Source organism: Litoribrevibacter euphylliae (assembly GCF_042646085.1).
Taxonomy (GTDB): Bacteria; Pseudomonadota; Gammaproteobacteria; order Pseudomonadales; family Litoribrevibacteraceae; genus Litoribrevibacter; species Litoribrevibacter euphylliae.
The window spans coordinates 346,029-403,699 of record NZ_JBHRSZ010000001.1 but is presented as its reverse complement, the minus strand read 5'-3'; the positions used below and the strand labels follow the sequence as shown (position 1 = coordinate 403,699).

The following is a 57,671-nucleotide window of genomic DNA, read 5'->3' as shown; positions in this document are numbered from 1 at the left end:
TTCTCTGCTAAGAACTCACCCATTTTTAAACGGGTTTTATAAACAGAGTTGCCGTCCATCACACTGTCTGGACGAGCAAAGTACACGTATTCAAAAATACATGGACGCAACTTAGGGTTCTCTGCACATTGCATGGTGTGAAGCTGACCATCTTCAGTGATAAAGATAGCTTCACCTGGGGCAATGTCGCGCTCAAGCGTAAAGCCCAATGAAGACAACGCTACACTTTCAGACGCGATCATGTACTCAACACCTTCTGGCGTTTCACGCTTACCAAACACCACTGGACGAATACCGTTCGGATCACGGAAGCCAAGTACACCTTGGCCAGCAATCATAGCAACAACCGCATACCCGCCACGACAGCGTTTATGAACACCTTTTACCGCTTCAAAGATATCTTCTGCCGAAGGCGTTTGCTTACCTTGTCTTTGCAATTCATGAGCAAATACATTCAATAGTACTTCAGAGTCGGAAGTGGTATTGATGTGGCGCAAATCGGTTTCATAGAGCTTTTGACCAATCTCTTTTGAGTTAGTCAAATTACCATTATGCGCAAGGGTAATTCCGTAAGGTGAGTTTACATAGAAAGGTTGAGCTTCGGCCGAAGACGACGATCCCGCCGTTGGGTAACGTACGTGACCAATGCCCATTTTTCCAATCAATCGGTGCATGTGACGAGTGCGGAACACATCTCTCACCAGACCATTATTTTTACGAAGGTGGAACCGACCATTATGGCTGGTTACAATCCCCGCGGCATCCTGCCCCCTGTGTTGAAGAACAGTTAATGCATCATATAGAGTCTGATTAACGTTCGTGAAAGAAACGACGCCAGCAATGCCGCACATGGAGTACTACCTCATTAAGCCTATATATTAATTTTCTACCTGAATGACTTCTTCAGAGCCATCCTGAAATGCCTCATCAGGCAAAGGAATTGAATCCGGAACTTCTGACATGGCATCGCCCGCCTGCTGCAACACTTCACCAGCTACTGACGGATCAACCAAGCCACTCATATCTACTTCAGAGAGTTGCTCTGATAACAGTTTAGTCGTTTCTTTGGTCCACTCTTCCACTTGAGCAAAGTGCGGTACGATCACCGAAGATTGCCATGCTGGTGAGTCTGAGAATGCGGTTAGACTCATGAGCCCAATACCGACGACTATCACCAATGCACCACGCACCACTCCGAATGCCACACCTAAAAAGCGATCCATTAAGCTTAGACCAACGGCATGAACGAACTGACTGATAATGAAATTTATCAAAGAACCAACAATGAGTGAGCCAACAAAAAGCACAAAAAAAGCCAGCACAAGTGCCGACTTTCCGTTGTTCGCAAAATCACTCAAATAATGAGAGAAATCGTACGCATAAATTCGCGCGATAAGAAGTGCTGCAATCCATGTCACCAGTGACATCAACTCTTTAACAAAGCCTCGTTTAAGACTCACCAAAGCTGAAACGGCAATCACACTAATAATAACGATGTCTAACCAGTTCATAAGCACTTCCTTTCTACAGGGTTGCGAATTCTATCAAAGCAATGGTCATCACAAAACCTTAAATAACGCATTCGATCAAAATCAAACCATTAAGGTCTGTATGGCTTAATGATGCCATCACTCAGCTTGAGCTTCTTAGCAATCTGTTTCTTCACAACCAACAACCTTTGCTTGCTCAGTTCAGGGCCAACAAACACTTGGTATTTAGTCTCTCCAGATGAATCCTTCAATAAACGACTGTAGGTATTAAAACCGGCCTTGGTCAGTTTCTCACGTAACGCATATGCGTTTTTAGATTGACTGAACGTCGCCAGCTGCAACGTCCAAGCGGGTTTATTTTCTGCCAACATTGGTGCTTTTCGAGGAAGTGGCTGCGCAACGCTTTCAGCCGTTGAATCGACATCAGAGCCAGCCTTCTTCTCTGCAGGTTTTGGTGTCTTAGCTGCTTGTTGTTTCTTCTCTGCTAACAAGCGTTGTTGAGCTTCGCGAACAGAGGCTTCATCAAAACCAGTGCCTTTTGGCGCAGGAGGTTGCAATATAGGAGGTGCCGGAACATCCGGGCGATCCGGGATTTCAATAATGGAATTGGTCTGTACCCGACCACTGCCATCCAACACTTCAGGACCAAATAACGCTAACAGCACGAAGGTAACCACTGCCCCCAACAAGCGATATTTAATCAATTCTGGCGAATCAGCATCAGCACTTTTAGCCTTGTCTGTTCCTTGAGTCGAAGAAGCGCCTTTAGCGGCCTCCTTCTTGATTCCTTTGCTGTCTTCTTTCATAAGCTATTGTTTATCAAAATACATGATGGCTTCAGCTACGGTAAAAAACGATCCTAACACAACTAGGTTATCCGCTGTTGTCTCTTGTTCCGAAAAGTCAGTCGCTGATTTAATCGTATTGAAAGCAGATTCAAACGTAGCAAACTGCTCTGCGCTCATTCCTTTAGATTGAAGCATTTCTTTCAATTCGGCAGATGAAATGGCTCTATCAATCGGTAAATCAATGCACAACCAATGACTGATGACGTCTTTGAGCTCATCGATGACACCATCAATGTCTTTATCCGACATAGCGCCAAACACAGCCACATTGTTCTGACCAGGTGCTGTCTTCTTTTTGAGTTGTCGAGCCAAATGCTTCGCCGATTCAGGGTTATGAGCAACATCCAACCACCCTTCCACACCCTGATGATTGAACGGTTCCATCCTGCCACGGATAAACGCATGTTCAATGGCCCAGTTGATACGTTCTGCTGTCAATAACCAACCGAGTTGCGACAACCCCATGATGCAGGTTGCGACATTCTGCACCGGAAAACTCGGATGAATCAGACCTTCAAAAGATTGCCCATTCGAGCAATCATCACCACAAGCTTGCCATTGCCAATGAGAGTCCGAAGCGATCAGCTGATAATCACGACCCGCCTGATAAAACTGCGCCCCAATGTCGCTTGCGTAATCACCTACCGATTGAGGTTTACCTTCCGCACCAAACACGGCAGGTTTATGCGCACGAAATATTCCTGCTTTTTCTCGCCCAATGGCTTCAATATCGTGCCCTAGCCAGGCTTCGTGATCCACAGAAATCGAAGTAACCAGCGCCAAATCCGGATCAATGATGTTTACCGCATCCAAACGACCGCCTAATCCGACTTCCAAAATCACCACATCCAACATGGCCTGTTTGAACAACCACATCGCGGCCAAGGTAGTGAACTCAAAATAAGTCAGCGATGTATCACCACGAGCGAGTTCAATTACTTCAAATGCAGAAAGTAATTGTTGATCAGATACCTCTTGTCCGTTAACCCTAACTCGTTCATTAAATCGAATAAGGTGAGGTGAGGTGTACAAACCAACCTTCTTGTCGATGCCTTGCGAGTAGGCCTCAAGAAAGGCACAGCTGGTACCTTTACCGTTTGTGCCAGCAACAGTAATGACCTGATCGGCCAAAGGCTCCAACTGCAACTTATCAGAGACTTGTTTGATACGATCTAAACCAAGATCAATTTCGGTGGGATGCATGCTCTCCATATAAGAGAGCCAGTCATTTAAAGATTTCCGTTGAGTCATACAGAACGTTCTGAAGGAGTTTTCATATGCCAGGTTAAATTAGCTAATAACCGGGATAGCTTAGTGCGTAATTGTTTTCGGTGAATAATCATATCGACGGTGCCGTGCTCCAACAGAAACTCACTTCGCTGGAAACCTTCAGGGAGTTTTTCTCGAACCGTTTGCTCAATCACTCTAGGGCCAGCAAAACCAACCAGTGCATTTGGCTCAGCAACATTAATATCGCCCAACATCGCTAAACTCGCCGAAACGCCACCAAATACAGGATCAGTCATCACAGATACAAAAGGAATGCCTTTACGTTTTAATCGCTCCAAAGCCGCTGACGTTTTGGCCATCTGCATCAAAGAGATTAATGCTTCCTGCATTCTTGCCCCACCACTGGCTGAAAAACAAATAAATGGAATTTGATTTTCTAGCGCAACTTTTACCGCTCGAACAAATTTCTCACCAACAACCGAACCCATGGAGCCACCCATGAAGTTGAATTCAAAGGCAGCCACAACAACCGCTTGACCTTCCAGTTTGCCATGAAAGGTCACTAAGGCATCGTTTTCGCCGGTATCTTTCTGCGCAGCACTGAGTCGATCTTTGTAGCGTTTTGAATCTTTGAACTTGAGTCGATCTTCCGGTTGAACATCAGCAGCCAATTCAACTCTATCTTCCGCATCCAGAAAAAGCTCTACACGACGACGTGCCGTAACCCGCATATGATGATCACATTTCGGACACACATCATCGTTCTTTTCCAACTCGGGACGATACAAGATAGCATCACACTTTGGACACTTCTTCCAAAGCCCTTCAGGTACACTCGCTCTGCGCTGTGATTCAGAGCGAACGATAGAAGGAACGATTTTATCTAGCCAGCTGCTCATCTAGCTTACCTGCTACTATTTAGACGTTATTTTCAAGACCAGACTTTACTCAATACTATTGCGCCGAGTCCATTGCTGTACGCATGTCTCGAATAATAGTAGACAAACGTTGGCAAGTTTCCTCTGTAGAAGCCCCTTGCTCTGCGCCTTCTGCAATAGTATTCACCAGTACAGAGCCTACAATCACGCCATCCGCAACAGCCGCAACCTGAGCCGCAGTTTCACCGTCTTTGATACCGAAACCAACACCAACCGGTAAATTCGTTTGTTTTTGAATGGCAGCGACCTTCTCAGCTACTTCTTTGGTATCTAATGCAGATGAGCCAGTAACACCTTTCACTGATACATAATAAACGTAGCCTGAGCCTTGCTCACAAATCAGCTTAGTGCGCTGTTCAGACGTCGTTGGAGCCAACAAGAAAATACTGTCTAGCTCATGCTTTTCAAACAAAGGCTTAACCAAATTCGCTTCTTCTGGTGGGAGATCAACCAGAAGCACCCCATCAACACCCGCCGTAGCGGCCGCTTCTGAAAACGCTTCATAACCCATCACTTCGACCGGGTTTAAATACCCCATCAGAACAACCGGCGTCTCTTGGTTTGTTTCGCGGAACTGTTTAACACAGGCCAGAACATCTTTAAGACTGGTGTTATGAGCTAATGCTCGCTCACATGCCAACTGAATCGCCGGGCCGTCGGCCATCGGGTCAGAGAATGGAACGCCAAGCTCGATAATGTCCGCACCTGCTTCCACCAAGCTATGCATCATAGGAACAGTTGCATCCAAGCTTGGGTCACCTGCCGTAATATAAGGAATCAATGCTTTCTTGCCTGACACCTTAAGCTTGTCAAAATAAGATCTTACTCTGCTCATTAACTTTGAAACCTTTTCTTATACAGCTCAGCATAAACGCATTAGGACACAACAGAACTGGCTGTACTTGTTGATACAAGAAGCTCTGACTGAGTCAGAGCTTTCTCATTAAACAAACGTACTTTCTTAAACAGAAATACCATCGATTTGAGCAATGGTGTGGATATCTTTATCTCCACGACCAGACAAGTTCACTACGATCATCTGTTCTGGAGACATAGTTTTCGCCAGTTTTTCGGCATAAGCTAACGCATGGCTTGATTCAAGAGCCGGCATAATACCTTCCACACGAGTTAACTTACGGAACGCCGCCAACGCTTCATCATCGGTTACCGCAACATAGTTCGCTCGACCAATGTCTTTAAGATAACTATGCTCAGGGCCAACGCCAGGGTAATCCAAGCCTGCAGACACTGAATGTGTCCCAAGAATTTGACCGTTTTCATCTTCCATCAGATAAGTACGATTGCCGTGTAATACACCAGGCTTACCTGCAGACAAAGGAGCAGCATGCTCCCCCGTTTCCAGACCATGACCACCGGCTTCTACGCCATACATTGCAACGTCTTTATCTTCGATGAACGGATGGAATAAACCAATCGCATTGGAGCCGCCACCCACACAGGCGACAAGTGCATCAGGCAATTTACCTGCTTGCTCTAAACTCTGACGGCGCGCTTCACGTCCAATAACCGAGTTAAAGTCACGAACTAACATTGGGTAGGGATGAGGCCCAGCAGCGGTTCCAATGATGTAGAAGGTCGAATCAACATTCGTCACCCAGTCACGCATGGCTTCATTCATTGCATCTTTAAGCGTACGAGTTCCTGCTTCTACAGGTAATACTTCCGCCCCTAATAACTTCATGCGATAAACATTCAGTGCTTGACGCTGAACATCTTCGGCACCCATAAAAACTTTACACTCAAGGCCTAAACGAGCCGCCACGGTTGCCGTTGCCACACCATGCTGGCCAGCACCGGTTTCAGCAATAACTCTCGGCTTACCCATATATTTCGCTAGAAGCGCCTGCCCGATGGTGTTATTAACTTTGTGGGCACCAGTGTGATTAAGATCTTCACGTTTAAGATAAATCTGTGCACCACCGATTTCTTTCGACCATCGTTCAGCGTGATAAAGAGGTGAAGGACGTCCTACATAGTGAGCCAGATCTTTATCAAACTCAGCTTGGAAGTCAGGATCGTTCTTTAGACGATTGTACAGTTCTGTAAGCTCGTCTAAAGCACTCATTAAGGTTTCAGATACAAAACGACCACCGTAAACACCAAAGTGACCATTCTCATCAGGTAACTGCGCCGCTTGCGCTTTATCTGTCATTTCAACACCTCATTTACAAATGCGATCATCTTTTCATTCGATTTGATCGCCTTCTCAGCCTCAACACCGCCACTGACATCAACAGCATAAGGCCTTACTTGCTCTATCGCTGATGCAACGTTTGATGGTTCCAAACCACCAGCAAGAATTATAGGTTTAGTAAGGTCATCAGGAATCAATGACCAATTAAAGGTTTCACCTGTACCACCAGGCACACCCGCTTTATACGTATCCAATAACAAAGCGGATGCCTCTTGATAGTCTTTTACACAATCATAAAGATTCGTTGATGCTTGTACACGAATTGCTTTGTACCAAGAGGTTTCAAATTGATTGCAGAACTCTGGAGACTCATCACCATGGAATTGAAGACAAGTTAATCCTACGTAATCCACCGCCTTTGTGACAAACTCAGCGTCTGGATTAACAAACAACCCCACGACACTCACATAAGGAGGTAAAGAAGAGACGATTTCTCTGGCTTGCTCTAAACTGACATGTCTAGGACTTGGAGGATAAAAAACCAGTCCAATTGCATCGCAGCCAGCAGTCACTGCGTTTAAAGCATCTTCTGAACGGGTAATCCCACAGATCTTAACTCTTGTTCTCGCCACTTTCGTTCCAATCAAATAAATGAGAAATACTACCAGAAAGCAGCTATGAGCTACAGACTAAAGATTGCATCTTAAAGCATTTAGAAAGGTTTTATTTATTCAAATAAATGATTTGCTGGCGTCACCAATAAGGGCCCCAAAGAGCGACTGCCTTTAGGCAAACCATACCCATCATCATAATCCACATCGACAAAATACAACCCATGAGGAGGGGCTGTGACACTGGCTTGAGTTCTATCCTTTGCAGCCAACACATTCTTCACCCATTCGATAGGCTTACGGCCATCGCCAACCTCACATAAAACGCCAGCAATGTTCCTTATCATGTGATGCAAAAAAGCATTTGCCTTGACATCTATCACCACCAAATCGCCGATCCTACGTACCATTAGATGATGGATATTTCGCATCGGCGTATGAGACTGACATTCTTTAGCTCGAAACGAGGTAAAGTCATTCTCACCCAAGAGCGCTTGTCCTGCATCATGCATTGCCTGAGCATCTAGCGGTGAGAAGTGCCAAGTTACCGCGTTACGATGTATCACAGGCATAGTGGAGCTGTTATCAATCACATAGCGATATCGTCGGGCTGTCGCCGAAAAGCGAGCATGAAAAGTATCATCAACACGCGTTACCCACTTAACCCCAATTTGATCCGGCAGCTGTGAATTAACTCCACGAACCCAGGAATTGTCATTTCTAACGACAGGACTATCAAAGTGAACCACCTGATGCGTTGCATGAACACCAGCATCAGTGCGTCCCGCACAGACGACTTCGATAGGCAGATTGGCTATTCGACTTAAGGCTTTTTCTAATTCTTCTTGAATGGAAGGCTTGGCGGATGGCTGACGTTGCCACCCTTTAAAACCATGCCCAAAATATTCGATGCCAAGCGCGATGCGCTCGACAATAGGATGCTCTGACAACTGACTCACCGTACAACTAAGTTAACAACACCGAATATCTTCGGTGAAATACTGAACGGGTTATGATAACCCATTCAGCAGTTCAGTTGCTTCGGTTTTTTGATCTTCATTACCTTCGACGATCACTTCTTCCAAGATGTCTTTTGCTCCGTCGACATCCCCCATATCTACATACGCACGAGCAAGATCCAGCTTAGTGGCCACTTCATCAGTCCCCACATAGAAGTCCAACTCTTCCTCGTTCAAATCGGCTTTAACCAGATCATCCGCAGAACTTTCCCCAGTTATCTCTACCTCTTCAGCTTCAGCTGAATCCTCTACATCAGGAACATCCGCACCATTCTGGTTCAGTGACAACTCATCCAGAGAAAGCTCATCAACAACTTCACCTTCTACTTCAGCCACATCAAGTGATTCATCAAGCGTTAAATCACCAAGGTCTTCCGATACCGTTTCAGCAGCTTCCACAGCATCAACCGAAGACGCTAATGACATATCGTCCGCCATGTCAGTAAGCTCAGTCGACCCATCCAGAGAAATCTCTTCTTCCGGAAGATCAAACTCAGACTCTTGAAGTTCTGTATCAGCACCTTCAACAGCTGTCTCATCTAAAGCTGTTTCTGATACATCAAGGGCACTCACCTCAGTTTCTGAAGCAGAGGCAAGTTCAGCATCCAAATCAACTTCGTCCGCAGAATCAACACCTAGCGACTTAGCAAGATCTTCCAAATCAGAGTCCATATCTAAATCAGCAGTTTCTGCCGTGTTATCAATACCTGATGCCTCATCAGAAACTGACTCTACGGCATCCATATCAATGGATAACTCATCAGTCTCGGTAGAAGCTGTAGCCTCAATGACATTATCCTCTACCGCAGGCACATCAAGCTCAAACTCGTCCGCACTTTCTTCCAGATCAAGAGATGAATCCAACGAAAGCTCAGCCGATTCCGCTTCCAGATCAGCTGACACACCTAGACCGGCCAACTCATCACTGTCTTTCTCTGCAGACTCTAAATCACTCTCGAAGCCAGACATCTCAAGATCATCTAAACTTTCAAGGCCTGAATCTACATTATCAACAACCGACTCTGAAACTTCGGTATCGTCAAGATCAATATTCAGAGAGAACTCATCTCCTGACGACAGATCCTTTTCTGTTTCGGTAGGCGACTCTTCAGCTAAACCAAGTTCTTCATCCAGATTAAATTCCAAATCACCCAGATCATCACTTTCACCCGAAAGCGAACTCATACCTGCCGACTCAGAATCACCGCTCAAATCAGAAGCCAGTTCAGACTCAAGGTCTTCCAGCGAGTAACTAAAATCATCATTCGCATCATCAGAATCTGAAGATAAATCAAACTCGCTAGCACCATCTGCAACCAAGCTTTCACCACTATCGAAGGCATTAACTGTCGGTGAATCACCACCAATTGAGCCTGGCAGCTTCTGCTCCAAAACATTAATTTGCCCCAGCACATCATCAGCACCGAGATTAATAATTTCCTGTTTCTGACGCTCAAAACCTTGGGTATCTTGCATTTCTGCATACACTTCAAGCATCTTCAGGCGCAAGTCAATACGACTAGGCTCGCTATTAATCGCTTCATCAAGCAAATTGGTTGCGTTATCAAATTGGCCGTAGGCAATATAGCTGTCCGCACGCGCGACAACATCATCAACCTCAAGATTGTCATCACCATCCAGTGAAACCTGACCAAAGCCTTTGGACTCTAGATCTAAATCATCTAACTCCTGATCAATCGCATTCAATTCTTCATCAGCAATGTCAGAGGACGTTTTACCTGCAACGGTATCTTGATCTACAACATCAGCCAGTTCATTTTCACGCTGATAACTTCTGCGAGACATCATGAAGAGTAAAATCACGAACAACAGAGCGCCAGCACCAATGGCAGCTAACCACACAGGATTACCAAGGATTTTATCTAACAAGCCTTGCTGTGGCTGTTGCATCGGAGCAACCGGATCATCCAGTTTAATAACCGGCTTATTGTCAACCGCTTCAGGAGAGGTACTAGCAATCGACTCTTCGACCGGATCAGTTGAAGCCATGTCGGACATACCATCCGCCATTTCAGTCATATCCGAGACTGCATCTTCAGCCGAAGCCACCTCATCAGTCATTCCATCATCAGTTGCTGGCATATCCTCTGATGGAGTCATCAGTTCTTCAGATGCCATGTCCTCAGACATACCATCGCCTGGCATTGCAGCGGCCGGCATATCTGAAGCATCTTGTTCCACCTCGTCCTGACCTGCCATATCACCCATTTCTGTCATTTGGTCAGAGGCGGCCATCTGTAACTCAGCCATTTGAGTATCTTTCAAAGTCACCAGGCGCGACAACTTGGACATACGCTCTTCAAGAGCTTCTATACGAGCAGAGAGTTTTTCATTTTCACGATTTGCTTTGTCAAGATTCTCTTGAGTAATAGCTAATTCATTCTGAATGGTTTCCAGCTCTGCCCCTTCACCACTCTGATCACCACTTGCAGCACCGATAGCCGCACTAGCCTCTTCAGAACGAACTATTTTTAATCGGGCTTCCTCCGGCTTCATGGTAGTAGACTGCAAAGAGTGATCAACACCACTCAACTGAACCTGACCCGTTTGCTCTGGATGAATAGACTGTTGGTAGCGTTTGTTGTGTGCAGCAACTTCCTGAACCGCAGAACCCTGCGTCCAGCCTTGAATTTGATCTAATGTCGGAACACGAAGAACCGAGCCTTTCTTGATTTTATTGATATTGCCAGCAACGAAAGCATTTGGATTCAACTCACGAATCGCCATCATAGTTTGCTGAACAGTAACCGAACGATCTGGCCGAACTTCGATAGCAATATTCCAAAGAGTATCCGATGCACTTACAGGACCGAAGGTGCCATTTGATACCCTGGAATCACTTTGACTTACAGGAGTCACAACCGCTCGACTATGCTTGGCCTCAACTACTTGTTTCTCAGCGTCCATCATAGGCTTTGTAGAAGCCTTAGTTTGAGGAGTGACAACAATCGCAGGCGCGGTATCTTCATAAACAGGGGGATCAAGCAGAACGGTATACTCACGAAGTACTCGACCATTAGGCCAATTAACCTCGACCAAGAAGTTAAGGAAAGGTTCTTGTATTGTTTGCTTAGTAGTAAGAAGTAAAGAACCGTCGCCCTTGCCTGATAATTCAACATCAAAATCGATATTACTTAAAAAGAAGAAGCGCTCTACACCAGCTCGATTAAACTCTTCTTCTGAAGCCAGTGAAGGTAAAATTTCTTCCTCAGCCAGTTCGCGTGTTTGAAGCAGCTTAATCTCGGCCTGCAAAGGTTGATTTAACGACGACTTAAGTGAGATATCTCCAAGTCCTAATCCCAATGCAAATGGAGAACTAAGTGCGCCTGCTGCAACTAATGCAGAGGTGAGTTTACGAAGCTTCATGCGTCGATCCTTTGTTGTTATTTACTCGCATCATACTTTGAATAGTCAGAACCTGCCGCTAATCAAAGTAATCCAACATCTTCTGGATGCGTTAACTTTACGATTTTATCTAACCAGTTTAGACGTTTTTGGCCGGATGATGGCTATTATTCATTAATTGAAAAAGTATCGAACATAAATACTGATTTATCAACAGGTTGTCTTATTGAATTGTCAAACGACATCAAAAAGCAGACATAAAAAAGCCGGATACTGAATGCATCCGGCTTTATTGTGATACAGCTCACAGAATTAGGAGAACCACCTAACCCTTATTTGTCGAGTAAGATTCTCAACATGCGACGTAACGGCTCTGCCGCACCCCAAAGTAACTGATCACCAACAGTGAAGGCTGAGATATACTCTGGCCCCATTGATAACTTACGAATACGACCAACAGGAATGCTCAAGGTACCCGTTACTTTTGCAGGCGTTAACTCTTCCATGGTCACGTCACGATCATTTGGAATCACTTTCACCCAACCGTTATGCGCAGCAAGAATTGACTCAATTTCTTCTACCGGAAGATCTTTCTTCAACTTGATGGTCAATGCCTGACTGTGACAACGCATCGCACCAACGCGAACACAAATACCATCAATTGGCGTCGCATTATCAGACGTACCCAAGATCTTGTTGGTTTCGACTTCTGCTTTCCACTCTTCACGGCTTTGGCCAGATTCAAGCTGAGAATCGATGTAAGGAATCAGGCTACCCGCCAAAGGCACACCGAATTGATCCGTTGGGTAATCACTGCTACGGATAAACTCTGAAGTATTTTTGTCGATTTCAAGAATTGCAGAAGCAGGATCATCAAGAAGATCCTTAACGTTGTCACGAACTGCGCCCATTTGAGAGATCAATTCACGCATGTGCTTGGCACCAGAACCAGAAGCGGCCTGATAAGTCATCGGGCTAACCCACTCCACCAAATCTTTCTCGAACAGACCACCGATCGCCATCAACATCAAGCTAACAGTGCAGTTACCACCAACGTAGTTTTTAACACCTTGAGCTAATGCATCTTTAATCACATGCTGGTTCACAGGATCAAGGACAATAACCGCATCATCTGCCATGCGCAGCGAAGATGCAGCATCAATCCAGTAGCCATCCCAACCACTTTCACGCAACTTAGGGAAAACAGCTTTAGTATAGTCACCACCCTGACAGGTAATAATCACATCCATCGTGCTTAGAATACTAATATCGGTCGCGTCTTGTAGTGTTTTCTCTGCAGGGGTAATACCACCAATAATTGGTGCATCTTGACCGGCTTGAGAGGTGGTAAAAAACACAGGCTTGATCAGATCGAAATCTTTCTCTTCCTGCATACGCTGCATTAACACGGAACCAACCATGCCACGCCAACCTACTAGACCTACTTTCACTTTAGTATTCCTCTAACTTTGGATAGCAAAAACTTTACGAGCTACAACCTTTTGTTATTGCTCGAAACTGTTTCTGTGACTCGTTAAATTCGAAGTACGAACTCTTCGAAGATTATACTGAATCTTTGTATTAGATTCAGGATATAAATCAAACTATTTAAATGAACGGCTCAAAAGAAGAGCTTTATCGCCGTTCCTTATCGATCAATTAAGATAAAGCAGCTACTACCGCTTCACCCATCTCTTCGGTAGACACTTTCTTCATACCGTCAGAAAAAATGTCTGCAGTACGCAAACCTTGATCAAGCACTTTACTTACGGCCTCTTCAATCGCATCCGCAGCTGCTACTTCATTCAAGGAATAACGAAGCATCATCGCAGCAGACAAGATAGTCGCTAATGGGTTAGCAATGCCTTGACCAGCGATATCTGGTGCAGAACCATGACATGGTTCGTACATGCCTTTATTGTCTTTATCCAAAGACGCAGATGGCAACATACCAATTGAACCGGTTAGCATCGCAGCCGCATCAGACAAAATATCACCAAACATGTTACCGGTAACCATCACATCAAACTGCTTAGGTGCACGAACTAACTGCATTGCTGCGTTATCTACGTACATATGAGACAGTTCAACATCAGGGTACTCTTTGCCCACCTCTTCCAGAATTTCACGCCACAGCACAGTTACTTCAAGAACGTTTGCTTTATCTACTGAACACAGCTTTTTGTTACGCTTCCGAGCAGATTCGAACGCAACTTTCGCGATACGACGAATTTCAGATTCTGAATAAACGTAAGTGTTGTAACCTTCACGCTCACCGTTTTCCAACGTACGAATACCACGAGGCTTACCGAAGTAAATACCACCGGTTAATTCACGAACGATCAGAATATCTAAACCAGAAACAATCTCTGGCTTCAAAGAAGAGGCATCAGCAAGTTGCGGATAAAGAATGGCCGGACGAAGATTACCGAACAATTCCAAACCAGAGCGAAGCCCCAACAAGCCTTTCTCTGGGCGCAGTTCACGATCTTCCAGGTTATCCCACTTAGGGCCACCTACTGCTCCAAGTAGAATCGCATCCGAGGCTTTCGCCTTAGTCATCGTCTCTTCAGGCAGTGGCGTACCATGCACATCATACGCAGAACCACCAACAAGCCCTTCTTCCAACGTCAGGCCAAGATCGAACTTATTATTAACTACATTTAGAACTTTAACCGCTTCAGCAACGATCTCTGGACCAATACCGTCACCCGGCAAAATCAATACATTCTTAGACATATTCTTTCACTATTTCCTTTCTGACTGAGTTTTAAATAACACAAACCCAGTGATTAGATGGATCAATTTGTATTGATCCACCGTCGAAAAATTCAAACTTTATTTAACCACATCAAACAACCACGGTTGAGAGGCACGACGCTTCTCTTCATAAGCTCGGATGTCATCCGCATCCTGAAGCGTCAAACCGATATCGTCCAAACCATTAATCAAACAATGCTTACGGAATGGATCTACCTCGAAAGCAATCTCTTCACCACTTGGTTTGATTACTTTTTGGTTTTCCAAATCAACCGTTAGTTGATAGCCCTCATTAGCGTCTACTTCTTTGAATAACTGATCAACAATAGCTTCATCCAAAATGATCGGTAACAAGCCATTTTTAAACGAGTTATTAAAGAAAATATCCGCATAGCTCGGGGCAATAATCGCTCTGAAACCATAATCTTCTAGCGCCCATGGTGCGTGCTCACGACTCGAACCACAACCAAAGTTCTCTCGCGCTAAAAGTACGGATGCACCTTGGTAACGAGGCTGATTCAATACAAAATCAGGGTTTAATGGACGACCACTGTTATCCGCATCCGGCTTACCTTCATCCAGATAACGCAATTCATCAAACAAGTTAGGTCCAAAACCACTACGCTTAATGGACTTCAAAAACTGCTTTGGAATGATCATGTCCGTATCGATATTGGCACGATCCATTGGCGCTGCGATGCCTTGATGCACTGTAAACTTTTTCATAACAAATTCTCCTTCAGCACCTTAAGCGTTTTCATTCATGAATGCATTAACGTCAACAAAGTGGCCTGCAATCGCCGCAGCCGCAGCCATTGCGGGGCTAACAAGATGTGTACGCCCACCATAGCCCTGACGACCTTCAAAGTTACGATTTGAAGTTGAAGCACAATGTTCACCGTTACCTAACTTATCAGCATTCATTGCCAAGCACATTGAACAACCTGGCTCACGCCACTCAAGACCTGCGTCAGTGAATACTTTATCCAAGCCTTCTTCTTCCGCTTGCTTCTTCACCAAACCAGATCCCGGAACAACCAAGGCTTGTTTCAATGTAGAAGCAACCTGCTTACCTTTAACCACTTCGGCGGCGGCACGAAGATCTTCAATACGGGAGTTCGTACAAGAACCAATGAATACGCGATCCAACTGGATGTCTGTAATTTTCTGGCCCGCATCCAAGCCCATGTAAACCAAGGCACGCTCAATGGCTGAGCGCTTAACTGGATCAGATTCAGATTCCGGAGTAGGCACAGTATCGTCAATAGACACGACTTGCTCCGGAGAAGTACCCCACGTTACCTGCGGCTTAATGTCTTCTGCTTTAATCTCAACAACCTGATCAAACACTGCATCTTCGTCAGACACTAACGTCTTCCAATACTCAACCGCTTGATCCCACTGCTCACCTTTTGGTGCGTAGGCACGACCTTTCACGTAGTCCGCAGTGATCTCATCGAAAGCAACCATACCCACACGAGCACCCGCTTCAATCGCCATGTTACACATGGTCATACGACCTTCCATGCTCATAGAACGAATGGCACTGCCACCAAATTCCATTGCACAACCATTACCACCAGCGGTACCGATCACACCAATTACATGCAGAACAACGTCTTTACCAGTAATCCCTTTACCAAGTTCACCCTCCACCTTGATCAGCAAATTTTTCATCTTGCGCTGAATCAAGCACTGAGTCGCCATCACATGCTCAACTTCTGACGTACCGATACCATGTGCTAATGCTGCAAAGGCACCGTGCGTTGCTGTGTGTGAATCACCACATACAACCGTCATACCTGGAAGGGTGGCGCCCTGCTCAGGACCTACCACGTGTACGATCCCCTGACGAATATCCTGCATTTTGAATTCAACGATACCGAATTCATCGCAGTTCTCATCTAACGTCTTCACCTGAATTTTAGAGACCGGATCAACAATGCCTTCAATACCCACTTCACGCTCGTTGAATGTTGTTGGTACGTTATGATCCGGAGTCGCCAGATTGGCATCCAAACGCCATGGCTTACGACCAGCCAAACGCAAACCTTCAAAAGCCTGTGGAGAAGTCACTTCATGAAGAAGCTGGCGATCAATATAAATTAGCGCAGTGCCATCTTCGCGCTCTTTAACAACGTGGGATTCCCACAACTTGTCGTACAGAGTTTTACCCGCCATTTTATTCTCCTCATCACTAAATAATCTGGCTTAATTCTTTACTCAGGGCCTTACTTCGAGGCGCTCCAATCTTATGGAATGCATACTAATCCCTCACAAAAATAAAATAAATTCATATTTTTTATAGATGAGATAAAATTAAGTTATACAACTACAATTAAACTCAGATAAATTAGACAAAGACAGGGCATGGACACGCAATCGCTTAAAGCCTTTTTGGCCGTCGCCAAACACAAGTCCTTCTCCGAAGCCGCAGAAGAACTGTATTTAACCCAACCTGCGGTAAGCAAGCGAGTTTCTACGCTTGAAGAACAGCTTGATACCAGGCTATTTGATCGAGTCGGCAGAAAGGTATCTCTTACTCCGTCTGGCAATGCACTGCTACCTAAAGCCAAGCAGATTCTGCATTTAATCAAATCCACAGAACAGGAACTGCACAACCTTTCTCTGCAAGTCAGCGGCTCATTAGAAATTATTTGCAGTCACCACGTCGGCCTTCATCGACTGCCTCCAATTTTAAAAGCCTATTCGCAACGCTATCCCGATGTAGATTTAAAAATTGAATTTTGGGAATCAGAGAGCGGCTATGAACAAGTACTTCATGGCGACAAAGAGATGGCCTTAATTACACTGGCGCCGACCCCCCATGCCAGCTTAATTAGCAAAGCCATCTGGCACGATCAAATGCATTTTGTTTGCAGTCAGGATCACCCACTAGCCAACACATCAAAATTAACCCTAGAAGACTTAGCAGAGCATAAGGCCATCCTACCCAGCCCGAATACCTTCACGCGTCAGAAGGTTGAAAATCTGTTTTCTGACACACAAGTTAGCCTGGATGTCGTTACTTCCACCAATTATCTGGACACCATCAAGATGATGGTCTCGATTGGCTATGGCTGGAGTGTACTTCCGGAATCCCTGTGTTCAGAACTCCATATCCTTGATCTCGACACCAATATGAGCAGTCGTCAGCTGGGATATGTTATTCACAAACATCACTCTTTAACAAATGCCGCCAAAGCGCTTATTGAGCTACTTGAAGAATTTGAGAGATAAAAAAGCGCCGATCCTAAGATCGGCGCCCTGACACCACTGATTGGCAATTTGGCTTATATTACAAAGGCTCTTTGATAGAGATGCCAAGTAGCATGAGCCAAGAAGGGGAACAAAATAATAAAGCCTACCAAACCAGTGGCAAACCCAACTACTGTACATATCCCTACAATACACGCCCACCCTAGCATGACTCCTTTATTATCAGCGACCGCCTTCAAACTAGCGACACTTGCACTGACAACATCCACAGGCCTATGTACCATCATAGGCAAACCAAACACGGTCACTCCAAATACGATGGCACAGAAAAATGCACCAATAACAGTTCCCACCATTAAGAATGGAATCATCTCCATTATCGTCATAGTTTCAGGCATCAACGCGTGCACTACACTCGCCATTCGCATCCAAAAAATCATTATTAGCATCAAGCCAAAGCCTAACGCCACCACATCAAAGAATGCCCCGGATTTCATCGCCTGAAATGAATGCATTAAAGTAGGCGGTTTACCTTTATTGAGTTGCCGACTCAAATCATAAATTCCGACAGCAAACAAAGGTCCAGCCAACATCGCACCGATAAACAGAGCAAAGAATAAATAAGGCCGATCCGAAACATAGGTCAATGCAACCATGCCGTAGCCAGCCATGACAAACACTAACCCATAGAACAGGCTTACCCATTTGGTGGCTCGAAAATCAATCCACCCATGATGAATGGCTTGCTGAATATCATGCATTGATAGTGGTCTGGCAGCACTAGGAGTTTCAGCCCTAGGCGCTTCTGCCGTTTGTTGTTTTTTAATCACTTGTGGCATATCAGTTCCCCCAAACTTCTACTTGCTACATACTTAAAGCTAGCAGGCGCAAGCACAACTGCTTATTTTTTAATCACCACTTATCGGAAAAGCATCATGAGCCAGCTCTTTTCAAACTCCCAACGATATTTAACCGCACAAGAATTAGCCCAAAAAGCCGGGCAAATTATCATTCATGCTCGAACAAACAATGACTTCACTCAAGAGTATAAAAGTCATCAGGAACTGGTCACATCAACAGATAAACAGGTGGATGAATTCCTAATACATTCTCTGCAACAAGCATTCCCGGAAGATCAGTTTTTAACCGAAGAAAGCTACACGCCTGAGCATTTAGAAACGCTTAATCTATCGAATCCCACCTGGGTCATTGACCCAATAGATGGAACCGTCAACTTTGCACACGGTCATCCCCAAGTTGCTATTTCCATAGCCTTTGTAGAAAGCGATGAAGTGAAATTCGGCATTGTTCATTGCCCTTTTCTTAATGAGACGTTTTACGGCATTAAGGGAGAAGGTGCCTATTTGAATGAACAGAAAATCAGCATTAATGATTGCCTACAACTATCTCAGGCTTTGATTGCAACAGGACTCCCTTACGATAAATCCCAAATAGATAGCCTACTGCCAAATATTTCTTCCGTTATACAACACGCAAGAGATATTAGAAGAAATGGCTCGGCAGCCATCGATCTTTGTTGGGTTGCCTGTGGCCGTTTGCACGCGTATTACGAAACAGTTCAACCCTGGGACATGGCCGCAGGCCGATTAATAGCTAAGGAAGCAGGAGCATATTGCGGCCACTTTGGTACACAAAAGCCCACCAAGCTAATTCCTGATTTATCCAGCAATCAACTATTGATTTGCAGCCCCGGAATACAAACTGCCTTGTCAAATCTTCTTCAATAATCTAGCCCTGCGCATGTACTTTTAGGTATCTACACAGCTCAGAATAAAACTAAAGAAACTCAAACAAGGGCCGACATTTAGACTAAGATTAAACGACTTTACGTCTAACCTTTAGCCCTTACGGTTAGCATTGCCATAGCTTTCCTATTCAGAGCAAGGACATACAACATGTGGTTTGGAAACAAACAAGAATTAGAAGAACTAAAAGGTAAGAACTCTCAGTTATTACAAGAAGTAAACACTCTATCGGTTTCTTGCCAACAAAAAGATGAAGAGATTGAAGCACTCAAACGAGAAGTGAAAGAACTTTCCAAAAAAAGCAACGGAAATGAAATTACTAAACTCATCTCTCATTCAACTCAAGGCATTGATGATGTTCGCCATTCTCTTGCCACGACCAGTGAACGTATGATCTCAGAACGTGAACGTTTAAATGGCTCAAAGCAACTCTTCAATGAAAGCGCTTCACTACTAACCACAACCAAAGAAGCGGTCGCATCTATTCGTGATACCGCGATGGACAGTGTAACCAGCATTCAACAGCTTCGTACCGTCGCAGAACAAATCAGCACCTTTGTGGGCGCCATTAACAACATTTCAGAACAAACCAATTTACTTGCACTGAACGCAGCCATTGAAGCTGCGCGTGCTGGTGAACAAGGTCGAGGCTTTGCCGTTGTAGCTGACGAAGTTCGAGCACTGGCTCAACGTGCTGGAGAAGCCGCTTCAGAAATTTCCAATCTGGTTGAAAACATTGATAAACAAACCAGAGACGTTGATGCAAGAAGCCAACAAATGGCAGAAAAGTGCGAAGACGTTGCAATTAACAACGATCAAATCATTACCTCCGTAAATCAGGTCATCGATATTGCTAAATCGATGCTTACCACCATCGATGGAAGCAGCGAACAGTCCTTTGTTCAGACAGCACTTCTAGACAACATCATTTGGAAATCTAATGTCTATAACCATCTCGCAGGACAATTAAAGCTCTCAGAAAATGATCTCGGCGACCACAGATCTAGTCGTTTAGGCGAGTGGTACTCCCACGGTCTTGGTAATCAAAAGTACAGTCATTTACGCTCCATCCAACGCCTGGAAGAGCCACACCGTCAATTCCATGAACATGGTAAATCCGCGCTTATAGCATCGAAGCAAGGAAACACCAATGAAGCCTTTAACCAAGCTAGAATGATGGAAAGTGCGAGTGACCAAGTACAACGCTGCCTAAATGATTTCCTCAATGAAATAGATTGAGATAACCCTCACTCCACCCAAGGAATCTCTGAGCAGGTCCGCCCTAGTTAAGAGGTTCTCTAGAAATCAGTTACAGCAACCAATTGCTGTAACTGATTTCCTGCCATATCAATACTAATTCATGACATCCCCCTTATTTTCCTTTTAAAAAGAGAGATCAAACTCAATAAACTTGAGAAATAGATCACACCACAGCGTCAATCCTCTGTCACAAACAGTCTAAAAAATAGACTACAAAGAAAATACTCATATAATTGACACTTACGATACAGCAAGGAAGCATCATGCTTAGACATCATAAATTTCGTCCGTATATTCGTCGACTTCATGGAAATGAAGAAGCACATGACTTAATTACTCAAGTCCAATTAAGTTTTTATACAAACCTAATTCAAAACAAAGAAATTTCTAAAGCTTATGTTTTGACTCAACGAGGCTTTTCCGGGCACGTGATTGCAGTATCCAGCAACAAAGAAACCTTGATTCGAAAAGCACTTGAAGCAAACAGTAAAACATCTGATTTTCATAACTGGACTAAAGAAATCCAATCTCAAATCCTTAATGCGCAATCCGATGCAACCAGTACTCCGTTTATAGATCTAAACAACCAATAACATTGAAGCTCTTGAGGACTCAGACTTACAAGTGTAAGCTCAGCCAAAAACAAGAGATAAATAATGTTAGTAATAAGAATTCCGCTCGCTGTATTGTTTTTTCTTCTCATCGCTGCAGTTGGCACCCTTGCTTGCCTTGCACGTCCTTTTAATCCCGACAATACACGCCTTTTTGCCAATATTTACTCCAAATACGGGCTTAAAATTCTAGGCATTAAACTTAAGATCCATAACTTTACACTAAAGCGCTCACACACCGCCGTCTATATTGCTAATCATCAGGATAATCTGGACTTATTTGTCTGCGGGTCGGTCGTGCCATACAGAACCGTAACCATCGGAAAGAAAAGCCTAAAATACCTCCCGCTTTTTGGGCAACTCTATTGGCTCGCCGGGAATATCTTTATTGATCGAAAGAACAGCCAAAAATCAGCTAAAACTTTAGATAGCTCCACTATAGCTCTTCAAAAAAATAACACTTCTATATGGGTGTTTGCCGAAGGCACTCGAAATCGAGGAAAAAACATACTGCCCTTCAAAAGCGGGGCATTTCGCATGGCAATTGAAGCGCAAGTACCAATTATTCCCATCTGTATCAGTAGCTACAAAGAGAACTTAAAACTGAATAAGTTTGTCTCGGGACATGCCAGCATACGAGAACTTGAACCAATCCCAACCCAAGGACTTACATTGGACGATACCAATGAATTGAGAGAAAAATGCTGGCAACTAATGAAAGAGGAGATAGAAAAATTAGATCAGTTAACCTACGCAAAGTAGGAACTGGTCGGAGTAAAAGGATTCGAACCTTCGACCCCCGCCACCCCATGACGGTGCTCTACCAAGCTGAGCTATACTCCGAAAAATTTCGTTCAAAAAGAAAAGGCGCTCGTTTAAACGAACGCCTATGATAGAACTTTCTTTTTAAATTTCAAGAACTAAGCATAAAATAACAATGATACTTATGCTTTCAGTACCTCAAGCACCTCTTCCAACTCAGAGATAGTTTGGCGAATCAGTTGCTTAAAGTTAGTTTCCTCACCTTTGGCATCTTCACCCGCCAAACGTTGACGAGCACCACCAATGGTGAAACCTTGATCGTATAACAGACTACGAATCTGACGAATCATCAGTACATCCTGACGCTGATAATATCGACGATTACGTCGCTTTACTGGCTGCAATTGAGAAAATTCTTGCTCCCAATAGCGCAGTACGTGCGGCTTAACACCGCACAATTCACTTACTTCACCGATCGTAAAGTAGCGTTTCCCTGGAATGACAGGGAGTTCATTATTATGACTGGCTTCCAGCATAGGCTTCTACTTTTGTTTTTAGTTTTTGTCCTGGCCTAAATGTCACAACACGTCGAGCAGAAATAGGAATTTCCTCTCCCGTTTTAGGATTCCGCCCTGGACGTTGACTCTTATCCCTTAAGTCAAAGTTACCAAAACCAGATAACTTTACTTGCTCATTCTCTGAAAGACACTCACGCACCTCCTCAAAGAACATTTCAACAATCTCTTTGGCCTCACGCTTGTTGAGACCAAGCTCTTCAAAAAGGCGCTCGGCCATATCAGCCTTTGTCAGAGCACTCATGCGCTAACTCCTTAGCTTGGCTTGATACTCTTTATCCAGTGCACTTATCACAGATTCAATGCACTGATTAATCTCTTCGTCATTTAGCGTGCGCTCTGGGTGCTGCCAAGTCAAGCCCAACGCAATACTCTTATGACCTTCCTCAATCCCCTTGCCTTGATAAACGTCGAAAATCGACAAAGAATTCATAAATTCGCCTGAATTCTGTTCAATGCACTTCTTAATCTTAGACACATTTACAGATTCATCAACTATGATTGCCAAATCTCTTCGAACTTCAGGGAATTTAGAAATTTCTTTAAATTCAGGTACATTACCGTCAAGAACTAATCCTAGTTCTAGTTCAAAAGCAATTACTGTACCAGGCAAATCTGCCAGTTTTTCGACACTAGGATGAATTACTCCGATATACCCAACAACCTGCTCACCTTTAAGCAGTTTCGCTGTTTGACCTGGGTGAAATGCCGGATTATCAGAACAAGATTCAAAAGAAATATATTGAAGTGCGCCCGTTAATCCAAGTACAGCTTCGATATCACCTTTAACATCAAAGAAATCAACGGAATCCTTAGCTCCATGCCAGCTCTCAGGCAAACGAGAGCCATATACAACACCGGCAATATGATCTACCTGCTTTAATGCATCACCTTCAGGAATAAAGACCTGACCGGTTTCAAACAAACGAACCCGTGATTGCTGACGATTTGCATTATATTGAAGCGCCTTAACCAACCCAGGTAAGATACTTGTGCGCATCACAGCCATATCAGCAGAAATAGGATTCGCCAATGCTTTCGGCTCAATCGCAGGATCAAAAAGTTTCTGAAGCTTAGGCTCAATAAAGCTGTAAGTAATGGCTTCCTGATAACCAGTACTGACTAATTGTGAACGAACAGCTGATAGCGGTGAAACCACTTCAGGTTCTAGCTCCATAATCATATCTGCAGTCGGCAAAGATCTAGGCAGATTGTTATAGCCGTATATGCGACCAACTTCTTCAATCAGATCCTCTTCAATACTGATATCAAAGCGATAGCTTGGCACTTCATATAGCCAGCCAGATTCAGTTTTTTCAGAAACAACCAAACCAAGACGAGTTAAAATCTCTTCGATATCATTATCTGAAATTTTCAATCCCAGAAGAGACTCAACGTTCGAAGAAGCCAACACAACCTTACGCTCAGCAGGAACCTGAGCCTTATCTTCTTCTATAAAAATAGGGCCTGGTTCACCGCCAGCTATCTCTAGAAGTAATTCAGTCGCACGCTCAATGGCTTTTTCTTGAAGCTGGAAATCAACCCCACGCTCGAAGCGATGTGAAGAATCAGTGTGCAAACCATATGAACGAGCCTTACCCGCAATAGCAATCTGATCAAAATAAGCCGATTCAAAAAGAATGTCTTTGGTTTCAGAAGTAACTGAACTCGCTTCGCCCCCCATAACACCGGCCATCGCCAATGCTGAACTTTGATCAGCAATCACCAAAGTTCCTGCAGACAACTCAACCTCTTGACCATCAAGTAACTTAAGCTTTTCACCTTCAGATGACATACGCACTCGAATATCACCATCTAATTTATTTAGGTCGAAAGCATGCATTGGTTGGCCAAGTTCAAGCAGAACATAATTGGTAATGTCTACAATTGGATCAATAGATCGGATACCGCTGCGACGTAGCTTTTCTTCCATCCAAACAGGAGTCGGTGCTTTTACATTTACGTTCTTAACAACACGTCCTGCATATCGTGGACAAGCCGTTGAAGCTTCCAGATTCACTCCTCGTGTTTCTTGATGAACAGCCTCAACTGCATTAATAACAGGTGCCGTAACTTCAGTTCTTGTCAGGGTTCCTACTTCACGAGCTAAACCAGCAATACTTAGACAATCACCACGGTTCGGAGTCAAATCTACATCAATGGCAACATCATCTAAGTTTAAGTATTCGCGGAAACATTGACCAACAGAAGCACTTTCACTCAATTCCATCAAACCATCAGAGCTGTCCGATAACCCCAGCTCTTCTTCAGCACAGCACATACCGAAAGATTCAACACCACGCAACTTGGCTTTCTTGATTTTGAAGTTCCCCGGAAGAACCGCGCCCACTTTTGCTACAGGTATCTTCATTCCCTGTTTTACATTGGGTGCACCACACACAATCTGCTGTGGTTCAGCATCACCCGTATCAACAACACAAACATTTAGCTTATCTGCATCCGGATGACGATCAAAAGAAACAATCTGACCAACGACCACACCTGAAAACTCACCGGCAACAGCTTCATGCCCGTCAACTTCCAAGCCTGCCATCGTTAACTGATGCATCAACTCGGCTGTATCAATGGAAGGATTAACCCACTCTCTCAACCAACTTTCACTGAATTTCATGATAAAACCTTTCTTTAAATTCTTTGCTCTGACATTACCCTAAACCAGGGTTGCTCTTTGATACCGCGAACTAAATAATGATGACTACTTAAACTGATTTAAAAATTTCAAGTCATTTTCAAAGAACATACGTAAGTCATTAACACCATAACGAAGCATTGTTAAACGCTCTACCCCCATACCAAATGCAAAGCCAGAGTATTCCTTCGAGTTAATCCCGGAAGCCTCAAACACTTTAGGATGAACCATGCCACAACCCATCACCTCTAACCATTTGATACTACCATCAGGATTACGTCCCCATTCGATATCAACTTCAGCTGAAGGTTCAGTAAATGGGAAGTAAGAAGGACGGAAACGTACTTCCAAATCACGCTCGAAGAACACCTTAAGGAAATCTTCAATCAAGCTCTTTAAGTCAGCAAAGCTCACTTGCTTATCAACATACAAGCCTTCCACTTGATGGAACATCGGTGTATGCGTCATATCAGAATCACAACGATAAACACGACCAGGGCAAATAATACGAACTGGTGGTTCAGAGGATTCCATAGTACGAACCTGAACTGGCGAAGTATGGGTACGTAGCAGAGTATTCGCATCAAAATAGAAAGTATCATGCATTGCTCGAGCAGGATGATGCCCTGGAATGTTCAAGGCTTCGAAGTTGTGATAATCGTCTTCGATTTCCGGACCTTGTTCTACATGAAAACCAACTTTCGCAAAGAAAGATTCTATTCGCTCTAGTGTACGAGTAACTGGATGAATACTTCCGGTTGCTTGAGCTCGTCCAGGTAAAGTTACATCAATCGTCTCACTCGCCAACTTCTGATTCAATTCTTCATTAGCCAAACATTCTTTACGAACGTTTATTGCTTGCTGAACTTCTTGTTTCGCTTCATTAATTTTGGCACCAGCCAAAGGACGCTCTTCAGCACTTAAAGCACCCAAGCCTTTCAGTAACTGAGTAAGCTCGCCTTTTTTACCTAAATATTGGACACGAATCTGATCTAAAGCCTGGGCATTATCAGACTCTTTAACTGCATTTAACGCCTGCTCTACGAGTGGCTTCAAATTCTCCATGAAAGGTTCCCGTTTTATGAAAAAATTAATGAACTACAAAACTTGATTGAGTCGAGAAAATAGGACGAAATATATTACCTGAGCAGAGCTCAAATTGGTACTGAGAATGACCAAAAGAACGTTAAGAATCCAGCCAAACACCACCAATCAAACATTAAAAAAGGGAGCCTAAGCTCCCTTTTTTACAAGCTGAATCATCAGCAATCAGATAAATCTGATTTTACGCCAATGCAGACTTTGCTTTTTCAACAAGTGCAGTGAATGCAACTTTGTCGTTCACAGCCAAATCAGCAAGAATCTTACGATCAATCTCAACGTTTGACTTTTTAAGGCCAGAGATGAAACGGCTGTAAGAAAGACCATTCAAACGAGCACCAGCGTTGATACGAGCGATCCACAAAGCACGGAATTGACGCTTACGCTGACGACGGTCACGATAAGCATATTGACCAGCTTTGATTACCGCTTGCTTAGCAACACGGAATACACGGCTACGAGCACCGTAGTAACCTTTAGCTTGATTTAAAATCTTTTTATGGCGACGACGCGCCTGAACACCACGTTTTACGCGAGGCATATCTTTACCCTCTACCAGAAATATTGATTAAGGTAATAACTCTGTTAAAGAGTAATTACGCGAAAGGAACCATACGTTGAACCAACTTCAAATCAGACTTTTCAACCTGATGCTTAGGACGAAGTTGACGCTTACGCTTAGTGCTCTTCTTAGTCAAAATATGACTGGTATGAGATTGACGGTGTTTGAAACCGTTAGCAGTCTTTTTAAAGCGCTTAGCTGCACCGCGCTTTGTTTTCATTTTAGGCATTTGGAATAACTCCGCATTTAGCCTCTCCAAAACTAACGACTAAAGCCCCAACAGCAGAACCATTAGGACTTTTTGAAACCAGTAATGGAGGCTTAGTCAAAATATGAAACAAACACTATTCACTAAGTAATGAAGGACTCAGTAAATTAGACCGTTTATTTCTTCTTCTTAGGGGCTAAGACCATCGTCATTTGACGACCTTCCATCTTAGGGCGCTGCTCGACTGTGCCATATTCTTCAAGATCTTTTTCAAGTCTTAACATCAATTGCATGCCGATGTCCTGGTGCGCCATTTCGCGACCTCGATATCTGAGAGATATCTTGGCTTTGTCCCCTTTTTCAAGGAAACGTACCAGGTTGCGTAGTTTTACCTGATAATCCCCTTCTTCAGTGCCAGGACGGAACTTCATTTCCTTAAGCTGCGTCTGTTGCTGCTTTTTCTTCGCTGCTTTTTGACGCTGCTTATCTTCGTACAACTTCTTACCGTAATCCATGACCTTACATACGATCGGATCACCATCGGAAATCTGTACTAAATCTAGTTCGGCTTCAGATGCTGCATTCAACGCCTCATTAATTGAGACCACACCAACCTGCTCACCGTCTGCTCCAATTAGTCGAACTTCTTTCGCGCGGATATTTTCATTGATAGGAGCTTGCTGTTCTTTACCGCCACGTGCTCTTGGATTTCTAATTGCTTTATCTCCAGTTATTGCTTACGTCCACGCTCTGCAATCTTTTCATTTAGAAGATTTTCAAAGGCTTCAACAGACATTACACCTAAGTCTTCACCATTGAGAGCACGAACCGCCACCTCTCCATTTTCCATCTCCTTATCACCTACAACTATCTGATAAGGAACCTTCTGTAGAGTGTGCTCGCGGATTTTAAAGCCGATCTTCTCATTTCTCAAGTCCGCATTCACTCTAAACCCTTTTTCTGTCAATTTTTGTGCTAAATTCTGCACATATTCTGACTGACGATCAGTGATATTCATCAAAACCGCCTGAACCGGGGCCAACCACACAGGGAATTTTCCTTCATAGTGCTCAATCAAAATCCCGATGAAGCGCTCGAATGAACCAAGAATAGCACGATGTAACATCACCGGTGTTTTTCTTTCACCTTGCTCATCCACATACTCCGCACCTAAACGACCAGGCATCGAGAAATCAACCTGAATCGTACCGCATTGCCACACTCGACCTAAACAGTCTTTTAATGAGAACTCAATTTTCGGGCCATAAAAAGCACCCTCACCTGGCAACTCTTCCCAAGGCAACTCTTTCGCATCCAGAGCTTCGGCCAATGCTTTTTCGGCTTTATCCCAAATCTCATCAGAACCTACACGCTTCTCAGGACGAGTTGAAAGCTTATAAATCAACTCTTCAAAACCAAAGTCATCATAAACTTCATGAAGGAAATCAATAAATTCAGACACCTCAGTTTGGATTGCATCTTCACTAACAAAGATATGAGCATCATCCTGAACAAAGCCACGAACACGCATAATCCCATGCAATGCACCAGACGGCTCATTTCGATGGCACGAACCAAACTCCGCTATACGCAAAGGTAAATCACGGTAGCTCTTAAGCCCCTGATTATAAACCTGAACATGGCAAGGACAGTTCATTGGCTTAATCGCATAATCACGATTTTCAGAGCCCGTTGTAAACATATCTTCTTTAAACTTATCCCAATGACCAGACTTCTCCCAAAGAGAGCGATCTACAACTTGTGGCGTCTTAACCTCTTGGTAACCACGCTCACGCTGCATTTGACGCATATATTGCTCTAGCTCTTGGTATAAAGCCCAACCATTTGGATGCCAAAACACCATACCTGGCGCTTCTTCCTGCATATGGAACAAGTCTAATTTTTTTGCCAACTTGCGGTGATCACGCTTTTCCGCTTCTTCAATACGCTGAATATAAGCCTTGAGCGCCTTTTTATCCGCCCAAGCTGTACCGTAAATACGTGTCAACATTTTATTGTTACTATCCGCTCGCCAATAAGCACCTGCAAGCTTAGTTAACTTAAATGCTTTTAAGAAACGCGTATTTGGGACATGTGGCCCTCGACACATATCAACGTATTCTTCATGATGATACAGACCAACCTGTTTTACCGAGTCGTCCATCCCATCAATAATTTCCATCTTGTAGCTTTCACCACGAGATTCAAACAATGCACGCGCTTCTGACACCGGCGTCCACTTTTTAACTACGTCGTAATTTTTAGCGATAAGATCTTGCATACGCTTCTCAAGCGAGACCAAATCTTCCGGTGTAAAGGATTCGTCAGTTTCGATGTCGTAATAGAAACCATCCTCAATCACTGGCCCAATAGCCATTTTCACATCCGGACGCAATTGTTTAATCGCATGACCGATCAAGTGCGCACAAGAGTGACGAATAATTTCCACGCCTTCCTGATCTTTAGCTGTAATAATCTGAAGCTCAGCATCTTCCGTAATGGTTTCACAAGCATCTTGAAGCTCACCATTAATACGACCTGCGATGGTCGCCTTAGCTAAACCCGGGCCAATATCCTCAGCCACTTGCATAATAGTTACTGCTTGATCAAAAGAACGCTGACTGCCGTCAGGAAGGGTAATAACAGGCACAATGATTTCCTCTTCAGTGGTGGCCCATACCAAAGGCCACATGAATAAATTATTTAAACTCAATTAGAAAAGCGAACCATGCTAAGTTCGAGACCTAGAGGTGTCAACAGGTAAAGAAAAATAATAGAAGAAAAATTGGTAGTCCCGACCAGATTCGAACTGGTGACCTCTACCATGTCAAGGTAGCGCTCTAACCAACTGAGCTACGGGACTTTAATCTGACATCAACGAAATAATTTAAGAAGAGATCCAACCTAAGCTGGACAATAACAACGAACTCTTCGTCGATGCGCAGGCATTATATGGAGATCTTCATATAATGCAAGCCATCAATTTAATCGCAACGAAAAATCGTTTTACTCAATAAGAATTTGCTGCTTCAAACGAACCATTTCATCCCTGATCTGAGCCGCACGCTCAAACTCCAGCCCTTTCGCAGCCTTATACATTTCATCTTCCAAGCGGACGATTTGTTTTTGTATTTCTCCTGGCGTCATAGATTCAAGCGGTACCTGATAGTCTTTTTGAGGCTCAGCCACTTTTCGAGCCTTCTGCCTTCCTCTAGCCCCAGGAACAGCTCCCTCCATGATATCGGTAATTTTCTTATCCAGTCCTTTAGGAACAATGCCATTCTCTTCATTAAATTTCTGCTGTTTAGCCCGACGGCGCTGCGTTTCATCAATAGCCCGTTTCATAGAGCCAGTTTCTCTATCCGCATACAAGATAGCTTTACCACTCACATTACGAGCTGCCCGTCCGATCGTTTGGATCAAAGAACGATCGGATCGCAAAAAGCCTTCTTTATCCGCATCAAGAATAGCCACAAGAGAAACTTCCGGCATATCCAAGCCTTCTCTTAACAGGTTAATCCCCACCAAGACATCAAACTCACCAAGTCGGAGATCACGAATAATCTCTACACGCTCTACCGTATCAATATCTGAATGCAGATACCGAACCCGTACTCCATGATCCAACAAATAATCCGTTAAATCTTCTGCCATCCGCTTCGTTAGCACGGTTGCCAACACTCGCTCATCTCGATTTGCACGTTGACGTATTTCAGAAAGCAGATCATCAACCTGAGAGGATGCAGGTCTGACCTCAATTTCAGGATCCAAAAGGCCAGTTGGTCGCACCACTTGCTCCACCACCTGAGCCGCATGTTCTTCTTCATATTGAGCTGGCGTAGCAGACACAAACACCATTTGAGGCGCAATTCGCTCCCACTCATCAAATCGCATCGGACGATTATCCAGAGCGGAAGGCAACCTGAAGCCATATTCAACCAAGGTTTCCTTACGGCTTCTATCGCCCTTATACATTGCCCCAAGCTGAGGCACCGTGACATGCGACTCGTCAATAAACAACACCGCTTCAGGCGGAATATAATCAAACAAAGTAGGAGGTGCTTGCCCCGGATCACGCTTGGACAAATAGCGAGAATAATTTTCGATTCCAGTGCAGTACCCTAATTCCTGCATCATTTCTAAATCATAACGGGTACGCTGCTCCAATCTCTGAGCCTCTACTAACTTATTATTTTCTCTAAGCTGCTGAAGACGCTCATCGAGCTCAAACTTAATCTTATCAATTGCCTCAAGAATAGTTTCACGTGGCGTTACATAGTGGGTTTTAGGGTAGATGGTTACTCTTGGTACTTTATTAAGTATTTCACCAGTCAAAGGATCAAACCAACTGATCTGCTCTATTTCATCATCAAAGAGTTCAATTCGAACCGCTTCTTTTTCGGACTCAGCTGGAAAGACATCAATTACATCACCACGAACTCGATAAGTCGCTCGACGAAAATCAGCATCATTACGTGTATACTGTAATTCTGCCAAACGCCTAAGAATCTTACGCTGATCAATCCGATCACCACGAACCAAATGCAACATCATCCCTAGGTAAGATTTAGGATCGCCCAAACCATAGATCGACGAGACCGTTGCGACAATAATACAATCCTTTCGCTCTAATAAGGCCTTTGTTGCAGATAAACGCATTTGCTCAATATGCTCATTAACCGAAGCATCTTTATCAATAAAAGTATCGGAACTTGGAACATAGGCTTCTGGCTGGTAGTAATCATAATAAGAAACAAAATACTCGACAGAGTTATTCGGAAAAAAGTCTTTAAATTCACCGTATAACTGAGCCGCCAACGTCTTGTTATGAGCCAGAACAATCGCAGGCCGCTGAAGCTGAGAAATAACATTGGCCATCGTAAAGGTTTTACCCGATCCAGTAACACCCAACAAGGTTTGATGAACTAACCCCGCCTGAATCCCCTTAACCAAAGACTCAATCGCTTGAGGCTGATCTCCAGCAGGCTTGTATTTGGAGACAACCTCAATCGACTTATCACTTTTAGACTTTTGTTCTCGACTCGACATAAAACTTCCAAAAATTCACTTACAAACCATAAATATGTTGATAAAAATACAGACAACTATCACTAGAATTCTATTCACGATAAACCGTTTTTAATGTATCATTTTCGCCGTTTATCTGCAGGCTGGCAATCATATTCCAAAATACGTAATTAGATTGGACATTATGACTTAATAGGTTCCTGCTAGTATTTTTCATACGGCCTAATGCAAGAGGATTTTAGATTGGACGTACAACTGTCGGACCGCGTACAACAAATCAAACCATCTCCTACCTTGGCAGTGACTAATCGTGCTGCTGAATTGCGAGCTGCTGGTAAAGATATTATTGGCTTGGGTGCCGGTGAACCGGACTTTGACACCCCGGAACACATCAAGCAAGCGGCTATTGATGCTATCAATAAGGGTCATACGAAATACACAGCTGTCGACGGTACTCCTTCGCTCAAGAAAGCAATTATTGAAAAATTCAAAAACGATAATAAGCTTACCTACGAAGCGAACCAAATCTTAGTCTCTTGCGGCGGAAAGCAAAGTTTCTTTAATCTTGCTTTAGCCCTACTCAACAAAGGGGACGAAGTTATTATTCCTGCACCATACTGGGTATCCTATCCAGACATGGTACGCATGGCGGAAGGCGAACCCGTTATCGTAGAAACCACCATTGATTCTCGATTTAAAATAACCGCAGAACAACTGAAATCCGCCATTACGGACAAGACTCGTTTATTTGTAATTAATAGCCCGTCTAACCCAACAGGTGTTGCGTATACAAAAGCGGAATTAAAAGCGATTGCAGACGTACTTCTTCAGCATCCTGATGTTATGATTGCTACCGACGACATGTATGAGCACATCATGTGGAACGAAGAAGGCTTTAATAACATTCTTAATGTATGCCCAGAGCTATACGATAGAACCATCGTATTAAATGGTGTATCCAAAGCCTATTCCATGACAGGATGGAGAATTGGTTATGCTGGCGGACCAGCAAAACTGATTGGCGCAATGAAGAAAATTCAATCTCAGAGCACCAGCAACCCAACATCAATAGCTCAATTCGCTGCTGAAGCTGCATTAGCAGGCGATCAAGAATGCGTTTCTCAAATGGTTCGCGAATTTAAAAAGCGCCATGACTTTATCGTCTCCGCTTTAAACGAGATTGACGGCATTGAATGCATTCAAGGTGATGGAACCTTCTATGTGTTCCCAAGCGCACAAGCGATCATCAATAACTCAAGTAAATTCTCAAACGACGTAGAGTTTGCAGAATATCTGCTTAATGAAGCAGGTGTAGCCGTTGTTCCAGGCTCAGCATTTGGCAGTCCAGGCAATATGAGACTGTCTTTTGCCACCAGCATGGACATCCTTCAAGATGCAGTTTCCAGAATTAAAAAAGCAGTAGAATCACTATAACCTTAATCATTAAGATCCTACCTCAATTATTTCATATAAAACGGGCTTTATGCCCGTTTTTTTATTAGCCTGATGAAACTTTTTTGATAAAAAAACTTCAAAACCCAAGATAATTTGACACCTCCTTTATATTCAGAAATTATTATCTATAATGTTAATCACTCATCTTAACTACGTAGGAACGTAATTAAATGTCTATAAATTTCAATGAATACAGTCTTGAAGATTTAAAGCAAATTCAAAAAGATTTAGAAAAGGCAATTAAGAGCAAAGCGTCTGAAGCTAAAAAAACTGCTCTACAACAAATCCACAACATCGCTAACGAGCATGGTTTGGATTTAGATGAAGTATTAGACGGCCTTAAAAATCCATCTAAGAAAAAAGGCAAAGTTGCACCTAAATATAAGAACCCACAAAATCCGCAAGAAACATGGACAGGCCGAGGAAGAAAGCCTAAGTGGGTAGAACAAGCTCTTTCTAGCGGAAAAACACTGGGAAGCCTTGAAATCTAGAAATTTAGAATGCGCCTTCTCAAGTCTATAAGTATCTAGATATAAAAAAGCTCCTGTCGGAGCTTTTTTATTTTCAAGCTTATTTAGAAAGGCCAATACCACCTAGAACCGTCGTCCTTTTGAGCTTGTAACTCTTCAAACTTCTCAGGCTCATGATATTCCATCTTATAAGTTAAAAAGCGACCACTATGGTCATCAAACTTAGTAGTCAATAAATCTCGATAAGCCAGCTCCTCCGGAATCAGAAATAAAGCACCATCACCTACCGGCTCCTCTTCACTCACCTCTTTATCCATAGGAGGAGGCGTTAACTCTGAATACCTTAGGAAATAGGTATTTCCAGCCTTAAGGTTTACTGTGAAGTCCGAAATAATTCTCAAACTAAAGTGATTTGTTCCTTCCAGGCCTAACAATGGACGACGAATAACTATATGACGCTTACCCGGCTCAACTTCAAACCAATAGTGAGCATTATTTTTAATACCAAACTCTCTTTCGTCATCAATGTATACACTTGGTGATTCGATTTCCTCGGAAGCCCACTTAGAATCCGGACGATAGATCACTAATAACGCATTGCGCTCCATATCCACATCTTCAGGCAGAGAGTACTCAGGTCCATTAACAGGATGAAGCCATGACCCAGGAATACTCTTTCCTAAGGACTGGTAAATCCGACAACCTTGCAGACCAAACAGAGAAATTAGAATTAATGAAGCTATTAAACTTTTCACTAGTCTTTTCGACATAACATAATCCTAGCTATGCTTTTATTGTTATTCTGAGCAGAACTATAGCAACGAATACCAACTAAAAGAATGGGGTTTGGCAGGTTTATGGATTTTGTTCACACTTTTCAGGGTAAAATGCTATCCTTGATTGAGTTTTGTACAGATTTCAATACCATATGACTTAAATTAACAATAATAAAACTAACGACCTGACGGGGCTAAATCATGCCTTCAACACTCAGCAGATTTTTACGACTTGCTTTGACAGCATCTCTAGGTGTTACAACACTTTCAAGTGCAATAGCAGCTGATACCACAAAACTATCCAAGGAAAAGCAGGACGAGCTTAATAAATTGATTGCTGAAGCGGTCAAACAAGCCGGCATAGAATTGGATGATGAAGAATTAACCATTGTTATTGTTAAAAAGCCTGGCAAAGACACAGACACTTCTGACAACGACGAAACAAGCACTCTTGTTATAGGTGACACAGCCTCTGAAGGGACGATATCTAACCAAGTAAGTGACGAAGCAGTCGCTCAGAAAGAAGTTCCAGTCTCTCAGCAGGAAAACATCATTACAGTTCAAACCCAAGAGCCAAGTAACGAATCAAGCTCGCAAATCAAACAAGAGAAGTTTGTTAGTTCTTCGGAGGTAACAACTGAGAAGCCCGACAAAGTTGCTACCGCTTCTTCAGAGCCATCTAATAAGAGCGATGATTCTGAACCCCCCCTTGTTGTAGCTCCTGCTGTAATAGAAGAAAGCAATAAAGCACAACTAACCACTTCTTCTGAGACACCAGCCCTCTCCAAGCCTTCAGCATCTCAAGAAACATTAACCACAAACATTTCAGATCCTATCGAATCTGAAAATATTGCAAATATTAATGACGAAAGTACTAAGCCAGAGTCGAAAGAGCTGCTTTCTGACACATTGAAACCGTCAAACTCGGTTTCAGAGCCTTCGTCCCCCAACGATATTGCAACGCTTCAGTCCAACACCGAACGCACATCAGAACAATCAATAGAAGCCACTGCACCAGAGACCACGGTTAAAGATACTTCAACATTTAATGACGAATATTATGGGAACTACATTCCTCCTCAAAAAAGAATGGATACCTACTACAGCTCCGACATCATGGAAGCTATTAATGCCAAGAATACATCATCTACTGATCTTCAAGCTCTGGAAGGCCAAGTTGCATCGTTAAACTTATCCATGATGGCCAGTGATGAAATGTCAGATTTGGTTGTTGAAGGGGCACTAGACTCAACAGCGGCTGGCGGAGTAAGTACAACTACGTTAAAAACCGCTGTAGTTGTACCAGATGCAGGCGAAATCGAAGATCTCGACAAAGGTCCTGATGACCAAGACTCAGAAGAGTTGAAAGAAGCATTGAATAAAAGAGACTTAAATAAGAGAGTCAAAGAAGCTCTTGAACTTCTAAGTCAAAGTAAAAATAGAGGTAATTCAACAGGTACAGCGTCCGCCGGTACCCTTACCGCTACGAATATAAATGTAACCGCAACCATTGATTCAAGACAAACACAAAATGCATTATCAACTCATAGATCTAACCTAAGAAACTCTAACTTTTAAGTAATAGAAAGAACGCTTTCAAAGGCTCGCTGATATCGTATATCTCGAGCTTTCTTCCCTATTTTCAAAATCATCAAATCACTCTTAAGAGCTTGACAAGAACCGAGTAGACCATCCTCCTTTAAAACACTTACAATTAGCTGTCCCACCTTTTTAATAAATAATTCAACAGTAAAATCAGGTGTAACCGAGTTCTCCGTCAAACTCAAATTTACACGTTTCTCACAGGAGAGCATAGCCTCATAACATAATGAAACCTCCCCAAGAAACTCAGAAGTAGCCGCGCCCTTAATCTCAGACTTCAATATTAGACGCGTAAGAAATCCCAATAAGGAAATAGAAACATAAAAATCTTCTATAAGCCGGAAGGGCTTTACATATTCGATATAGCCATCGTCTTTTGATACATTTTCATTTAAGACCTCGACACAACTGAAACTTGCTCTCGACTTTTTTAAACCACTCAATATTGGAAGCTTAAAATCATCAAGCACAACATTTTCTGCGTATATTGGTAACTTACACACCCGACAAGCACCTAAGTTATTCTTTTCAGCATTACCAAGATTAGCCGCCACTAATAAGGCATCGATTTGATCTGATGCGGTTACAAAGTCCTTCCTACCAGACAAGTGCCACTGCTCATTTTTCCACTCTAATATGGTTACCCAATCAGCTGGTTTTGAACTTTTATTTTCATTCACCACAAACGCAGCAATTTCATTATTTAATAATGGAGAAAATAACTTCTGGATAGCCATCTGATAACCAACCCAAAAGGCAGACGAAGCGTCTTTACTAGAGGCACCCGCCATAAATACCCGCCTCGACATCGCGCCATTTAAGGAACATTTAACTATTTCCTGAATCCATTCAGTCTGCATAGATACACTCTGATTCTTAGATAATGCATCTGATAATTTTTCCCACATAGTTAATTCACCATCTTTTAGTCCATCAACAAAGCCGTCTTACTAATAAACATCCGCTTTGTTTCAACAAACAGAGCCCCTGTAATAAATCTGAAACACAGCCTCTTTAGCCTATAGCCAATCTAAAAAGGAGACTACAATGAAATTATTTAAAGTTGCCCTATTATCTGCAGCAGTTGCACTGACTGCCGCATGCCAAACAACTCAAGAAACCACCGCAACTTCTGCACAAGCAGCTCAACAGCAACAAGATCTGCGTAATGCTGAGCTATATGAAGTGCATAAAGACAACCGTATTTATGTTTTCTATGACCACGCATTATATGAAGATTTCTTGAAGCATGGCCACACAGCATACATGTACACGCGCATTGGTGCTGGCCCGAAAGGTGAAACGCTTGTTTTCGGTCTAACAAAACACGACAAGAAAAAGCGTGAAGGTATTCCTAGCGTTGAGTTACTAGACGGCAAACTACAAGCGGCTGACGACTTCTATGCAGAAATGCGTTTACACGGTCGTATCTATGTATTCAGCACTCTAGAAGACATGAAAGGTGTTCGTAAAACAGGTGAAGCGGCATACCGACATGCAAAAATTGGCTACGGCCCAGAAGGCGAAACGGTTGTTTTCGTTCTTAACAAAGGTAACAAGAAGAAATACCCAGAAAGCCTTGTTAAGAAGTTTGATGGTATGAACAGCAAAAGCTAATCAGCTAACGTTCAAACCACAAAAAAGCCTGGCGATGTTATCGTCAGGCCTTTTTAATTCATTAAACAAGCTTCTTATTTCTGACTCGCCTTTTTTTGCAGCTCATTCACTTTTGAAGACAATTTCACCAATTCCGCATTAACACGACTTCGATTCTTATCTATCGAATCAATTAGCTTAGATAGTTTATTCACTTCTTTATCCAGGCTGTCATCGTTTAATTGAATCTGAATATCAGTAATAGAACGAATCAACTCATCATTAAGCTCTTTCAATTGCTTAGTATTACGAACAATACTTTCATCATATTGCTCAAGTTTAGGTAATAGCGGCTTCAACTGTGTTGAAAATGCATCCACTTCTTTGGATACACCCAACAACTTGGTTTCTAAAGTCGCCAAAGACTCACCTACTTTTAATTTGCTCAATACAGAAACGTCTTTAGTCACTTGGGTTAATTTAGACTGAGCACCATCAACCTCTGATTTAAGAGTCTTGGTTGTTTTCTTTAACTGAGCAATGTCGTTGGATTGAGCATTAATGGCCTTTCTATTTCGATCGTAGCTTACACCCCAGAGTTTACGAATTTCTGAACCATGCTCTTTTAATGTTGCTTTGACTGCCGCTTCGGAAGACAACATAGAATCGTTAGAAGTATCGAGTTTTCCTTCCAACACTTGGACGCGCTGTGACAACAAATTCAACTGTTGATTCGTTCGCTCGAACTGATCGTAAACTTTGTCAAACTGATCAGCCACCCAATACCCCATTCCAGCTAATAAAACAGCCAACACCAAAGAAACAATGATAGAAAAAACGCTGCCGGACCCAGAGCGGTCATTGTCAGAATCATTGTCATTTTTTCGAGTATTTCTCTTGATTGGTTGCCAATCGTCTCGCTCAGCTTTTAAATCTAACAAATCATCGTGTGCCATGAACTACCTATAAAAACTCAAACTATCCCATTAATTTTATTCTGCGTGGCATTATACCTAGCTTAACCACTAGATGCTGCTCGAATTACCATGTAAAGCCTGTCATAGTTGCGACTTCAAGTCGAATATCGAAGACAATTCACTTAGTAAGGAAGCTTAAATGTCAAAGAAGGTCGGAATCATAGTCTATGGAGCATACGGACAAATAGGTAAAGCCATTACCCAAGAACTTTTAAAACAGGGCATTTACCCATTATTGGCAGGCAGAAATACTAAAAAATTAACGCAATTCGCAAACAAAACAAACCTACCCTTTGCCTGCTTTGACCTCATTAATCCAACGACCATTGCTAGACACCTGGAAGACGCGGAAGTCTTCATCAACTGTGCAGGCTCCTTAATCACCAACCCTGAACCGATAGCTCGAGCCGCAATTCAAGCCCAATGCCATTATTTAGATGTGGGCGGGCAATACCACACACTAACCACCTTATATAGCCTCTCCAATATCGCCACATCAGGTAACTCAGTAATCTGTGCTGGTTTAGGTGCGGAGTGTATTCCTGGCGACTGCCTTGCCGGTAGCATCAAACATAATTTAAAAGATCTCTCCCAACTAGACATCGCCTATGACATCAGTCACCGCTTTTCCGCAGGCAGCATCAAAGCCACCTTGAACAGATTATCAAAAGGCAACATAGAGCTTCAAAATCACACACCGACAGCAACGCAATATTCCTTTAACTCTAAACGAGTCTTATTTGGCAGCCGTATGAAACATGTTAGCCAAGTTCCCACCGGAGATCTTGCAGCCGTCAACCGAAGTACAAACTGCCCTAACGTTAAGAGTTACTTTGCCATCACCAAACAGTTTACCCCCATTATTCGTTTACTAAATTGGATTCCAGGGTTGTTAATTGCTAAACCTCTACATCGAATGATAGATAAACTGTTTGGCAACAGCATGGGCAAACCAACGGGCATCAGTCATTACTGGGCGAAAGGAATTTCCACGGACGAACGTGAAATGGTTGCTCGTGTTTCCACCCCAGATATTTATCAATTTACCGTCAACTCCACCCTCTACATTGCTAATTACCTGCTTAAACATGAACGCAGTGGCGGAGTTTACACTCCAGCAGAATTAATGACGTGGCAACTGATCGAGAAAATCCCAGGCTGTAGTAGTATTCGCTTTGGAGATATGAGTGGCTAGGAAATAATAACCACACTTTTTTCATGAATAGCGAACTCATGAAATCAGTGCTAATATCGCAACCACCAGAGTGCCAATGGCGAATCAGCCTGCGATGGCACCACAGAAAATTGACTTGATATGGAGAGTTAACCAATGGCTTTCGAATTGCCTGCATTACCTTACGAAATCAATGCTTTGGAACCACACATTTCTCAAGAAACTCTAGAGTTCCACCACGGCAAGCACCACAACACTTACGTGCAAAAGCTAAATGGCCTAGTTGAAGGTACGGATCTAGCAAACAAATCTTTGGAAGAGATCATCAAAACTTCTGAAGGCGGCGTATTCAATAACGCAGCTCAGATCTGGAACCACACGTTCTACTGGAACAGTCTTTCTCCAAACGGCGGTGGTGAGCCAACAGGTGCTCTTGCAGACGCGATCAACGCTGCATTCGGTTCATTTGCTGATTTCCAAGCTCAGTTCAACGACAAAGCTGTAAACAACTTCGGTTCAAGCTGGACTTGGTTGGTTAAGAAAGCTGACGGTTCTCTAGACATCGTTAACACTTCAAACGCTGGTACACCAATCACTGAAGAAGGTGTTACACCGTTGATGACGGTAGACCTTTGGGAACACGCATACTACATTGACTACCGCAATGTACGTCCTGAATACCTAAAAGGTTTCTGGGCACTAGTAAACTGGGACTTCGCTGCGGAAAACTTCGCTAAGTAATTCCTGTTTACAGACAGATTCCAGAAAAGGCGCTTCGGCGCCTTTTTTAGTGCCTGAATTATTCAGCTCTAAACCCTTTCCCTAAACTCCCAATATCTTTAGAACAATCCTGACAGACGCCTGCCGTAAGCTTAGGCATCCCCCTCTAAATCAGGTATCATAGGCCGCTCAGAATTTTAGGTGTATACAGCATGACTTCCCTCTTTGTCGACCAACTTACGGTGATAGATTTTTCCTACTTACACAACGAACGAGGCCTTCTCGGTGAAAGCTGGCTCGTGGACTGTGAACTGGCAGGAGAACTTAACGATGAAGGAATGCTGTTTGATTTTGGTCATGTAAAAAAAACCATTAAAAACTTTATTGATGATTTTGCGGATCACAAGCTGATTGTAGCAACCAGCACACCGGGCTTAGAACTGAATCGTCAAGATGAAGGTGCTATAAACATTCAATGGCAACATCAAAAACGCTATCTAAATACAACCGCGCCTGCAGAAGCCTTTCTCTTTCTTGACGCACCAGCGGTCACAATTGAGGTACTGGCTGCAGAGATGGAACAGGAATTATTAAAGATTTTGCCTAACAACGTAGCGGGTGTGAAATTGAACCTTTATTGCGAAAGCATTCAAGGCGCTTTTTATCACTATAGCCATGGCCTCAAAAAGCATGATGGTAATTGCCAACGTATCGCTCACGGCCATAGATCGCCCATTCAGATATTTATCGACAATCAAAGAAACCAAACCTTAGAAAAGCAATGGGCTGAAACCTTTACCGATATTTATATTGGTACGCGTGAAGACATAACCAAGGACAGTGAAACCGCTGATGATCGCATCAGCTTCAACTATCATGCACCACAAGGTGAATTCAGTTTGACTATCAATAGAGATCAGGTTTATCTCATTGAAACAGATTCAACGGTGGAATGGATTTCCGATCATATTGCTAAAACAATCCATGGAAGTTATCCACAATCCCGAGTTAAAGTAAAAGCATTTGAAGGTTACCGAAAAGGCTCGATTTCGGAGTATTGACCTTACTCCCCTCTTCGTTATGATAGCCGCCAAGTAACAGCCCATTAGGATTCAAAACACACTATGAGCATTTCCGTATACAACACGCTTACTCAAAAGAAAGAAGCCTTTCAGCCTACCGACCCAAATGACATCAAGATGTATGTCTGTGGGCCAACGGTGTACAACTATATTCATATCGGGAATGCTCGTCCGGCCGTTGTCTTCGATACGCTCTATCGTCTATTGAAACATCATTATCCAAACGTGACCTACGCGCGTAACATCACCGACGTTGATGACAAAATCAATAAAGCGGCGAAAGAACAGAATGTAGACATCCGAGTCATCAGCGATCAGTTCGCGGACGCATATCGCCAAGACATCAACCAACTGAACGTCCTTCAACCGGATATGGAACCTCGCGCGACTGAAAATATCGATCAAATGATCGACATGATCAAACGTCTGGTGGAAAAAGGATTTGCCTACGCAGCTGAAGGTCATGTGTTGTTCGATGTTCAAGCCTATGAAAACTACGGTGAGCTTTCGAACCGTTCATTGGAAGACATGCTAGCCGGTGCTCGTGTGGAAGTTGCTCCTTACAAGAAATATGCAGGAGACTTCGTACTGTGGAAACCATCCACTGACGATCTACCTGGTTGGGACAGCCCTTGGGGCCGTGGTCGCCCTGGCTGGCACATCGAATGTTCTGCAATGATTGAGCGCCATCTTGGCACAACCATTGATATTCATGGCGGCGGTCAGGATCTAACCTTCCCGCATCATGAAAATGAGATTGCTCAAAGTACCTGTGCGCATGATGGCGAAACCTATGTGAAGTACTGGATGCATAATGGTTATATCACCATCCAGAATAAAGATTCCAACAGCCAAGAAAAGATGTCTAAATCTCTAGGCAACTTCATCACCTTGCGTGAATTGTTAGCAGAAATTCCTGGAGAAGTGGTTCGTTTTGCTTTGTTATCAGCGCACTACCGTTCGCAACTGAATTGGTCAACCGACCTGATTGAGCAGGCATACACAGCCCTGGATAAACTATACACGCCGCTAAGAGAGCTTGATCTACCGACGAATACAACATCAGCAGAAGTTTCACAGAGCTTCCTGGATGCGTTGAATGATGACCTAAATACCCCAAGAGCCGTTGCTGAATTGCACAACTTGGCCAAACAGATCAATAAAGCAGAATCCAAAGATGAGAAAATAGCCATTGCTCATCAACTTAAAGCGTCTGCTGCACTTATGGGCTTGTTAACCCATTCTGCTGATGAATGGTTTAAATCTCGTGGTAACCAGTCTGAAGATGGTTTGTCCGACGATGCCATTGATGCCCTGGTTCAAGAGCGTATCGATGCTAAGAAAAACAAGGACTTTGCGCGCGCAGATGCGATTCGTGATGAGCTTAAAGACGCGGGTATCGAACTAGAAGATACCCGTGACGGAACCCGTTGGCAGAGAAGTTAACCCTTCTTAAAGTAACAACAGGAGTGACGATGGCTAACTTGAAGAAACCTCTGGTGATCATTGCTAAAGGGTTGGTAAGATTCTATCAAGTCTGTATCAGCCCGTTTATTGGCAGTCATTGTCGCTTCTATCCCAGCTGCTCAGCATACGCCATGACAGCATTTGAAACTCATGGCCCAATTAAAGGCAGTTGGCTGGCAATTCGTCGAATAAGTAAATGCCATCCGTGGAATCCAGGCGGATTTGATTACGTGCCAGGCACGGAACCTGACCAACGTGAATCGTCAGAAAGCTACGGTAATACTTCAGATAGCTCAAACTGTGACAATACAAATACGTTAGGTGTGAAAGTTCAAGGCCAAGCAAGGTGCTCATGTCACCATCGTTAAGCCCTGCAGACTTAACACTCATGATTTAAGGACATCATATATGATTGATAAACAACTTCTTGCGATGCTGGTGTGCCCGGTCAGCCAAGGCCAACTTACTTATCACAAAGAAACAGAAGAGTTATGGTGTAAGAAAAGCAAGCTGGCTTACCCAATTCGTGATGACATTCCAGTCATGCTCGAACACGAAGCTCGTCAGCTGATGCTTGACGAGTACGAAACACTCAAAGACGCATAAAAAAACGCTGGCTTAGACCAGCGTTTTTCATTTTTATCTTCAGCGTATTCTGTTTAGCCGTTTCAGAAACTCAATAAGGTTCGTCAGGCATGAGTTTTACCGGAGCGTCGACCGGATTTATGGGAGCGCTTCATAAACACACGAGCACAGTAATCAGCCCACTGTTTTCTTAGTACTACGCCACTTACTGCCATTGCTAACACAATAACGACTAAAGCAACAATTATCTCATAATCCATAACAACCTACCTCGACGTCCTACTTCCAATTCTTTTCAAATCATAGAACAAGTTATATACAATGTCCTACAAAAAAGCGACAAGATGGCTGCGCTAAATGACAAGTACTTTTATCCTAGTTAGTTAATTGAGTAATAATTTCGGATCGCTGCCGAATCATCTCTTCCAAACGCGCGACCTCATCTTTTCCATAGGCGGAAGCATAAACCCCAACCATATTCTCCGAGAGCAAATAGATCTCTTCCGACATCTTTTTAAGTAACTGAGTTTTAAGGAAAACTTCATTTCCCACTCGAATATGCTTTAAATCTCGACGACTCATAAAATGCTCCTTGCTTTCCAAGTTTGCTGTTTCTAAAACTCCAATGAGTGCTTCTATTTTTTGTTACCAATTAACGTTAAACTGCCGAACCAATAGTTCGACCTAAACACCTTAATGGTAAAAATCTCCGTTCCATCAAAAAGACAGTAATTCTATGTTACAAGGCTTTTCAATTCTTTTCGTTTTTTACCTGTTAGGTGAAGGCTTAGTTCTTGTGCTCAACAGCCCTATCCCGGGTTCAGTGGCAGGTATGCTGTTACTTTTCGCTTTCCTTTGCTGGCGAGACTATGCACCCCAAGCACTCATTACTACCAGCGAAACGTTACTGTTATATTTACCTTTGCTACTTATTCCTGCCGGTGTTGGTGTCATTCAATACCTAGGGCTACTTCAGGAACAAGCACTCGCCATTTCAGCATCCTTGATTGTAGGCACCGCTCTCAGCATGATATTCATCACGTGGTTTACCCGAAAATTCACTAAGTTTGAAGATCAGGAAAAATCCAATGACTGATATTCACACTTGGTTGCTAGAGAATCCCACCGTCAGTTTACTGATCACAGTACTTTGTTATTACCTCTGCTTAAGCCTATATAAGCGGTTTAACCATACCGCTGTGCTACAGCCCGTAATGATCAGTATTGTGCTGATCATTACGATCATTTCGTTACTCGACATACCATACGAGCGCTATTTCGATCACAACCGAATCATTCACTTTTTACTGGGGCCGGCAACCGTTGCCCTAGCAATCCCGCTCTACAAGAACAAGCAAAGAATTCGCCAACTTGCCGTGCCACTCTTCACTGCGGTAATTATCGGTGGCAGTATGGCCATCTTCTTTGCTGTTTCTATCGCATGGTTACTGCATGCAAGCAACGATGTGCTTCTTTCTCTGGCACCTAAATCGGTAACAACCCCCATTGCTCTTAGCATTGCCGAAAGCATCCAAGCAATTCCTTCACTCACGGCAGCTTTTGTCCTGATCACAGGGGTTGTTGGGGCTGTCATTGCTGAACCCTTGTTCCGCTTGATGAACGAACAAGACGATGGCATTAAAGGCATGGCGATAGGAATTTCCGCTCATGGTGTAGGCACAGCAAAAGCATTGGAAATCAGTCCGCAATGTGGAGCATTTTCAGCACTTTCTATGGGGTTAACCGGTGCATACACCGCTCTGGCATTGCCTTATGCCATGGCCTTTCTAAGAAATTTCTGGGGACTTTAAAACACGAAACACTGTGGTGTACTGATTCACTATGGCGACTAAACATCTCATCCAGCTCGATGACTCTTATATAGAGTACTATCGGAATTTATTATCAAATACCCAAGCTCAAGCGCTCTATAGAACGCTAAACGAAACTCTTGATTGGCAACAAGAGCATATCCAGATTTTTGGAAAAACCATTGCGTCGCCACGGCTGCAATGTTTCTACGGCGACCTCGATGTAGCATATCGCTACTCAGGAAGAACCTTTATCGCTACGCCATGGACTGACACACTGGCCAAACTCAAGCACCTTATCAGCAGCCAGACCGGATACCCTTTTAATGGCGTCTTATGTAATCTCTACCGAAACGGCCAAGATGCCATGGGCTGGCACAGCGATAATGAACCCGAACTTGGTCAAAACCCCGTCATAGCATCTTTCTCTCTTGGCGAAACGCGCAACTTCTCACTTCGCAAAACCAAGCACACTAAACAGTGCTTATCTCTTCCACTGGAGCACAATTCATTACTGCTTATGCCAGAAGGCTTTCAGTCGCTGTATCAGCACGCTGTTTCTCGCAGCAAGAAAAACAATGACGCCAGAATCAACCTAACGTTTAGAATGTTTTATAATTAATGTAAGAAAAGATTAATATTTTATTGACATCGAAAGAAAAATCGCCATAATGGGCGCCTCAATGACGCGGGGTGGAGCAGCCTGGTAGCTCGTCGGGCTCATAACCCGAAGGTCGTCGGTTCAAATCCGGCCCCCGCAACCAGATTTTAAAACCGAGATTTTTATCTCGGTTTTTTTATGCCTGAACACTATGTTTGGGCTTTTAACCCGACGGTTGTCGGTTCACTTTCTACAAAAAGAGTGGCCCTCCATCCGAAGGATCCGCAACCAGATTCAAAAACCGAGATTTTTATCTCGGTTTTTTTATGTCTGAAAACTATGTTTGGGCTTTTAACCCGACAGTCGTCGGTTCACTTTCTACAAAAAGAGTGGCCCTCCATCCGAAGGATCCGCAACCAGTTTCAAAAACCGAGATTTTTATCTCGGTTTTTTTATGTCTGAAAACTATGTTTTGGCTCATACCCCGACGGTCGTCGGTTCACTTACTACAAAAAGAATGGCCCTCCATCCGAAGGATCCGCAACCAGATTCAAAAACCGAGATTTTTATCTCGGTTTTTCTGTATGAAAACTATGTTTTGGCTCATACCCCGACAGTCGTCGGTTCATTTTCTACAAAAAGAGTGGCCCTCCATCCGAAGGATCCGCAACCAGATTCAAAAACCGAGATTTTTATCTCGGTTTTTTATGTCCGAAGATAATGTATGGACTGATAACCCGAACAACTAATTTATCAGGAATCCATCAATTGATCTGATAGCCCCAACATCAGCTTTTCAGCTTTGGTGTAATCGAATGAACTCAGTAAAAGCTCTAACTCTTCTATTGATTCTTCGAGTCCCAGTTGATCACCAAATTCTTTCAGCTGATTAAGCTCATCACTTTCGATCATAAATGAATTCGACATTTTCTCGGCAATGCCAGACAGGAGTGTTAAGAAGGCTTGCTTGGTCATTTCATCAACCGCACGGTTAGGGGCTGTTTTCGCTGGTTTGCTATCGATCTCAGCCAACACTCCTTTCAATTCCAACGCTTCTTTCTGGGCTAAAGAAAAGAGTGATCGAACATGTTCTAGGTGACTGTCAGTCACCCCACTCTCTCGTAACGCATGCTCCACATCTTTGGCAATGACATGGATATAGTTATTGCAAAGATTGCCTGAGACGCCCTTAAGCGCATGCACTCGATCAATAATTTTATCACTGTACTTTGTCACTTCGTCTTCCGTAACCGGCACAGAATCCAGCAAAGAGTCTATCTCTTCAACAACTGAAGCATAATCCTGAGCAAACATTCGAAGTAATCGAATCATTGTGGATTGATTACGTCCCAATTTTTCAGCAAGAAGCGATAAATCAAAATTCGCTATTGCTTGGTAATCCACCAACACATCACGATCATCATTCGACTCAGTCCTAATGTCTTGGCCTTCGTCAGTCTGTTCATTTGATAAAGCTTGTTGCTGTAACGTTTCAAGTTCTTTGAGCTGACATGGACAAGCGATGACCAAGCTAAAACGACTGCCCTCGCCTAACACACTTTCCACTTCGATGACGCCGTTCATGAGGGAGGCTAACTTTTGGCATAACGCCAAACCTAAGCCTGTACCACCATGCTGGCGAGTAATCGAGCTGTCTAATTGAGCGAAAGTATCAAACAATAGTGGAAGATCACTTTCGTGAATCCCCATGCCTGAGTCAATCACGTCAAACTTCAATATCCCCACATCGCTCTTAGAACGCTGGGAATAACTAACGTCCAATATTACCTTACCTGAGGATGTGAATTTAATGGCGTTATCCAGTAAGTTAATGAGAATCTGTTTGATTCTTAACGCATCACCAAAAATGATTTCCGGCAGCTGTTGAGACTGGATGCACACAAAATCAAGATCTTTCTCTTTGCTTCTTTTTTCAGCAAACTGGTTCAGCAACTCCAACAACTCATATAAGTTGAGAGGTTTAGAGTCAATTTCCATATTGCCGCTGTCGATACGAGAAAAATCCAACACATCATTAATCAGATGCATCAGAATGCCCGCTGACTTCTCAATATTGGTGAGATACTTAGCGAGGTCGTCATCGGAACAACGACTCTTAGCAAGCTGTGTCATCCCGATAACACCGTTCATGGGTGTTCTAAGTTCATGACTGATATTGGCAAGAAAATCACTCTTTGCCCGGTTCGCAACTTCGGCTTTCTGAATGGCTTCATTTAACTGCATGTTGGTTGCCGTTAATGCTTTAGTACGATCTTGCACCCGTTGCTCTAACTCACGATTAAGACTCTTCAAGTCTTGCTGCATGGTTTTCATGTCGGTGATATCAAGATACACAGCCACCGCTGCAATCACCCGCTTTTGGCTATCAAACACTGGGGCGGTATTGGCAATCACCCAACAAAAACTTTTGTCGGGATAAATAATTTTTATTTCCTGGTTAATGACATGTTCGCCATTATTCAAGGCCTTCATAATAGGAAGTGCATCACCAAATAAGGGCTTATCTTTCTCGTCCATGACCAAGCAGTGATCATCATCACCACCAATACATTGATCTTTGGACAAACGGCGAATCCTTCGTGCCGCTTCATTGATGATTTGTATTTGTGCTTGCTCACCATCAACCACTAAAATCCCAACCGGTGAATTAGACATCGCCGCTTCTAATAGCGCACTCACATGTTTTAACTCTTTCTCCGCTTTTTTACGCGCTTCAATGTCCCGAAGAATGGTGAGAATCGCCATCTCTCCGTCCAGTTGGATTAGACTGGAAGCCACCTCGCATTCGACCTTTTCCCCAGCCTTAGTTTTGATCGTCATTTCGATGTTTTTAACTTCGCCCACATCCACCAGCTGCTTTAGCATGGTGTCTCGTTGAGAGAGATCATCCCACAGATCGAGCGTTACAGAGGTTTGACCGACAGCGTCTTGATGACTGTATCCTATGGTGCGTTCGAATCCTTCGTTAACATCCAGAATCCTCATATCCTCAAAACGTACTATGAGCACAGCATCGGGGCTAGCATGAAAGGTGGAAGCGTATTTTTCTTCAGAGCGTTTAAAGTTCTGTTCGGATTCCTTAAGCATTTCAACTTTTCGATTAAGTCGTTGAATACGAGAATAGAAAGTCCAAAGAAGCAGTAAGGCAGCACATAACACAGCTAGTAAAAGAATTACAACAGAAGACATGCTTCCCCCAAAGTCTGTTGTTGCAAGAGATATCGACATATTTCAGAAGCATTACTGCATGTCATAAAAAGAAATCATTCTGTAGCAAGATCATTTAAAGGTTAGCAGTAAATACACTACCAGAGTGTTAAATCCAACATTATAAGTTGTGTTGTTTACGATAACGCACCGCTCGCCGCATCGCCTGTTCTATCTGATCTTCTGTCATTTGTTCTTCCAGAATCAACATAGCTGAGCGGCCATCATTGATGCCAAGATAAGAAGACAAATTGTAATGCATATGAGCCTCAACCAAACTCCTGACGCTACCGCGACCAGTGGCATACATCTGACCTAACCGGAAATGGGCTTTACCATAGCCTTTTTCAGCGGCTCGCACATAGTAAGTTTCAGCCCGTTTGAAATCCCGTTTCAAACGATATTGTTCGGCTTCCAGATAATCTGACTCTCCTGCCGGCCCTTTGATGACTTGATACTGCTTCACGCTGGATGAGGACGAGGTCGTCAAAGGTGCTTTCTCATAATACACCGTCCCTGCGAATACAGGAGTTGAGAGCCCAAGACTACCGACAATAAACAAGATCAACACAGAACTTAACTGCACCCAATGTTGCCAACGCTGATTACGTTCAGCCACGTATTGTATATAAATCAGCCGTACCATTAATGACATCCTCTACCATTCTTATTCAGCATAAAAACTAGAGTAACTTCTTTATTTTCATAAAGATAGCATCATCCAATCGCTTTCTCATAAAGAAAAACATTGATATTTGTCAATATTTAACCCCTGTCTATACTGTTTAAAAAATAAGCACAAAAAAATATAAAGGGACTTTAGGCTGAATGGGCATGCAGGACAGGCAGCCGCCGAATTCAAGGAAGAGCTGATTATCTGGGATCAGGGAGATACCTATGCTGTCAGCGTTTGCCCGACTACGAGATTACTTTGCCTATTGTTTAGGCATCCTTGTACTTTCACCATCGGTACAAGCCGCCTGGGAAGTTAACATGCCGAAAGGCATAACACCGGTCAGTGAAACCGTTTATGACCTGCACATGATTATTTTCTACATCTGTGTGGTTATTGCCATCATTGTGTTCGGTGTCATGTTCTGGTCGATTATTCATCACCGAAAATCCAAAGGATACAAACCAGCAAATTTTCACGAGAGCACTCTGGTTGAAATAGTCTGGACAGCCATCCCGTTACTGATTCTTATCATCATGGCCATTCCCGCCACACAAGGTGTGTTCGCCATGTATAACACCGAAGATTCCGATATCGATATTCAGGTCACCGGTTATCAGTGGAAATGGCGTTATCAGTACTTGGGAGAAGACATCGATTTTTTCTCCACACTATCAACGCCCCGAGACCAAATCGACAACATGGCGGCGAAAGGCGAAAACTATCTACTCGAAGTGGATGCGCCTTTGGTTGTGCCGGTTGAAAAGAAAATTCGTTTTCTGCTGACCTCCAATGATGTGATTCATGCCTGGTGGGTACCTGAACTCGCCGTCAAGAAAGACGCCATTCCCGGCTTCATTAATGAAACCTGGACTTACATCAAAGAACCTGGCATCTACCGAGGGCAATGTGCCGAGCTGTGCGGTAAAGATCATGGTTTCATGCCTATCGTGGTGAAAGCCGTTGAACAACAAGAGTATCAAGACTGGATCAGCGAAAAGAAAGAACAACGTCGGCTAGAACTGGCCAAAGCCGCCGCCGAAGCTGAACTGATCTGGGATCTAAATGAGCTCATGACCAAAGGTCAGGAAGTCTATGAGAAAAACTGTTTAGCCTGTCACCAAGCCACTGGTGAAGGTCTACCTCCGGTGTTCCCAGCGCTTAAAGGCAGCCCGATTATTAAAGGCGACATTGCAGAACACATTCGAATCGTTCTCCATGGGCAAACCGGAACCGCCATGGCCGCGTACGCTGCACAACTGTCCGATTCAGACATCGCTTCCGTCGTGACTTACGAAAGGAATGCCTGGGGCCAGAATTCTGGCGACACTGTTCAACCGTCCGACGTTGCAGAATTGCGCTAACGCCTTCAGGGAGGAACCGCTATGAATAATACAATAAGCGATACTGACAACCTCGATCAGCCAGATCATGATGCTCATGACCATCACCCGAAAGGCTTGAGCCGCTGGCTGTTCACCACCAATCACAAAGACATTGGCACCATGTATCTGGTGTTCAGCTTCGCGCTCCTATTTATTGGCGGCGGAATGGCTTTTGTGATCCGTGCCGAACTGTTTCAACCCGGCTTGCAGTTTATCCAACCGGAATTCTTTAACCAGATGACCACCATGCACGGCTTGATTATGGTGTTTGGAGTGGTCATGCCCGCCTTTGTTGGATTAGCCAACTGGATGGTGCCGTTGATGATCGGAGCTCCAGACATGGCTCTGCCACGGATGAATAACTGGAGTTTCTGGATCTTACCTTTTGCCTTCGGCATGTTGCTATCAAGCCTATTCATGGAAGGCGGCGGCCCGAACTTTGGGTGGACGTTCTATGCGCCACTTTCAACAACCTATGCGCCGCCGAGCACCACCTTTTTCATCTTCGGCGTCCATTTAATGGGGCTGTCGTCGATCATGGGGGCCATCAATATCATCACCACAATTCTTAACATGCGCGCGCCGGGTATGACCCTGATGAAGATGCCAATGTTCGTATGGACTTGGTTGATCACCGCGTTCTTGCTGATTGCTGTTATGCCAGTACTGGCAGGCTGTGTGACCATGATGCTGATGGACATCCACTTTGGCACCAGTTTCTTTAACGCGGCGGGCGGCGGTGACCCGGTGATGTTCCAGCATATTTTCTGGTTCTTCGGGCACCCGGAGGTATATATCATGATCCTTCCAGCGTTCGGAGTGGTGTCGCAGATCATCCCGGCTTTTGCCCGTAAGAAACTCTTTGGGTATCACTCGATGGTGTATGCGACGGCCTCAATTGCCATCCTGTCTTTTGTCGTGTGGGCACACCATATGTTCACCGTGGGTCTACCTGTAGCGGCGGAACTCTTCTTCATGTATTCCACCATGCTGATTGCCGTACCGACTGGCGTCAAAGTGTTTAACTGGGTATCCACTATGTTCCGGGGTTCCATGACCTTTGAAGCTCCGATGTTGTTCTCAGTAGCCTTTGTGGTGTTGTTCACTATCGGGGGGTTATCCGGGTTAATGCTGGCCATCGCACCTGCCGACTTCCAATACCATGACACCTACTTCGTAGTTGCACACTTCCACTATGTACTGGTACCTGGGGCCATCTTTGGCATCATCGCTGCCACCTATTACTGGATTCCGAAATGGTCTGGCTATATGTACCACGAAGGCTTGGCACAAGTGCATTTCTGGCTGTCGTTTATTGGGTTGAATTTGACCTTCTTCCCAATGCACTTCTTAGGCTTGGCCGGCATGCCACGACGTATTCCAGACTACGCATTGCAATTTGCCGATTTCAATATGATCACCAGCCTCGGCGCCTTCTTATTTGGTACGACGCAATTACTGTTCCTCTACATAGTCATTCGATGTGTTCGCGGAAAAGGCGAACCGGCACCACAAAAACCGTGGGAAGGCGCAGAAGGCCTGGAATGGACGGTTCCCTCTCCAGCCCCTTTGCACACCTTTGAAAATCCGCCGAAGGTTGATTAGTCATGAATCAAGATAACAATCATCCAGCATCGGATTCGACCAACAATAAAGGCTCTAACGAATCCAAAATACAGAACCTGCCACTAAAACTTGTTTTAGCAACGGTTCTGATGTTTGGCTTTGGCTTTGCGTTGGTGCCTTTGTACGATGTCTTTTGTGACATCACAGGGATCAACGGCAAAGGCTTTGAGCGTCAGCCATTGAGTCAAACAGAAGCCACTTATCCTCAAGCCATCGAAACAACGGAAGATCCTTTAGCCTCTCAGGAAGAATCTACAGCCCGCAAAGTAACAGTGCAGTTTATCGCCAACCCTCAAACTGGTTTCTCTGGAGATTTCTATCCACGGTCTGCGCAGCTAAGTGCTCCTGTGGATAAGTCTGTTACCACCGCATATGTGGCTCGAAACGCCACCGAAAATAACCTTAAACTGCAAGCCATTCCCAGTATCTCACCGGCTGAAGCATCCAGTTATGTAACCAAGATGGAGTGTTTCTGCTTCCAACAACAATCCTTGGAGGCAGGCCAAGAGCGCGAAATGGGGCTGACCTTTTCCATTTCCAGTGAGCTACCAGAGCATATTCACAAAGTGACCTTCTCATACTCTTTGTACCCACTGGAAGACGAAGACAAACAGCAGCAAGCGTCTGATACAACAGACAGCACAACAACGCATACAACCAACAACACAATTAACAACACAGCAACCAGCACGCAACTGAACCGTACATTCCCTAGTGCCGAAATAATGGACCAGATAACGGGAGGCAAACATCATGAGCCAAACACATAACCCGGCGAAACCGCCTAATTATTATGTTCCGCATCAAAGCAAATGGCCGATCATCGCCACCATTGCTGTCTTCTGTCTTATGTATGGGCTTGCCTCGATTCTCCACAGTTCTCAAGTAGGTAAGATGACACCTGTCCCAAGTTGGATCATGCTGATTGGTTTGGGGCTTACCATCTATATGCTCTACGGTTGGTTCTCCAACGTCATTCAAGAAAGCAGACAAGGTCTGTATTCCGCACAACTGGATCAATCATTCCGCATGGGCATGGCGTGGTTTATTTTTTCAGAAGTGATGTTCTTCGCGGCTTTCTTCGGGGCCCTCTTCTATGCGCGCGTGCTCTCCGTGCCTTGGTTAGGTGGCGAAGGCGACAAAGGTGTCAGCAACATGTTGTGGGAAGGCTTTAGCGCCCATTGGCCACTACTGACCAACCCTGATCCCGAATTATTTCCAGGGCCCAGCGATACCATTCCGGCCTGGCAAATTCCTTTCTTGAACACCGTTATTTTGGTGTCTTCGAGTTTCACCCTCACCTTAGCTCACCATGCCTTAAAAGAGGATAAACGCAAGCTATGTGCAAGCTGGTTAGCAGTCACTGTCGCTCTGGGGGTAATTTTCTTAGGCTTCCAGATCTATGAGTATCAACATGCGTACAATGACCTTCAGTTGACACTGTCTTCGGGTATTTATGGCTCGACCTTCTTTATGCTCACAGGTTTTCACGGCGCCCACGTTACCATAGGCACCATCATGTTAGCGGTAGTTTTAATACGAATTCTGAACGGGCACTTCACCAAAGACAAACACTTTGGTTTTGAAGCATCGGCCTGGTATTGGCACTTTGTAGATGTGGTTTGGTTGCTGTTATTTACCTTCGTCTACGTTTTGTAATGAACCGCGAATGAAAAGAGCAAAGAGATAGGAAAACAAGGTCATCACCAGTTACCAGTGATGGCCTGTTTGATAGCCCAAATAGAGGAAGATAAGCAGTAAGGTAATGGCGCTCAAAAGTACTCGAAGAGCCAATCCTTTGAGGACTTTGGTACCCGGTTGCGGGTGGCGCACTAAATGCCAGAAAGACCAGAAAAGACTGATCACCACGGCAAGGAGCATAACAACAATAATGAATTTAAAGATCATGGATTCCAAACCTACAAAACCGCAACAAGGGAACTCGGTAGAAACCATTCAAACTACCGAACGTATCCTTGAGTGTAAAGCGTTTGGCCGCGAATGGATTATTCGAATCGTTCCCGTCTTCTGGTTCATCATGTCTTTAATCATTATCCTAACCACCAGCTTAGGCCTGTGGCAGCTGGATCGCATGCATCAAAAAGCCGCTACTCTGGAAAAAACTCAAACACAGCAAACACAGAAGGTTTCAGGCTATTTTCTAGCGACTCGACTCTATCTGGATAACATCACCTATAACGGTCGTGTCGGTTATGAAATCATCGTTCCATTTAGTCCAATCAAGGGTGAATCTAATCTCCCATCCCAAGTGCTGGTTAATTTAGGTTGGGTTGCTGCGGATAGATTCAGAAGCCAACTACCCGACGTGTCCATCAATACCTTGTCTGTACAACGCTTAATGATTCAACCGGCTTCTTGGTCACAACGAACACCCAGCCAAAACATAGAAGTTATGCACCAGGCATCGCAGCCTGCGAATCCTATACAAACCAGATCTCTTCAAAACCATGTCCAACAAAATTCTGCCCAACAAAATTCTGCCCAACAAAATTCTGTCCATCAAAGTACAACTCATCAGAGAACAATGGCCTATCGAATCCAGGCATTAAACGTTCAAACGCAGAGCCTTCTGAATCTTCCTCAAACCTTTTTTCGGGCATTGGCAGGCGACAATGTCTTCACAACGGAACACTGGCAACAGCAAGCCGATCACTTGGAAGTTGCACCGAAACGACATCTTGGATACGCCATTCAATGGTTCACCATGGCAGTTATTGCGGTGATCATTTTACTGGTGAGTTCCATCTCAATAGTTCGTCCGTTCGAAGGAGATGACGGTCATGAATGAAAAATCTACCTCTTGGTCTTCCTGGCTAACCTTAGTCACGCTACTAACGTGTGGCTTGGTGCCTATGGTGGCGGCCTTTGTGCTTTACTTCTGGCCGCCTGAAGATTTGAAACTAGATACCATACATCATGGTCAACTGCTCTCTCCACCGTTGCCAGTGTCTTCTTCTAACTTCATGCACACGGCAACGAACGAGCCTGAACAGTCAACAACCAACACTACGGACAAAGCTGGCTGGCAACTGGTCCACATTGAGCTTTCAGCGCAATGCAGCGCTCAGCAAGAAGCAAGTCATTCCAAGCAAACTGACTTGTTGAACATTAAGCACCAGCAAATTATTAGCGCTCTGGGGCGAGAAGCGCACAGAGTGTCACAAGCACACCTTTGTCTTAACCAATTACCCATACAAGGTCTGGACAACTCCAACTATCAAGGGATCGTTAATCCCAACAATCAACTGATCATGGTGTACCACCAAGACGTTAATCAACGGGGTATTTATCAAGATCTGAAACGTTTACTCAAATACAACAAGCTGGGCTGATCGACAAATGAAGTAGGGAAAGACTATGACCAAACAACTGACTAACTTAGCGCTAGCTCTCGTCTTTGTAGTAATTGGACTTGGCGCCTTAACCCGTTTACTGGATGCTGGCTTAGGATGTCCCGATTGGCCTGGTTGTTATGGTTTTCTAACCCCACCCAATCAACCCGAGCACATTGAACTTGCCGAAGAGTTGTACCCGAACACGCCTGTAGTTCGACACCAAGCCTGGATGGAGATGGTGCATAGATACGCCGCAGGTACATTAGGGCTATTAATTTTTGCGATCACCTTGAGGCTCTACCGAACAAACAAGAAGAGTTCAACACTTAGCCAAGCAACTGTCATTGCGACTGTGTTATCGATGGTGGTCATTGTGCAAGCGGCTTTCGGTATGTGGACAGTCACTTTAAAACTTTGGCCACCCATAGTCACACTGCACTTGTTAGGCGGCTTAATCACCTTTGGGCTCTTAATCGTACTCCGCTTTTTACTACAGCAACCAGAAATCACCGACAGAAATCAGATCACCAAAGAACGAAACCATGGTTCTCCGTCTCATCAAACACTCAAACGACTGGCCGTCAGCGCCCTGTTGGTGGTTTTCCTTCAAATCACCCTAGGTGCTTGGACAAGCAGTAATTACGCAGGTCTCGCCTGCCCTGATTTCCCAACGTGCCAAAACCAGTGGTTCGAACAAGTATCGATTCAAAAAGCACTGAGCATTCCCTCTTACGATAATCTCTCATTTCTTCATGGCCGAACTGATGCGCAAACACGAGTCTCCATCCAAGTACTTCATCGGCTGGGTGCTGTCATCACTTTGATCATCGTAGGTGTGTTTCTGATCCAATTCTTACGCAGTCAGCACCCTTACCGAAAACAAATAGCGCTAGTGACTTCAACATTACTGGTCTTGCAAATTGTCTTA

The 57,671-nt window shown here is 43.9% G+C and carries 58 protein-coding genes and 3 tRNA genes (2 of these 61 cut by a window edge); 27 read left to right on the top strand and 34 right to left on the bottom strand.

The window, feature by feature from the left end:
- The 14 genes from purF to leuC all read right to left on the bottom strand — a co-directional run.
- A protein-coding gene (gene purF / locus ACFOEK_RS01735) for an amidophosphoribosyltransferase (RefSeq protein WP_386715229.1) crosses the window boundary here: on the bottom strand, window positions 1–851 show its 5' portion. Its footprint begins 712 nt before the window's first position; 851 of the gene's 1,563 nt are visible here — the first part of the coding sequence; it begins with the start codon at window positions 849–851; its stop codon lies off the left edge, out of view.
- A 27-nt stretch (window positions 852–878) separates the two neighbouring features.
- Window positions 879–1,511 carry a CvpA family protein gene (locus tag ACFOEK_RS01730; RefSeq protein WP_386715226.1) on the bottom strand — a complete coding sequence of 211 codons (633 nt, stop codon included), beginning with the start codon at window positions 1,509–1,511 and terminating at the stop codon, window positions 879–881.
- Between the two features lie 89 nt (window positions 1,512–1,600).
- Window positions 1,601–2,296, bottom strand: coding sequence for an SPOR domain-containing protein (locus ACFOEK_RS01725; protein WP_386715223.1), 696 nt, complete (start codon window positions 2,294–2,296; stop codon window positions 1,601–1,603).
- A gap of 3 nt (window positions 2,297–2,299) precedes the next feature.
- Window positions 2,300–3,589, bottom strand: a complete 1,290-nt coding sequence (gene folC, locus ACFOEK_RS01720; RefSeq protein WP_386715220.1) for a bifunctional tetrahydrofolate synthase/dihydrofolate synthase — start codon at window positions 3,587–3,589, stop codon at window positions 2,300–2,302.
- Window positions 3,586–4,467, bottom strand: a complete 882-nt coding sequence (accD, locus tag ACFOEK_RS01715; protein ID WP_386715217.1) for an acetyl-CoA carboxylase, carboxyltransferase subunit beta — start codon at window positions 4,465–4,467, stop codon at window positions 3,586–3,588. The genes folC and accD overlap by 4 nt, the downstream gene beginning before the upstream one ends.
- Before the next feature lie 55 nt (window positions 4,468–4,522).
- On the bottom strand, window positions 4,523–5,341 hold the full coding sequence (gene trpA, locus ACFOEK_RS01710) for a tryptophan synthase subunit alpha (protein ID WP_386715214.1): 819 nt from the start codon (window positions 5,339–5,341) through the stop codon (window positions 4,523–4,525).
- Between the two features lie 126 nt (window positions 5,342–5,467).
- Window positions 5,468–6,679 (bottom strand): tryptophan synthase subunit beta, encoded by a 1,212-nt coding sequence (gene trpB / locus ACFOEK_RS01705; protein ID WP_386715211.1) that lies wholly within the window; start codon window positions 6,677–6,679, stop codon window positions 5,468–5,470.
- Complete coding sequence (locus tag ACFOEK_RS01700) at window positions 6,676–7,293, bottom strand: phosphoribosylanthranilate isomerase (protein WP_386715208.1); 618 nt, start codon at window positions 7,291–7,293, stop codon at window positions 6,676–6,678. The genes trpB and ACFOEK_RS01700 overlap by 4 nt, the downstream gene beginning before the upstream one ends.
- 95 nt (window positions 7,294–7,388) lie before the next feature.
- Window positions 7,389–8,231: a tRNA pseudouridine(38-40) synthase TruA gene (gene truA / locus ACFOEK_RS01695; RefSeq protein WP_386715205.1), complete on the bottom strand. Its 843-nt coding sequence runs from the start codon at window positions 8,229–8,231 to the stop codon at window positions 7,389–7,391.
- 51 nt (window positions 8,232–8,282) lie between these two features.
- Window positions 8,283–11,678: a FimV/HubP family polar landmark protein gene (locus ACFOEK_RS01690; protein WP_386715202.1), complete on the bottom strand. Its 3,396-nt coding sequence runs from the start codon at window positions 11,676–11,678 to the stop codon at window positions 8,283–8,285.
- 311 nt (window positions 11,679–11,989) lie between these two features.
- A complete protein-coding gene (asd, locus tag ACFOEK_RS01685) occupies window positions 11,990–13,108 on the bottom strand; it encodes an aspartate-semialdehyde dehydrogenase (protein ID WP_386715199.1) in 1,119 nt (372 codons plus the stop codon).
- 208 nt (window positions 13,109–13,316) lie between these two features.
- Window positions 13,317–14,396, bottom strand: coding sequence for a 3-isopropylmalate dehydrogenase (gene leuB, locus ACFOEK_RS01680; RefSeq protein ID WP_386715196.1), 1,080 nt, complete (start codon window positions 14,394–14,396; stop codon window positions 13,317–13,319).
- Window positions 14,397–14,495: 99 nt separating this feature from the next.
- Window positions 14,496–15,143 carry a 3-isopropylmalate dehydratase small subunit gene (gene leuD, locus ACFOEK_RS01675; RefSeq protein ID WP_386715193.1) on the bottom strand — a complete coding sequence of 216 codons (648 nt, stop codon included), beginning with the start codon at window positions 15,141–15,143 and terminating at the stop codon, window positions 14,496–14,498.
- A gap of 21 nt (window positions 15,144–15,164) precedes the next feature.
- On the bottom strand, window positions 15,165–16,598 hold the full coding sequence (gene leuC / locus ACFOEK_RS01670) for a 3-isopropylmalate dehydratase large subunit (protein ID WP_386715190.1): 1,434 nt from the start codon (window positions 16,596–16,598) through the stop codon (window positions 15,165–15,167).
- Between the two features lie 189 nt (window positions 16,599–16,787).
- On the opposite strand from leuC, the gene ACFOEK_RS01665 reads away from it, so the two are divergent.
- Window positions 16,788–17,657, top strand: coding sequence for a LysR family transcriptional regulator (locus ACFOEK_RS01665; RefSeq protein WP_386715187.1), 870 nt, complete (start codon window positions 16,788–16,790; stop codon window positions 17,655–17,657).
- 53 nt (window positions 17,658–17,710) lie between these two features.
- Here ACFOEK_RS01665 and ACFOEK_RS01660 read toward each other — a convergent pair whose 3' ends face one another.
- Window positions 17,711–18,475 (bottom strand): DUF2189 domain-containing protein, encoded by a 765-nt coding sequence (locus ACFOEK_RS01660; RefSeq protein WP_386715184.1) that lies wholly within the window; start codon window positions 18,473–18,475, stop codon window positions 17,711–17,713.
- Between the two features lie 96 nt (window positions 18,476–18,571).
- On the opposite strand from ACFOEK_RS01660, the gene ACFOEK_RS01655 reads away from it, so the two are divergent.
- The 4 genes from ACFOEK_RS01655 to ACFOEK_RS01640 all read left to right on the top strand — a co-directional run bounded on the left by ACFOEK_RS01655 (window position 18,572) and on the right by ACFOEK_RS01640 (window position 22,035).
- On the top strand, window positions 18,572–19,384 hold the full coding sequence (locus tag ACFOEK_RS01655; RefSeq protein ID WP_386715181.1) for an inositol monophosphatase family protein: 813 nt from the start codon (window positions 18,572–18,574) through the stop codon (window positions 19,382–19,384).
- A gap of 168 nt (window positions 19,385–19,552) precedes the next feature.
- Window positions 19,553–20,641 carry a methyl-accepting chemotaxis protein gene (locus tag ACFOEK_RS01650; protein WP_386715178.1) on the top strand — a complete coding sequence of 363 codons (1,089 nt, stop codon included), beginning with the start codon at window positions 19,553–19,555 and terminating at the stop codon, window positions 20,639–20,641.
- A gap of 284 nt (window positions 20,642–20,925) precedes the next feature.
- Window positions 20,926–21,255, top strand: coding sequence for a hypothetical protein (locus ACFOEK_RS01645; RefSeq protein WP_386715175.1), 330 nt, complete (start codon window positions 20,926–20,928; stop codon window positions 21,253–21,255).
- A gap of 63 nt (window positions 21,256–21,318) precedes the next feature.
- Window positions 21,319–22,035 (top strand): 1-acylglycerol-3-phosphate O-acyltransferase, encoded by a 717-nt coding sequence (locus ACFOEK_RS01640; RefSeq protein WP_386715173.1) that lies wholly within the window; start codon window positions 21,319–21,321, stop codon window positions 22,033–22,035.
- Between the two features lie 4 nt (window positions 22,036–22,039).
- Here ACFOEK_RS01640 and ACFOEK_RS01635 read toward each other — a convergent pair.
- The 11 genes from ACFOEK_RS01635 to uvrB all read right to left on the bottom strand — a co-directional run bounded on the left by ACFOEK_RS01635 (window position 22,040) and on the right by uvrB (window position 32,180).
- Window positions 22,040–22,116: transfer RNA gene (locus ACFOEK_RS01635), tRNA-Pro, on the bottom strand.
- A 101-nt stretch (window positions 22,117–22,217) separates the two neighbouring features.
- Window positions 22,218–22,571, bottom strand: a complete 354-nt coding sequence (locus ACFOEK_RS01630) for a MerR family transcriptional regulator (protein WP_386715171.1) — start codon at window positions 22,569–22,571, stop codon at window positions 22,218–22,220.
- Window positions 22,552–22,854, bottom strand: a complete 303-nt coding sequence (gene ihfA, locus ACFOEK_RS01625; RefSeq protein WP_284380390.1) for an integration host factor subunit alpha — start codon at window positions 22,852–22,854, stop codon at window positions 22,552–22,554. Before ihfA ends, ACFOEK_RS01630 begins: the two co-directional genes overlap by 20 nt.
- A gap of 3 nt (window positions 22,855–22,857) precedes the next feature.
- Window positions 22,858–25,242 (bottom strand): phenylalanine--tRNA ligase subunit beta, encoded by a 2,385-nt coding sequence (pheT, locus tag ACFOEK_RS01620; RefSeq protein ID WP_386715168.1) that lies wholly within the window; start codon window positions 25,240–25,242, stop codon window positions 22,858–22,860.
- An 84-nt stretch (window positions 25,243–25,326) separates the two neighbouring features.
- Window positions 25,327–26,325 (bottom strand): phenylalanine--tRNA ligase subunit alpha, encoded by a 999-nt coding sequence (pheS, locus tag ACFOEK_RS01615; RefSeq protein WP_386715165.1) that lies wholly within the window; start codon window positions 26,323–26,325, stop codon window positions 25,327–25,329.
- 220 nt (window positions 26,326–26,545) lie between these two features.
- The gene (gene rplT, locus ACFOEK_RS01610; protein WP_386715162.1) at window positions 26,546–26,902 is read right to left on the bottom strand and encodes a 50S ribosomal protein L20; all 357 of its coding nucleotides are present in this window, start codon (window positions 26,900–26,902) and stop codon (window positions 26,546–26,548) included.
- 55 nt (window positions 26,903–26,957) lie between these two features.
- Window positions 26,958–27,152, bottom strand: a complete 195-nt coding sequence (gene rpmI, locus ACFOEK_RS01605; protein ID WP_284380394.1) for a 50S ribosomal protein L35 — start codon at window positions 27,150–27,152, stop codon at window positions 26,958–26,960.
- 155 nt (window positions 27,153–27,307) lie between these two features.
- Window positions 27,308–27,847, bottom strand: a complete 540-nt coding sequence (gene infC, locus ACFOEK_RS01600; protein ID WP_386715263.1) for a translation initiation factor IF-3 — start codon at window positions 27,845–27,847, stop codon at window positions 27,308–27,310.
- 14 nt (window positions 27,848–27,861) lie between these two features.
- A complete protein-coding gene (thrS, locus tag ACFOEK_RS01595; protein ID WP_386715158.1) occupies window positions 27,862–29,781 on the bottom strand; it encodes a threonine--tRNA ligase in 1,920 nt (639 codons plus the stop codon).
- Window positions 29,782–29,917: 136 nt separating this feature from the next.
- Window positions 29,918–29,994 (bottom strand) — tRNA-Val (locus ACFOEK_RS01590).
- 143 nt (window positions 29,995–30,137) lie between these two features.
- Complete coding sequence (gene uvrB / locus ACFOEK_RS01585; protein WP_386715155.1) at window positions 30,138–32,180, bottom strand: excinuclease ABC subunit UvrB; 2,043 nt, start codon at window positions 32,178–32,180, stop codon at window positions 30,138–30,140.
- 222 nt (window positions 32,181–32,402) lie between these two features.
- Between uvrB and ACFOEK_RS01580 the strand changes: the two genes are divergently transcribed.
- Window positions 32,403–33,593 carry a pyridoxal phosphate-dependent aminotransferase gene (locus ACFOEK_RS01580; RefSeq protein WP_386715152.1) on the top strand — a complete coding sequence of 397 codons (1,191 nt, stop codon included), beginning with the start codon at window positions 32,403–32,405 and terminating at the stop codon, window positions 33,591–33,593.
- A gap of 191 nt (window positions 33,594–33,784) precedes the next feature.
- Window positions 33,785–34,105: an H-NS histone family protein gene (locus tag ACFOEK_RS01575; RefSeq protein WP_386715149.1), complete on the top strand. Its 321-nt coding sequence runs from the start codon at window positions 33,785–33,787 to the stop codon at window positions 34,103–34,105.
- An 83-nt stretch (window positions 34,106–34,188) separates the two neighbouring features.
- Here ACFOEK_RS01575 and ACFOEK_RS01570 read toward each other — a convergent pair whose 3' ends face one another.
- Entirely contained in the window at window positions 34,189–34,854 is a 666-nt protein-coding gene (locus ACFOEK_RS01570) for a DUF2846 domain-containing protein (protein ID WP_386715146.1), read from the bottom strand.
- A gap of 207 nt (window positions 34,855–35,061) precedes the next feature.
- Between ACFOEK_RS01570 and ACFOEK_RS01565 the strand changes: the two genes are divergently transcribed.
- On the top strand, window positions 35,062–36,438 hold the full coding sequence (locus ACFOEK_RS01565; protein ID WP_386715143.1) for a hypothetical protein: 1,377 nt from the start codon (window positions 35,062–35,064) through the stop codon (window positions 36,436–36,438).
- Here ACFOEK_RS01565 and ACFOEK_RS01560 read toward each other — a convergent pair.
- A complete protein-coding gene (locus tag ACFOEK_RS01560; RefSeq protein WP_386715141.1) occupies window positions 36,435–37,370 on the bottom strand; it encodes a hypothetical protein in 936 nt (311 codons plus the stop codon). The two genes, ACFOEK_RS01565 and ACFOEK_RS01560, sit on opposite strands and share 4 nt — an antisense overlap.
- Window positions 37,371–37,509: 139 nt before the next feature.
- Between ACFOEK_RS01560 and ACFOEK_RS01555 the strand changes: the two genes are divergently transcribed.
- Complete coding sequence (locus ACFOEK_RS01555) at window positions 37,510–38,079, top strand: hypothetical protein (RefSeq protein WP_386715138.1); 570 nt, start codon at window positions 37,510–37,512, stop codon at window positions 38,077–38,079.
- A gap of 74 nt (window positions 38,080–38,153) precedes the next feature.
- Here the strand turns inward: ACFOEK_RS01555 and ACFOEK_RS01550 are convergent, their stop codons facing one another.
- Entirely contained in the window at window positions 38,154–39,014 is an 861-nt protein-coding gene (locus ACFOEK_RS01550) for a hypothetical protein (protein ID WP_386715135.1), read from the bottom strand.
- A gap of 160 nt (window positions 39,015–39,174) precedes the next feature.
- Between ACFOEK_RS01550 and ACFOEK_RS01545 the strand changes: the two genes are divergently transcribed.
- The 6 genes from ACFOEK_RS01545 (at window position 39,175) to ACFOEK_RS01520 (ending at window position 44,084) form a co-directional block, all read left to right on the top strand.
- Window positions 39,175–40,230 (top strand): saccharopine dehydrogenase NADP-binding domain-containing protein, encoded by a 1,056-nt coding sequence (locus tag ACFOEK_RS01545; RefSeq protein WP_386715132.1) that lies wholly within the window; start codon window positions 39,175–39,177, stop codon window positions 40,228–40,230.
- 135 nt (window positions 40,231–40,365) lie between these two features.
- Window positions 40,366–40,950: a superoxide dismutase [Fe] gene (gene sodB, locus ACFOEK_RS01540; RefSeq protein WP_386715129.1), complete on the top strand. Its 585-nt coding sequence runs from the start codon at window positions 40,366–40,368 to the stop codon at window positions 40,948–40,950.
- A gap of 191 nt (window positions 40,951–41,141) precedes the next feature.
- The gene (locus ACFOEK_RS01535) at window positions 41,142–41,990 is read left to right on the top strand and encodes a 6-pyruvoyl trahydropterin synthase family protein (RefSeq protein ID WP_386715126.1); all 849 of its coding nucleotides are present in this window, start codon (window positions 41,142–41,144) and stop codon (window positions 41,988–41,990) included.
- A 63-nt stretch (window positions 41,991–42,053) separates the two neighbouring features.
- Complete coding sequence (gene cysS, locus ACFOEK_RS01530) at window positions 42,054–43,457, top strand: cysteine--tRNA ligase (protein WP_386715123.1); 1,404 nt, start codon at window positions 42,054–42,056, stop codon at window positions 43,455–43,457.
- Window positions 43,458–43,486: 29 nt separating this feature from the next.
- The gene (gene yidD / locus ACFOEK_RS01525; protein WP_386715120.1) at window positions 43,487–43,846 is read left to right on the top strand and encodes a membrane protein insertion efficiency factor YidD; all 360 of its coding nucleotides are present in this window, start codon (window positions 43,487–43,489) and stop codon (window positions 43,844–43,846) included.
- Between the two features lie 40 nt (window positions 43,847–43,886).
- The gene (locus ACFOEK_RS01520) at window positions 43,887–44,084 is read left to right on the top strand and encodes a Trm112 family protein (RefSeq protein ID WP_386715117.1); all 198 of its coding nucleotides are present in this window, start codon (window positions 43,887–43,889) and stop codon (window positions 44,082–44,084) included.
- Between the two features lie 83 nt (window positions 44,085–44,167).
- Here the strand turns inward: ACFOEK_RS01520 and ACFOEK_RS01515 are convergent, their stop codons facing one another.
- Together ACFOEK_RS01515 and ACFOEK_RS01510 are read right to left on the bottom strand one after the other, a co-directional pair.
- Window positions 44,168–44,323 (bottom strand): hypothetical protein, encoded by a 156-nt coding sequence (locus ACFOEK_RS01515; RefSeq protein WP_386715114.1) that lies wholly within the window; start codon window positions 44,321–44,323, stop codon window positions 44,168–44,170.
- A gap of 115 nt (window positions 44,324–44,438) precedes the next feature.
- Complete coding sequence (locus ACFOEK_RS01510; RefSeq protein ID WP_386715111.1) at window positions 44,439–44,645, bottom strand: hypothetical protein; 207 nt, start codon at window positions 44,643–44,645, stop codon at window positions 44,439–44,441.
- Window positions 44,646–44,799: 154 nt separating this feature from the next.
- Here ACFOEK_RS01510 and ACFOEK_RS01505 point away from each other — a divergent pair, with 154 nt between their 5' ends.
- The 5 genes from ACFOEK_RS01505 (at window position 44,800) to ACFOEK_RS01485 (ending at window position 47,196) form a co-directional block, all read left to right on the top strand.
- The gene (locus tag ACFOEK_RS01505) at window positions 44,800–45,159 is read left to right on the top strand and encodes a CidA/LrgA family protein (protein WP_386715109.1); all 360 of its coding nucleotides are present in this window, start codon (window positions 44,800–44,802) and stop codon (window positions 45,157–45,159) included.
- Entirely contained in the window at window positions 45,152–45,874 is a 723-nt protein-coding gene (locus ACFOEK_RS01500) for an LrgB family protein (RefSeq protein WP_386715106.1), read from the top strand. The genes ACFOEK_RS01505 and ACFOEK_RS01500 overlap by 8 nt, the downstream gene beginning before the upstream one ends.
- A 31-nt stretch (window positions 45,875–45,905) precedes the next feature.
- Window positions 45,906–46,496: an alpha-ketoglutarate-dependent dioxygenase AlkB family protein gene (locus tag ACFOEK_RS01495; protein ID WP_386715103.1), complete on the top strand. Its 591-nt coding sequence runs from the start codon at window positions 45,906–45,908 to the stop codon at window positions 46,494–46,496.
- Between the two features lie 65 nt (window positions 46,497–46,561).
- Window positions 46,562–46,638 (top strand) — tRNA-Met (locus ACFOEK_RS01490).
- 291 nt (window positions 46,639–46,929) lie between these two features.
- Complete coding sequence (locus tag ACFOEK_RS01485) at window positions 46,930–47,196, top strand: hypothetical protein (RefSeq protein ID WP_386715100.1); 267 nt, start codon at window positions 46,930–46,932, stop codon at window positions 47,194–47,196.
- A 32-nt stretch (window positions 47,197–47,228) separates the two neighbouring features.
- Here ACFOEK_RS01485 and ACFOEK_RS01480 read toward each other — a convergent pair whose 3' ends face one another.
- Both ACFOEK_RS01480 and ACFOEK_RS01475 read right to left on the bottom strand, forming a co-directional pair.
- A complete protein-coding gene (locus ACFOEK_RS01480) occupies window positions 47,229–49,685 on the bottom strand; it encodes a PAS domain S-box protein (RefSeq protein ID WP_386715097.1) in 2,457 nt (818 codons plus the stop codon).
- A gap of 139 nt (window positions 49,686–49,824) precedes the next feature.
- Complete coding sequence (locus ACFOEK_RS01475) at window positions 49,825–50,358, bottom strand: tetratricopeptide repeat protein (protein WP_386715094.1); 534 nt, start codon at window positions 50,356–50,358, stop codon at window positions 49,825–49,827.
- Window positions 50,359–50,600: 242 nt separating this feature from the next.
- Here ACFOEK_RS01475 and coxB point away from each other — a divergent pair, with 242 nt between their 5' ends.
- The 4 genes from coxB to ACFOEK_RS01455 are packed head-to-tail and all read left to right on the top strand — an operon-like array spanning window position 50,601 to window position 55,046.
- A complete protein-coding gene (coxB, locus tag ACFOEK_RS01470; protein ID WP_386715091.1) occupies window positions 50,601–51,740 on the top strand; it encodes a cytochrome c oxidase subunit II in 1,140 nt (379 codons plus the stop codon).
- Window positions 51,741–51,761: 21 nt separating this feature from the next.
- Window positions 51,762–53,366 carry a cytochrome c oxidase subunit I gene (gene ctaD, locus ACFOEK_RS01465; protein ID WP_386715088.1) on the top strand — a complete coding sequence of 535 codons (1,605 nt, stop codon included), beginning with the start codon at window positions 51,762–51,764 and terminating at the stop codon, window positions 53,364–53,366.
- A gap of 2 nt (window positions 53,367–53,368) precedes the next feature.
- Window positions 53,369–54,157 carry a cytochrome c oxidase assembly protein gene (locus ACFOEK_RS01460; protein ID WP_386715085.1) on the top strand — a complete coding sequence of 263 codons (789 nt, stop codon included), beginning with the start codon at window positions 53,369–53,371 and terminating at the stop codon, window positions 54,155–54,157.
- A complete protein-coding gene (locus ACFOEK_RS01455; protein ID WP_386715082.1) occupies window positions 54,141–55,046 on the top strand; it encodes a cytochrome c oxidase subunit 3 in 906 nt (301 codons plus the stop codon). Before ACFOEK_RS01460 ends, ACFOEK_RS01455 begins: the two co-directional genes overlap by 17 nt.
- A gap of 51 nt (window positions 55,047–55,097) precedes the next feature.
- On the opposite strand, the gene ACFOEK_RS01450 is transcribed toward ACFOEK_RS01455, so the two are convergent.
- Window positions 55,098–55,295: a DUF2909 domain-containing protein gene (locus ACFOEK_RS01450; RefSeq protein WP_386715079.1), complete on the bottom strand. Its 198-nt coding sequence runs from the start codon at window positions 55,293–55,295 to the stop codon at window positions 55,098–55,100.
- Here ACFOEK_RS01450 and ACFOEK_RS01445 point away from each other — a divergent pair.
- The 3 genes in view from ACFOEK_RS01445 to ACFOEK_RS01435 are tightly spaced (at most 25 nt apart) and all read left to right on the top strand, a layout consistent with a single transcriptional unit that may run on beyond the window.
- A complete protein-coding gene (locus tag ACFOEK_RS01445) occupies window positions 55,294–56,196 on the top strand; it encodes an SURF1 family protein (RefSeq protein WP_386715076.1) in 903 nt (300 codons plus the stop codon). The genes ACFOEK_RS01450 and ACFOEK_RS01445 overlap by 2 nt on opposite strands.
- Window positions 56,189–56,740, top strand: coding sequence for a hypothetical protein (locus ACFOEK_RS01440; protein WP_386715073.1), 552 nt, complete (start codon window positions 56,189–56,191; stop codon window positions 56,738–56,740). The genes ACFOEK_RS01445 and ACFOEK_RS01440 overlap by 8 nt, the downstream gene beginning before the upstream one ends.
- A gap of 25 nt (window positions 56,741–56,765) precedes the next feature.
- A protein-coding gene (locus tag ACFOEK_RS01435) for a COX15/CtaA family protein (RefSeq protein ID WP_386715070.1) crosses the window boundary here: on the top strand, window positions 56,766–57,671 show its 5' portion. It continues 225 nt past the right edge of the window; the window shows 906 of its 1,131 coding nt (coding positions 1–906); the start codon lies at window positions 56,766–56,768; the stop codon falls past the right edge of the window.

Bases quoted from the DNA above. Each gene is read 5' to 3' on its own strand.
- ACFOEK_RS01730 (WP_386715226.1), bottom strand. From the start codon at position 1,511: ATGAACTGGTTAGACATCGTTATTATTAGTGTGATTGCCGTTTCAGCT.
- ACFOEK_RS01725 (WP_386715223.1), bottom strand. From the start codon at position 2,296: ATGAAAGAAGACAGCAAAGGAATCAAGAAGGAGGCCGCTAAAGGCGCT.
- folC (WP_386715220.1), bottom strand. From the start codon at position 3,589: ATGACTCAACGGAAATCTTTAAATGACTGGCTCTCTTATATGGAGAGC.
- accD (WP_386715217.1), bottom strand. From the start codon at position 4,467: ATGAGCAGCTGGCTAGATAAAATCGTTCCTTCTATCGTTCGCTCTGAA.
- trpA (WP_386715214.1), bottom strand. From the start codon at position 5,341: ATGAGCAGAGTAAGATCTTATTTTGACAAGCTTAAGGTGTCAGGCAAG.
- trpB (WP_386715211.1), bottom strand. From the start codon at position 6,679: ATGACAGATAAAGCGCAAGCGGCGCAGTTACCTGATGAGAATGGTCAC.
- ACFOEK_RS01690 (WP_386715202.1), bottom strand. From the start codon at position 11,678: ATGAAGCTTCGTAAACTCACCTCTGCATTAGTTGCAGCAGGCGCACTT.
- leuB (WP_386715196.1), bottom strand. From the start codon at position 14,396: ATGTCTAAGAATGTATTGATTTTGCCGGGTGACGGTATTGGTCCAGAG.
- leuD (WP_386715193.1), bottom strand. From the start codon at position 15,143: ATGAAAAAGTTTACAGTGCATCAAGGCATCGCAGCGCCAATGGATCGT.
- leuC (WP_386715190.1), bottom strand. From the start codon at position 16,598: ATGGCGGGTAAAACTCTGTACGACAAGTTGTGGGAATCCCACGTTGTT.
- ACFOEK_RS01665 (WP_386715187.1), top strand. From the start codon at position 16,788: ATGGACACGCAATCGCTTAAAGCCTTTTTGGCCGTCGCCAAACACAAG.
- ACFOEK_RS01660 (WP_386715184.1), bottom strand. From the start codon at position 18,475: ATGCCACAAGTGATTAAAAAACAACAAACGGCAGAAGCGCCTAGGGCT.
- ACFOEK_RS01655 (WP_386715181.1), top strand. From the start codon at position 18,572: ATGAGCCAGCTCTTTTCAAACTCCCAACGATATTTAACCGCACAAGAA.
- ACFOEK_RS01650 (WP_386715178.1), top strand. From the start codon at position 19,553: ATGTGGTTTGGAAACAAACAAGAATTAGAAGAACTAAAAGGTAAGAAC.
- ACFOEK_RS01645 (WP_386715175.1), top strand. From the start codon at position 20,926: ATGCTTAGACATCATAAATTTCGTCCGTATATTCGTCGACTTCATGGA.
- ACFOEK_RS01640 (WP_386715173.1), top strand. From the start codon at position 21,319: ATGTTAGTAATAAGAATTCCGCTCGCTGTATTGTTTTTTCTTCTCATC.
- ACFOEK_RS01630 (WP_386715171.1), bottom strand. From the start codon at position 22,571: ATGCTGGAAGCCAGTCATAATAATGAACTCCCTGTCATTCCAGGGAAA.
- ihfA (WP_284380390.1), bottom strand. From the start codon at position 22,854: ATGAGTGCTCTGACAAAGGCTGATATGGCCGAGCGCCTTTTTGAAGAG.
- pheT (WP_386715168.1), bottom strand. From the start codon at position 25,242: ATGAAATTCAGTGAAAGTTGGTTGAGAGAGTGGGTTAATCCTTCCATT.
- pheS (WP_386715165.1), bottom strand. From the start codon at position 26,325: ATGGAGAATTTGAAGCCACTCGTAGAGCAGGCGTTAAATGCAGTTAAA.
- rplT (WP_386715162.1), bottom strand. From the start codon at position 26,902: ATGCCTCGCGTAAAACGTGGTGTTCAGGCGCGTCGTCGCCATAAAAAG.
- rpmI (WP_284380394.1), bottom strand. From the start codon at position 27,152: ATGCCTAAAATGAAAACAAAGCGCGGTGCAGCTAAGCGCTTTAAAAAG.
- uvrB (WP_386715155.1), bottom strand. From the start codon at position 32,180: ATGTCGAGTCGAGAACAAAAGTCTAAAAGTGATAAGTCGATTGAGGTT.
- ACFOEK_RS01575 (WP_386715149.1), top strand. From the start codon at position 33,785: ATGTCTATAAATTTCAATGAATACAGTCTTGAAGATTTAAAGCAAATT.
- ACFOEK_RS01570 (WP_386715146.1), bottom strand. From the start codon at position 34,854: ATGTCGAAAAGACTAGTGAAAAGTTTAATAGCTTCATTAATTCTAATT.
- ACFOEK_RS01565 (WP_386715143.1), top strand. From the start codon at position 35,062: ATGCCTTCAACACTCAGCAGATTTTTACGACTTGCTTTGACAGCATCT.
- ACFOEK_RS01560 (WP_386715141.1), bottom strand. From the start codon at position 37,370: ATGTGGGAAAAATTATCAGATGCATTATCTAAGAATCAGAGTGTATCT.
- ACFOEK_RS01555 (WP_386715138.1), top strand. From the start codon at position 37,510: ATGAAATTATTTAAAGTTGCCCTATTATCTGCAGCAGTTGCACTGACT.
- ACFOEK_RS01550 (WP_386715135.1), bottom strand. From the start codon at position 39,014: ATGGCACACGATGATTTGTTAGATTTAAAAGCTGAGCGAGACGATTGG.
- ACFOEK_RS01545 (WP_386715132.1), top strand. From the start codon at position 39,175: ATGTCAAAGAAGGTCGGAATCATAGTCTATGGAGCATACGGACAAATA.
- sodB (WP_386715129.1), top strand. From the start codon at position 40,366: ATGGCTTTCGAATTGCCTGCATTACCTTACGAAATCAATGCTTTGGAA.
- ACFOEK_RS01535 (WP_386715126.1), top strand. From the start codon at position 41,142: ATGACTTCCCTCTTTGTCGACCAACTTACGGTGATAGATTTTTCCTAC.
- cysS (WP_386715123.1), top strand. From the start codon at position 42,054: ATGAGCATTTCCGTATACAACACGCTTACTCAAAAGAAAGAAGCCTTT.
- yidD (WP_386715120.1), top strand. From the start codon at position 43,487: ATGGCTAACTTGAAGAAACCTCTGGTGATCATTGCTAAAGGGTTGGTA.
- ACFOEK_RS01520 (WP_386715117.1), top strand. From the start codon at position 43,887: ATGATTGATAAACAACTTCTTGCGATGCTGGTGTGCCCGGTCAGCCAA.
- ACFOEK_RS01515 (WP_386715114.1), bottom strand. From the start codon at position 44,323: ATGGATTATGAGATAATTGTTGCTTTAGTCGTTATTGTGTTAGCAATG.
- ACFOEK_RS01510 (WP_386715111.1), bottom strand. From the start codon at position 44,645: ATGAGTCGTCGAGATTTAAAGCATATTCGAGTGGGAAATGAAGTTTTC.
- ACFOEK_RS01505 (WP_386715109.1), top strand. From the start codon at position 44,800: ATGTTACAAGGCTTTTCAATTCTTTTCGTTTTTTACCTGTTAGGTGAA.
- ACFOEK_RS01500 (WP_386715106.1), top strand. From the start codon at position 45,152: ATGACTGATATTCACACTTGGTTGCTAGAGAATCCCACCGTCAGTTTA.
- ACFOEK_RS01495 (WP_386715103.1), top strand. From the start codon at position 45,906: ATGGCGACTAAACATCTCATCCAGCTCGATGACTCTTATATAGAGTAC.
- ACFOEK_RS01485 (WP_386715100.1), top strand. From the start codon at position 46,930: ATGTCTGAAAACTATGTTTTGGCTCATACCCCGACGGTCGTCGGTTCA.
- ACFOEK_RS01480 (WP_386715097.1), bottom strand. From the start codon at position 49,685: ATGTCTTCTGTTGTAATTCTTTTACTAGCTGTGTTATGTGCTGCCTTA.
- ACFOEK_RS01475 (WP_386715094.1), bottom strand. From the start codon at position 50,358: ATGTCATTAATGGTACGGCTGATTTATATACAATACGTGGCTGAACGT.
- coxB (WP_386715091.1), top strand. From the start codon at position 50,601: ATGCTGTCAGCGTTTGCCCGACTACGAGATTACTTTGCCTATTGTTTA.
- ctaD (WP_386715088.1), top strand. From the start codon at position 51,762: ATGAATAATACAATAAGCGATACTGACAACCTCGATCAGCCAGATCAT.
- ACFOEK_RS01460 (WP_386715085.1), top strand. From the start codon at position 53,369: ATGAATCAAGATAACAATCATCCAGCATCGGATTCGACCAACAATAAA.
- ACFOEK_RS01455 (WP_386715082.1), top strand. From the start codon at position 54,141: ATGAGCCAAACACATAACCCGGCGAAACCGCCTAATTATTATGTTCCG.
- ACFOEK_RS01445 (WP_386715076.1), top strand. From the start codon at position 55,294: ATGGATTCCAAACCTACAAAACCGCAACAAGGGAACTCGGTAGAAACC.
- ACFOEK_RS01450 (WP_386715079.1), bottom strand. From the start codon at position 55,295: ATGATCTTTAAATTCATTATTGTTGTTATGCTCCTTGCCGTGGTGATC.
- ACFOEK_RS01440 (WP_386715073.1), top strand. From the start codon at position 56,189: ATGAATGAAAAATCTACCTCTTGGTCTTCCTGGCTAACCTTAGTCACG.